This is a genomic window from Nostoc sp., from assembly GCF_036917275.1.
Classification (GTDB): Bacteria; Cyanobacteriota; Cyanobacteriia; order Cyanobacteriales; family Nostocaceae; genus Nostoc.
This window is the reverse complement of sequence record NZ_JBALDF010000024.1, coordinates 1-57,671: the sequence shown is the minus strand read 5'-3', so window position 1 is coordinate 57,671 and position 57,671 is coordinate 1. Positions and strand designations below refer to the sequence as shown.

Annotated in this window: 46 protein-coding genes and 2 pseudogenes (1 of these 48 running past the window's edge); 21 read left to right on the top strand and 27 right to left on the bottom strand. The window is 42.8% G+C overall.

What is annotated here, in order from left to right; all coding sequences use genetic code 11:
• From V7K35_RS08795 to V7K35_RS08785, 3 genes are all read right to left on the bottom strand, one after another.
• Positions 1 to 875, bottom strand: the 5' portion of a protein-coding gene (locus V7K35_RS08795) for an ABC transporter ATP-binding protein (RefSeq protein WP_335078091.1). Its footprint begins 145 nt before the window's first position; the window shows 875 of its 1,020 coding nt (coding positions 1-875); it begins with the start codon at positions 873 to 875; the stop codon falls past the left edge of the window.
• A gap of 128 nt (positions 876 to 1,003) precedes the next feature.
• Complete coding sequence (locus tag V7K35_RS08790; RefSeq protein WP_335078089.1) at positions 1,004 to 1,981, bottom strand: choice-of-anchor A family protein; 978 nt, start codon at positions 1,979 to 1,981, stop codon at positions 1,004 to 1,006.
• A 204-nt stretch (positions 1,982 to 2,185) separates the two neighbouring features.
• Positions 2,186 to 3,655 (bottom strand): aminotransferase class I/II-fold pyridoxal phosphate-dependent enzyme, encoded by a 1,470-nt coding sequence (locus V7K35_RS08785; RefSeq protein ID WP_335078088.1) that lies wholly within the window; start codon positions 3,653 to 3,655, stop codon positions 2,186 to 2,188.
• A 60-nt stretch (positions 3,656 to 3,715) separates the two neighbouring features.
• Between V7K35_RS08785 and V7K35_RS08780 the strand changes: the two genes are divergently transcribed.
• The 5 genes from V7K35_RS08780 to V7K35_RS08760 all read left to right on the top strand — a co-directional run bounded on the left by V7K35_RS08780 (position 3,716) and on the right by V7K35_RS08760 (position 7,176).
• Complete coding sequence (locus V7K35_RS08780; protein WP_334792938.1) at positions 3,716 to 4,060, top strand: DUF6883 domain-containing protein; 345 nt, start codon at positions 3,716 to 3,718, stop codon at positions 4,058 to 4,060.
• Entirely contained in the window at positions 4,047 to 4,340 is a 294-nt protein-coding gene (locus tag V7K35_RS08775; RefSeq protein ID WP_335078087.1) for a DUF4926 domain-containing protein, read from the top strand. Before V7K35_RS08780 ends, V7K35_RS08775 begins: the two co-directional genes overlap by 14 nt.
• 79 nt (positions 4,341 to 4,419) lie before the next feature.
• Positions 4,420 to 4,584 carry a hypothetical protein gene (locus V7K35_RS08770; protein ID WP_334792940.1) on the top strand — a complete coding sequence of 55 codons (165 nt, stop codon included), beginning with the start codon at positions 4,420 to 4,422 and terminating at the stop codon, positions 4,582 to 4,584.
• A 430-nt stretch (positions 4,585 to 5,014) separates the two neighbouring features.
• Complete coding sequence (locus tag V7K35_RS08765) at positions 5,015 to 5,737, top strand: M15 family metallopeptidase (protein WP_335078085.1); 723 nt, start codon at positions 5,015 to 5,017, stop codon at positions 5,735 to 5,737.
• 563 nt (positions 5,738 to 6,300) lie between these two features.
• Positions 6,301 to 7,176, top strand: coding sequence for a glycosyltransferase family A protein (locus V7K35_RS08760; protein WP_335078083.1), 876 nt, complete (start codon positions 6,301 to 6,303; stop codon positions 7,174 to 7,176).
• Between the two features lie 274 nt (positions 7,177 to 7,450).
• Here the strand turns inward: V7K35_RS08760 and V7K35_RS08755 are convergent, their stop codons facing one another.
• Complete coding sequence (locus V7K35_RS08755) at positions 7,451 to 7,924, bottom strand: TspO/MBR family protein (RefSeq protein WP_335078167.1); 474 nt, start codon at positions 7,922 to 7,924, stop codon at positions 7,451 to 7,453.
• Positions 7,925 to 8,014: 90 nt separating this feature from the next.
• A complete protein-coding gene (locus tag V7K35_RS08750) occupies positions 8,015 to 8,488 on the bottom strand; it encodes a TspO/MBR family protein (RefSeq protein ID WP_334798040.1) in 474 nt (157 codons plus the stop codon).
• Between the two features lie 539 nt (positions 8,489 to 9,027).
• Between V7K35_RS08750 and V7K35_RS08745 the strand changes: the two genes are divergently transcribed.
• Positions 9,028 to 9,246 carry a hypothetical protein gene (locus V7K35_RS08745; RefSeq protein WP_335078081.1) on the top strand — a complete coding sequence of 73 codons (219 nt, stop codon included), beginning with the start codon at positions 9,028 to 9,030 and terminating at the stop codon, positions 9,244 to 9,246.
• On the opposite strand, the gene V7K35_RS08740 is transcribed toward V7K35_RS08745, so the two are convergent.
• The 5 genes from V7K35_RS08740 to era all read right to left on the bottom strand — a co-directional run bounded on the left by V7K35_RS08740 (position 9,222) and on the right by era (position 13,311).
• Positions 9,222 to 9,662: a hypothetical protein gene (locus V7K35_RS08740; RefSeq protein WP_335078079.1), complete on the bottom strand. Its 441-nt coding sequence runs from the start codon at positions 9,660 to 9,662 to the stop codon at positions 9,222 to 9,224. The genes V7K35_RS08745 and V7K35_RS08740 overlap by 25 nt on opposite strands.
• Positions 9,663 to 10,476: 814 nt before the next feature.
• Complete coding sequence (locus V7K35_RS08735) at positions 10,477 to 10,950, bottom strand: DUF3368 domain-containing protein (protein WP_335078077.1); 474 nt, start codon at positions 10,948 to 10,950, stop codon at positions 10,477 to 10,479.
• A complete protein-coding gene (locus V7K35_RS08730) occupies positions 10,950 to 11,216 on the bottom strand; it encodes a UPF0175 family protein (RefSeq protein ID WP_335078075.1) in 267 nt (88 codons plus the stop codon). Before V7K35_RS08730 ends, V7K35_RS08735 begins: the two co-directional genes overlap by 1 nt.
• A 110-nt stretch (positions 11,217 to 11,326) precedes the next feature.
• Positions 11,327 to 12,004, bottom strand: coding sequence for a response regulator transcription factor (locus V7K35_RS08725; RefSeq protein ID WP_334798043.1), 678 nt, complete (start codon positions 12,002 to 12,004; stop codon positions 11,327 to 11,329).
• Between the two features lie 332 nt (positions 12,005 to 12,336).
• Positions 12,337 to 13,311, bottom strand: coding sequence for a GTPase Era (gene era / locus V7K35_RS08720; RefSeq protein WP_273768277.1), 975 nt, complete (start codon positions 13,309 to 13,311; stop codon positions 12,337 to 12,339).
• 282 nt (positions 13,312 to 13,593) lie between these two features.
• Between era and V7K35_RS08715 the strand changes: the two genes are divergently transcribed.
• Positions 13,594 to 14,676: an ATP-dependent 6-phosphofructokinase gene (locus V7K35_RS08715; protein ID WP_335078165.1), complete on the top strand. Its 1,083-nt coding sequence runs from the start codon at positions 13,594 to 13,596 to the stop codon at positions 14,674 to 14,676.
• A gap of 139 nt (positions 14,677 to 14,815) precedes the next feature.
• On the opposite strand, the gene V7K35_RS08710 is transcribed toward V7K35_RS08715, so the two are convergent.
• From V7K35_RS08710 to V7K35_RS08680, 7 genes and pseudogenes are all read right to left on the bottom strand, one after another.
• Positions 14,816 to 15,943 carry a succinylglutamate desuccinylase/aspartoacylase family protein gene (locus tag V7K35_RS08710; protein WP_335078073.1) on the bottom strand — a complete coding sequence of 376 codons (1,128 nt, stop codon included), beginning with the start codon at positions 15,941 to 15,943 and terminating at the stop codon, positions 14,816 to 14,818.
• A gap of 556 nt (positions 15,944 to 16,499) precedes the next feature.
• Positions 16,500 to 18,239, bottom strand: a complete 1,740-nt coding sequence (locus V7K35_RS08705) for a hypothetical protein (protein WP_335078071.1) — start codon at positions 18,237 to 18,239, stop codon at positions 16,500 to 16,502.
• Between the two features lie 204 nt (positions 18,240 to 18,443).
• Complete coding sequence (locus V7K35_RS08700; protein WP_335078069.1) at positions 18,444 to 18,578, bottom strand: hypothetical protein; 135 nt, start codon at positions 18,576 to 18,578, stop codon at positions 18,444 to 18,446.
• A 444-nt stretch (positions 18,579 to 19,022) separates the two neighbouring features.
• A complete protein-coding gene (locus tag V7K35_RS08695; RefSeq protein ID WP_335078067.1) occupies positions 19,023 to 19,661 on the bottom strand; it encodes a histidine phosphatase family protein in 639 nt (212 codons plus the stop codon).
• A 270-nt stretch (positions 19,662 to 19,931) separates the two neighbouring features.
• A pseudogene (locus V7K35_RS08690) lies at positions 19,932 to 20,206 on the bottom strand (hypothetical protein); the annotation flags it as partial.
• 372 nt (positions 20,207 to 20,578) lie between these two features.
• Entirely contained in the window at positions 20,579 to 20,761 is a 183-nt protein-coding gene (locus V7K35_RS08685) for a CsbD family protein (RefSeq protein ID WP_273768282.1), read from the bottom strand.
• Between the two features lie 470 nt (positions 20,762 to 21,231).
• A complete protein-coding gene (locus V7K35_RS08680) occupies positions 21,232 to 21,696 on the bottom strand; it encodes a hypothetical protein (protein ID WP_335078065.1) in 465 nt (154 codons plus the stop codon).
• Between the two features lie 253 nt (positions 21,697 to 21,949).
• Here V7K35_RS08680 and uvrB point away from each other — a divergent pair, with 253 nt between their 5' ends.
• Entirely contained in the window at positions 21,950 to 23,947 is a 1,998-nt protein-coding gene (gene uvrB, locus V7K35_RS08675) for an excinuclease ABC subunit UvrB (RefSeq protein WP_335078063.1), read from the top strand.
• Between the two features lie 223 nt (positions 23,948 to 24,170).
• On the opposite strand, the gene V7K35_RS08670 is transcribed toward uvrB, so the two are convergent.
• Positions 24,171 to 24,722 (bottom strand): GNAT family N-acetyltransferase, encoded by a 552-nt coding sequence (locus V7K35_RS08670; RefSeq protein ID WP_335078061.1) that lies wholly within the window; start codon positions 24,720 to 24,722, stop codon positions 24,171 to 24,173.
• 77 nt (positions 24,723 to 24,799) lie between these two features.
• On the opposite strand from V7K35_RS08670, the gene V7K35_RS08665 reads away from it, so the two are divergent.
• From V7K35_RS08665 to V7K35_RS08650, 4 genes are all read left to right on the top strand, one after another.
• The gene (locus tag V7K35_RS08665; protein ID WP_335078059.1) at positions 24,800 to 26,680 is read left to right on the top strand and encodes an ABC transporter ATP-binding protein; all 1,881 of its coding nucleotides are present in this window, start codon (positions 24,800 to 24,802) and stop codon (positions 26,678 to 26,680) included.
• Between the two features lie 109 nt (positions 26,681 to 26,789).
• On the top strand, positions 26,790 to 28,214 hold the full coding sequence (locus V7K35_RS08660) for an ATP-binding protein (protein ID WP_335078057.1): 1,425 nt from the start codon (positions 26,790 to 26,792) through the stop codon (positions 28,212 to 28,214).
• 200 nt (positions 28,215 to 28,414) lie between these two features.
• Complete coding sequence (locus V7K35_RS08655; protein WP_335078054.1) at positions 28,415 to 34,492, top strand: nSTAND1 domain-containing NTPase; 6,078 nt, start codon at positions 28,415 to 28,417, stop codon at positions 34,490 to 34,492.
• Positions 34,467 to 34,610, top strand: a complete 144-nt coding sequence (locus V7K35_RS08650; protein WP_335078052.1) for a hypothetical protein — start codon at positions 34,467 to 34,469, stop codon at positions 34,608 to 34,610. The genes V7K35_RS08655 and V7K35_RS08650 overlap by 26 nt, the downstream gene beginning before the upstream one ends.
• 287 nt (positions 34,611 to 34,897) lie before the next feature.
• Here V7K35_RS08650 and V7K35_RS08645 read toward each other — a convergent pair whose 3' ends face one another.
• The 3 genes from V7K35_RS08645 to V7K35_RS08635 form a co-directional block, all read right to left on the bottom strand.
• A complete protein-coding gene (locus V7K35_RS08645) occupies positions 34,898 to 35,533 on the bottom strand; it encodes an acetoacetate decarboxylase family protein (RefSeq protein WP_335078050.1) in 636 nt (211 codons plus the stop codon).
• A gap of 422 nt (positions 35,534 to 35,955) precedes the next feature.
• A complete protein-coding gene (dnaK, locus tag V7K35_RS08640; protein ID WP_335078048.1) occupies positions 35,956 to 37,863 on the bottom strand; it encodes a molecular chaperone DnaK in 1,908 nt (635 codons plus the stop codon).
• Positions 37,864 to 38,411: 548 nt separating this feature from the next.
• Positions 38,412 to 39,233, bottom strand: coding sequence for an SDR family oxidoreductase (locus V7K35_RS08635; protein WP_335078046.1), 822 nt, complete (start codon positions 39,231 to 39,233; stop codon positions 38,412 to 38,414).
• Positions 39,234 to 39,610: 377 nt separating this feature from the next.
• Between V7K35_RS08635 and V7K35_RS08630 the strand changes: the two genes are divergently transcribed.
• Positions 39,611 to 41,155, top strand: a complete 1,545-nt coding sequence (locus V7K35_RS08630; RefSeq protein ID WP_335078044.1) for a sensor histidine kinase — start codon at positions 39,611 to 39,613, stop codon at positions 41,153 to 41,155.
• Positions 41,156 to 41,688: 533 nt separating this feature from the next.
• Here the strand turns inward: V7K35_RS08630 and V7K35_RS08625 are convergent.
• The 3 genes from V7K35_RS08625 to V7K35_RS08615 form a co-directional block, all read right to left on the bottom strand.
• A complete protein-coding gene (locus V7K35_RS08625) occupies positions 41,689 to 43,119 on the bottom strand; it encodes a DICT sensory domain-containing protein (RefSeq protein WP_335078042.1) in 1,431 nt (476 codons plus the stop codon).
• A gap of 179 nt (positions 43,120 to 43,298) precedes the next feature.
• On the bottom strand, positions 43,299 to 44,798 hold the full coding sequence (locus tag V7K35_RS08620) for a UDP-N-acetylmuramoyl-L-alanyl-D-glutamate--2,6-diaminopimelate ligase (protein WP_335078040.1): 1,500 nt from the start codon (positions 44,796 to 44,798) through the stop codon (positions 43,299 to 43,301).
• 53 nt (positions 44,799 to 44,851) lie between these two features.
• A complete protein-coding gene (locus V7K35_RS08615) occupies positions 44,852 to 45,139 on the bottom strand; it encodes a glutaredoxin family protein (RefSeq protein WP_335078038.1) in 288 nt (95 codons plus the stop codon).
• Positions 45,140 to 45,231: 92 nt separating this feature from the next.
• On the opposite strand from V7K35_RS08615, the gene V7K35_RS08610 reads away from it, so the two are divergent.
• Positions 45,232 to 45,420: a DUF4089 domain-containing protein gene (locus V7K35_RS08610; RefSeq protein ID WP_335078036.1), complete on the top strand. Its 189-nt coding sequence runs from the start codon at positions 45,232 to 45,234 to the stop codon at positions 45,418 to 45,420.
• 51 nt (positions 45,421 to 45,471) lie between these two features.
• Here V7K35_RS08610 and V7K35_RS08605 read toward each other — a convergent pair whose 3' ends face one another.
• Complete coding sequence (locus V7K35_RS08605) at positions 45,472 to 47,343, bottom strand: bifunctional serine/threonine-protein kinase/formylglycine-generating enzyme family protein (protein ID WP_335078034.1); 1,872 nt, start codon at positions 47,341 to 47,343, stop codon at positions 45,472 to 45,474.
• A 158-nt stretch (positions 47,344 to 47,501) separates the two neighbouring features.
• Here V7K35_RS08605 and V7K35_RS08600 point away from each other — a divergent pair, with 158 nt between their 5' ends.
• Entirely contained in the window at positions 47,502 to 48,902 is a 1,401-nt protein-coding gene (locus V7K35_RS08600; protein WP_335078032.1) for an AtzE family amidohydrolase, read from the top strand.
• A gap of 56 nt (positions 48,903 to 48,958) precedes the next feature.
• Here the strand turns inward: V7K35_RS08600 and gntT are convergent, their stop codons facing one another.
• A complete protein-coding gene (gntT, locus tag V7K35_RS08595) occupies positions 48,959 to 50,320 on the bottom strand; it encodes a guanitoxin biosynthesis MATE family efflux transporter GntT (protein WP_335078030.1) in 1,362 nt (453 codons plus the stop codon).
• A gap of 522 nt (positions 50,321 to 50,842) precedes the next feature.
• Positions 50,843 to 51,748: a LysR family transcriptional regulator gene (locus V7K35_RS08590; protein WP_335078028.1), complete on the bottom strand. Its 906-nt coding sequence runs from the start codon at positions 51,746 to 51,748 to the stop codon at positions 50,843 to 50,845.
• A 275-nt stretch (positions 51,749 to 52,023) separates the two neighbouring features.
• Between V7K35_RS08590 and V7K35_RS08585 the strand changes: the two genes are divergently transcribed.
• The 6 genes and pseudogenes from V7K35_RS08585 to V7K35_RS08555 form a co-directional block, all read left to right on the top strand.
• The gene (locus V7K35_RS08585; RefSeq protein ID WP_335078026.1) at positions 52,024 to 52,512 is read left to right on the top strand and encodes a nuclear transport factor 2 family protein; all 489 of its coding nucleotides are present in this window, start codon (positions 52,024 to 52,026) and stop codon (positions 52,510 to 52,512) included.
• A gap of 155 nt (positions 52,513 to 52,667) precedes the next feature.
• Complete coding sequence (locus tag V7K35_RS08580) at positions 52,668 to 53,981, top strand: hypothetical protein (protein WP_335078024.1); 1,314 nt, start codon at positions 52,668 to 52,670, stop codon at positions 53,979 to 53,981.
• 165 nt (positions 53,982 to 54,146) lie between these two features.
• Positions 54,147 to 55,091, top strand: a complete 945-nt coding sequence (locus V7K35_RS08575; protein ID WP_335078022.1) for an NADP-dependent oxidoreductase — start codon at positions 54,147 to 54,149, stop codon at positions 55,089 to 55,091.
• Between the two features lie 245 nt (positions 55,092 to 55,336).
• The gene (locus V7K35_RS08570; protein WP_335078020.1) at positions 55,337 to 55,561 is read left to right on the top strand and encodes a hypothetical protein; all 225 of its coding nucleotides are present in this window, start codon (positions 55,337 to 55,339) and stop codon (positions 55,559 to 55,561) included.
• 40 nt (positions 55,562 to 55,601) lie between these two features.
• Positions 55,602 to 57,122, top strand: a complete 1,521-nt coding sequence (locus tag V7K35_RS08565) for an aldehyde dehydrogenase family protein (RefSeq protein ID WP_335078018.1) — start codon at positions 55,602 to 55,604, stop codon at positions 57,120 to 57,122.
• Positions 57,123 to 57,569: 447 nt separating this feature from the next.
• Positions 57,570 to 57,671, top strand: a pseudogene (locus V7K35_RS08555) (RNA-guided endonuclease InsQ/TnpB family protein); the annotation flags it as partial.

The following is a 57,671-nucleotide window of genomic DNA, read 5'->3' as shown; positions in this document are numbered from 1 at the left end:
CCAGCAGTATTCAGCGCTTGCTGTATGTTAATCAGAACATCGTTCTGAGGTGTCACTACTAAGTTGAGAGAATTACCTTGAGCGCTGTTGATGATCACTTCTTGCACAAACGGCAAAGGTTGCAAGAGGTTTTTAGCTTTTTCTGCTTCCTGAATGGGGGAAAACTCGCGGATTCGCAAGGTGATGCGATCGCCCCCTACTTGATCTTTTAATTGTGAAGGTGTACCAGCGGCTATCACAACGCCCCGATCTATAATTGCCACGCGATCGGCTAAAGCGTCAACCTCTTCTAAGTAATGGCTGGTAATTACTACCGTCGTCCCAGAGGCGCGTAATTTCCGCAGGAAATCCCATACCACAAAACGAGTTTCTATGTCAAGTCCCACAGTTGGCTCATCCAACACCAAAACATCGGGTGCATGGAGCAACCCAGCAGCCAAGTCTAGGCGCTTGCGTAAACCGCCAGAGTAGGTTCCTGTTTTTTTATTAGCGTATTCTTGCAAACCGAGTAAATCTAATACCGTCTCAATGCGCTGTTTGGCGATCGCGCTTGGAAGGTGATAAAGTGCTGCTTGCAATTGCAGCAGTTCTTTTCCAGTCAGCACCTTATCTATAGCAACTTCCTGAGCAACGTAGCCTAGTCGTTGTCTTGCCACTCTCGGATTATCTAACACAGAGATGCCAGATACTTCGATTTTGCCAGCATCCGGTGTGGTGAGTGTACACAAGGCACGCAAGGTAGTAGTTTTACCAGCACCGTTGGGGCCAAGTAAACCGAAGATTTCTCCTGATTCTACCTGAAAGGAAACATCCTGAACGGCGACCACTGTACCGTAACGTTTTTGCAGATTTTGAATTAAAACGGCGGGAGCCATGACAGCTTTTCCCCAACTATACAAATCTCAATAAAGTCTATCTTTATTGTAGAAGGTAGGGAGCAAGGAAAGAGCGCATGAGCGAAAATCTGTAAACAAGTTCGCGCCATGCTGCCAAAAGTTTATGATTATTCTGGGCAAGTTGCTTGATTGCGTTTGTGGCGAAATAAACCAAATACTACAGTAATTAATCCTAAACCTGGAAGATTTGCAGGCTCTGGAACCTGAGTACGGGTGGCAGGCGGAGTGTAGTACTTAGTTGGGACATCCGGCAAATCGCCATTAAACAGATAGTTGTGAGACTCCCCATTTCCTGTCAAAGAAGCTACCACCACGTTGCCGTTAACTTGACCATTATTGAAATTGAAATTAGCCAAAGGAGCAAGAATACTACCTAGTATGCTAATCCCACTGGCAGTTATGTTTGTCGCTTCATAGAAGTTGTAGATCACCTTTTGTTTATCTGTGCCAAGGATATTGAACCCAAAGTTTTGTAGCGACACATCCTTACCACTGATATTGACTACAACAGTCGATTTTGCGTCTCCACTGATTTCAAAAGAGTTTGCCTTGGAAACAGATGATCCGGCAAGATTAAAAACATTGAACGCAGTACCACTGCCACTAAGGTTAATACCACCCCAAGATTGAACTGTTGTTTTACCAGTAGGAGTTAAGGTTGCCAAATATTGAGATAGCCCTCGCAATTCTTTCCCTGCCTCATTGAAGTCGATGGGTTTACCCTTGCTGAGAGTTCCCTGTGGAAATCCCACATTGCTGGACACATTGGCGGTACCTCCGTAGACAGCATTACCGTGGTAGACTTGACTGCTGCTCAGAGTTAAGTTTTGTCCAGCTACTACTACGTTGCCGCTATTGCCAGAAAGTTTGCTTCCGAGTCCGCCGACGAAATTCACGTTACCGCCAGCAGCAAGTTTTCCTTCAATATCTGTAGATTTTTGAGAGATATCTCCTAAGACAAATACATTGTAATCAGAGGCAGCGCCTAACTCAACTGCATTCGCTCTTGCCGAGAAACCCAGCGCTAGAGTAACTAGAATTGGAGCTGCTACTACTCCCCAAACATAATAAGTTTTTAATTTCATGTTCTGATTTATGAATTATCAACATCATCCTATGGGTATAAAATAAACATGGCATTAGTTTGCTAGCTATTTTCATTGAATTTTTATAATTGTTTGATTTAGTGTATATTTTTACCTTAGTTAACCATTTGACCGCACATTTACTGTTGACTATATTAATTAATTTTTTATTGACAAGAACTCAGTAATTATGACGTTAGGACGTTATTTGACAACTTTTAAAGTTTTGAGGCTAGTATCAGCAGAACCACTGATAAAGCCCCCCATTGCCTGGATTTGTTGTAGGTAATCAAGGACAGGTTTAGTAATTATTTCTCCCGGCATTAACACAGGAATTCCTGGGGGATAAGGACAGACTATTTCTGCACAGATGCGATCGCTTGTCTGTATCAAAGGTAGTATTTCACTGACAGCAAAAAAAGCTTCACGGGGAGAGAAATGTAATGCCGGACTTAGTGGACTAACAAAATCCTGCCAAAGATGGCTTTTAAGGGTCAAGTTGGTTCGGCGATATTCTTTAGCGAGAGTGATAAAACCTTGCACTAATTGCTCAATATCGGTTGGGGTGTTGCCCAAACTAATGATTAAAGTAAGGTGTTGCAATGAGGCGAATTCAGCAGTGACAGCAAATTTTTCATCAAGAATTTCATCTGCTTCAAATCCGGTTAAGCCTAAACCAGAAACAGTGACAGTTAGTCGTGTTTTATCTAAAGCCACAAAGCCCCCTTTATAAGCAGGGCTAGGAATCTCTAAGATAGATAATCTAGGAATCTGACTGATTTTTGTTCTAGCTTCATTAGCAAGTTCTAAAGTACGAGACATCAGCATTTTTCCGTAGAGGGCCATTTGCTGACGTGCTGCATCTAAAGAAGCTAAAAGTAAATAACTAGGACTGGTAGACTGGATTAGTTGCAAAGCTTTACTGATGCGATCGCAATCTATCCTATTACCTTGAACGTGCAACATCGATGCTTGTGTTATCGCACCGAGTACTTTGTGGATGGATTGTACAGTTAAATCGGCACCTGCGGCTAAAGCTGGAGTGGGTAATTCGGGATGAAAGGCAAAGTGGGCGCCGTGTGCCTCATCTACAAGTAGAGGGATATTATATTGATGTGTGATGTTGGCGATCGCACTCAAATCTCCACAAACGCCGTAATATGTTGGGTAAACTGTCAACACTGCTTTAGTGTCTGGATGTTGTAGGAGTGCAGATTCTACAGCGTTGGGCGTGATGCTATGGGCAATATCCAAAACTGGATCATATTCAGGATTGAGAAAAATTGGTATTGCACCAGAGAGAATTAAACCAGCGATCGCCGAAGAATGTACATTGCGAGGCAGAATGATTTTATCACCTGTGCCACAGGTAGCGAGAATTGCCGCTTCAATCCCACAAGTAGAACCATTAACAAGAAACCATGTTTGCGAAGCGCCAAATGCTTCAGCTGCTAGTTGTTGTGCTTCTTGAATAACGCCTTGGGGTGCAAAGAGATTATCTAAATCTGCTAATTCGGTTAAATCAGCGCGAAAGACGGCTTTACCAAATAAGTCAGCCAAGGATTGAGAAATTCCCTTACCTTGTTTATGTCCTGGAGTGTAAAAAGGTGCATGAAGTCTTGCTGCATTGGCTTTTAAGGCATCTAATAAAGGTGTTTGGTTTTGATTGAGCATTTAAATAAAACCAACCGTTAATGATAAAATTTGAAATCTGTTAGGGCATATTCATAGACGATGAAATTACCCAACGGCGAGCAAGCAGAGATTTCTGTACAAAAGCTCATAGGTTATTGTCTAAATCCTGAACATCCGAGTGGGAAACATAAAGCCCGAGTTTTCGCATCAATTCTAGAAATCACGGTAGAAAACGCCGATGTTTTGCGTGAACTTATTCAAACAGCAGCAGTTGCGGGCGAAGTTGTTCAGCAAAGTACTACACAATTTGGTCAACAGTTTAAGGTAGATTGGATAGTACCTCATACAGACGGAATCAGGCTGCGAACAATCTGGGAAACTACCACTAATAATCCCTATCCACGTTTGGTTACTGCATTTCTGAAGTTAAATGAAAAAAGTTAAACTTTTGGATACTATTGCTACACTCAAGCCGATTCCCATTGAAAGATTACAACTAGTGGAAGAAAATTATACTTCTATCGAAAGTTTACCCAGTGGGCAAGTTGGAACAATTGTAGAAGTGTATGAGCAAGAAGAAGAATATCATTATTTAGTCGAGTTTGCTGATACCCAAGGCTGTGAATATGCAATGGCAACTTTGAGAGCAGATGAAATCTTAGTTTTACATTATGATTTGGCAATTGCCTCTGACTTACCTCACCCTCAATCCCTCTCCTTATAAAGGAGAGGGAAGCAAGAATAGAGGATGAAGTTTTGCATTTTATTTAATCCACGTTCCTTAATGCACATTGCAAGGCAGAATGATTTTATCGCCCATGCCACAGGTAGCGAGAATTAAATTTGGCAATACTTCACAATGCCAATGCGGCGGTTGCAATGTTAATGCGTCTCCTCACAATGTCAATGCGGCGGCTGCAATGTTAATGCGTCCCTTCACAATGCCAATGCGGCGGCTGCAATGTTAATGCGTCCCTTCACAATGCCAATGCGGCGGCGGCAATGTTAATGCGTCCCTTCACAATGCCAATGCGGCGGCTGCATTAAAAACGCTACGCTTTTACGCAAAACTGTACTTGCTCCTCCTTAAAAAGGCTACGGTGTATACACAAGTCGCATTTATTTTCAGATCCGGGTTTTACCCCCCTTAATCCCCCCTTATAAAGGGGGGAAACCGGAAATCTAATTCCTTCCCCTTTATAAAGGGAGGGTTAGGGTGGGGTAAAACTTACGTCGAAACCCAGATGAGTAGACTATTTCAGACTTGTGTATACACGGTAGTTTAAAAAGGGGGAACTTGAAAGCCCACTTTTTAATGGGGTTGGGGGATCTCTTCTGCGTAAGTCTTAAGAATGCTATGCTTGCGTTAAAATTCGTAAGTCCTGCGTGGCTAACTAGATGAGGCCTTATCATCAAATCCCAATTTTTGAGTGTGGTGAATCTCTAATGGAGATTCCTTTAGAATTGTTTGCGGTGGAATCTCCCCATCCTTATGAAAAGTTAGGTGCGCCTTATGGTGAACATTCCCCTTATTTTCTCCGTCAAAGCGTTATCGAAAATTTGATCCAAGCGCAAAATTATCTTGATGTGCTGCATCGCAACTGGCGGATCCAAATTTTTGATGCCTATCGCCCGATCGCAGTCCAGCAGTTTATGGTAGATTACAGCTTCGCGCAAGCAGTTAGGGAGAGGGGACTGACTGAGGTGGAGTTATCACCAAACCAACGCCAAGAGATTTGGGAAGCGGTTTATGAAATTTGGGCTGTACCAAGTTTGGATGAAAAAACTCCCCCTCCTCACAGTACTGGTGGGGTGGTGGATGTGAGGCTAGTAGATGATGCAGGACAAATAGTAAATATGGGTTCGCCGATTGATGAAATGTCAGAGCGATCGCATCCCGATTATTATGCCAATAATGACCACCCACAAGCGCAAAAGTATCATGCTCACCGTCAGTTGTTACGAGATGTAATGTTAAAAGCCGGCTTTCAGCGCAATCCCAGAGAATGGTGGCATTTTTCTGTTGGCGATCAAATGTGGGCTTGGCTGAATAATCAATCCAATCCGGTTAATCCTGTTACTGCACGTTATGGGCGGCTTGCAAGGCTCAAAGTCATCTAAATTAGGCATTGATTCCCAAGAATGAAAATTGAGTGTACTGCATCTTAAGGATTTGTCACTGGTGTCTTTTTATATACATGGTGGTTTGCTTAAAGCAATCGAGACGGTGATTTTAGCAACGGCAATGTGAACAGGCGATCATACCGACTCTGGTTGAGGAACGCAAGCGATCGCCACGCAATTAGTCGTAAGTAGCTGGCATTTAAAGGTTGTCATTCTAGTGACAAATATATAAATAGCTAAATATAATTAATTAGCCAATCATTGGTAATCAAAGCACCTATCTTAAATTTCAAAAAATTATATAGAGTTTCACCCTTTGTCATCTTGCCGTCTTAATTAATTAGTGTACTTTCACGGTATGTGGAAAAGACCATTTTGAGAGTTTTCAAGCCCTGATTTTTCCATTAGATATTTTCCTTAACTTAAAGCTATTGAGAATTAGTCTGTGGAAAAAGTTACGCTTTTTTGGGGCTTGAATACTTACCGTGAAAAGTCAGACAGCAGGGAAAGAAGAGAGGTAGATAAGTAGTGCGTTTTTTCAACAATCAAGCAAGAGTCATATGATGGATATTTTAGGCAAAATCAATCGGAAAGTTAAAAGTTTAGGCATCAGGAAAAAAATCTCTACTTATTCATATAATCTGACTGCCAAAATTCTAACTTATCCTCTTGGAGTTCGGTTTTTATCGATTAGAAGAGATGCTACAACAAATGAAAGAAAAATATCTTTAGCTATTACACATTATAACAGGTCTAATTTAATAGCAGGTGCATTGAGAAATGTCTTAATGGATGAGAGAATTAATGACGTTATAATTTATGATGATTTCTCTAGCATGGAGGAATTTTCTAAAATGCAAGCTATTACTAAAAAAATGTCTAATAAAATTTCTATTTATAGAGGCGAAAAAAATTTAGGGCCATACCATAGTAAGGTGACAGCAATATCAAAATGTAAAAATGAATGGGCAATTATTCTTGACTCTGATAATGCACTGAGCAGAAATTATGTTGATAGACTTTACCAAATATCCACATGGAATACCAACTTTATATATTGCCCCGATTTTGCCGAACCAAACTTTGATTTTCGACAATTTACAAACACAGAACTTACTTTATATAAAGTCAAAGAACTTATCTTAAAAAATGAAAATATAAAATTATTGCGTAGCCTTCTTAATGATGGAAATTATTTCCTTAATGTGCAAAAATATATAGAGTGTAGTAAAATCAACGAGTTTAATTCTGTACCTGCTGCCGACGTTATAGTTTTTAACTATTCATGGTTGCAACAAGGATATTCATTATATATTCTGAATAATCTAAACTATTATCATCGAATACATTCAGGGAGTTTCCAGATGAGCAGTTGGCGAAATTCTAGACAAATTGTAGATGGAATTATTAAGTCTATTGCTGATGATGAAAAATAAGCTAAAGATTAAGTTTTAGCCTTAAATCTGTGTGTTATATCAAGTCTGGTTAATCACTTATGATTACCTGATATATGCAAAAATCTGAAAAGTCTCTTTCCTCCAGTAAGAACTGCGGTCTGAATGAGAAGTTTTTAACTGGACATGATATTACTCTGCGCCAACCTTTGCGTTTTTTGATCGTTTAAAAACACTACTTTTTTCAATGCATAGGGACGCAGAGCTTTGCTAGATTTAATTTGCTGCGAATTAATGAAAAGCTGTATTTAGTTAACTAGGCATCTTGAGGATTTTGTTCCTTTAACTCGTCAGTGGTGTAAGTACCAATGGGAGTCCAAACTAGATAAGGAAGGAGTAATAACGCCGCTAGCCGAGAAATTAGCAAAACGCAGAGTGCAAGGATAACGGCTGAAATGAAACCTATTAGCCCAAGAGTTTCTCCAATTTTAAGACTGCGAAACCTCAGCATTACAGGTATGTAGGCGACGGTGATAATTTCCACTAGGACGTAGAAAGCCATTAGTAGCCAAGTAATTAGGCTTCCTGGGCTTTTTTCCCAGACAATATAAGCTGAAGCTGCACCACTAATAAAAATCACAGTCCAAATAAACGGAATCAGCGGCTCAAAAACTAGCCAGCGAGGGCGACGTAACTGTGCAAACCATTTGACATCACGTGGCGTGATTAAGAAACTACCAAGGCCGATGAAGAAAGTTACAGCCCCAATTATTATCCAAGATGGAATCATATTGCGCTCAAGTTTTGTGTATTTTGTCAAGTCATATACTGCAAGTTTGACAATTTAGGGCGTAGCTTGAATCATTCGCTGGTACGATTCTTAGGCATCTTGAGGATTGAGACTAACCATCTGCCAAGTGGTATAAGTACCAATGGGACTCCAAAGCAAATAAGGAACTAGTAACAGTGCTGCCCAACCAGAAATACTTAAAACTGCAAGTATCAATAAACCACAAATGAGAAAACCTGTGCCGCCAAGAATTGTACCCACTTTCAGACTGCGAAGCTTAAACATTACAGGCGTATAGGCAATGGTCACAATTTCTAAAAGCAAGTATAAACCCATGATTAACCAGGTTGAGGTGCTTCCTTGGTCTTTTTCCCAGATAATATAAGCTGACCAAGCACCGCAAATAAATATTACAGTCCAAATAATTGGAATTGCACCCTCAAAAGTTAGCCATCTCGGTCGTTGTAAGCGCTTGAACCATTGGCGATCGCTTGGCGTAATCACGTTAGCTGCTAAGGCAACCAAGAAAGCCACACCCCCAATCACCATCCAAGATTTAATCATGACCGTTAGTCCTTATATAAGCGCTATCTATCGCTTAATATCACTCTTTATAGTGTAATTTTGTCAATTTAATTGCCAATTACTCATCATCCCTGAGTTTGATACCTTCAGATCGTTTGGCAGGATTTTAATTTATGGGTATTGCGAGTTGGGCATTGGTTATTAGACCTCTTGCATGAATCCTCAAAACCCCACCCCAACCCTCCCCGTATGTGTTGGGGAGGGAGTACACTTGCTCAATTTTCCCCCTTTATAAGGGGAGGGAGTACACTCGCTCAATTTCCCCCCTTTATAAGGGGGGATTAAGGGGGGTCTATTAATATTTGTGCAAGAGGTCTATTATATTATTCTCCTCAGCCCCTCTACCCATTTATTCCCCAGGATATTGAGGTGATTATGTCTACGGGTGGGGATATGGGGCAAAGCGTGGAAATCTTCTTGGTATAGAGGTATAAGGCAATTAGATTCAATGATAGTTTATATGCAAACTGAATCAGAAACGCGATCGCTAAGTAAATTTTAACGAGTCTTTGATACTCGTGAACAATGATCAGAATCTCAAGAAGAGAGGCGAGACGACGGTATTCAAACTTTTACAGGCGGTTTCTAAGGATACAAAAGATTTCTTGATAAAACTAGGTTATACGATCGCTACCGCAATGGAGGCGATCGCACCACAATTTCTGAACCCTACGAGATATTGCTACGGCATCACATCTTACCAATTCAGCTTTTATGAACCGACAGTGACGGTGTAAGACAACACAAAGGGCTTGAAATTAGCTCCAGATTTTGGAGTACCGCTTAACTCCAATTCATAAGCTCCTACTTTGGGAAATACGATTTCGGCTCCAGGAATGTTTTTATATTGCTTGGTTGATACATTATGTAAACTTGGCTTCAGTAATGGGGTATCAGTTTCGCTGTGAGGTTGAGGGTAGACAGCCAACTGACAGTTACATTGTGTCAGGGGGATTACTCGCCCGCCTTTACGAGTGAGGACAATCCAAGCATGAGCGGTTTTGCCAGCTTGAGGATTGTCATTGGGTTCAATGTGCAGCATCCCGCCTACGTCTTGTGACACCTTTTCGGTGTGGGCATTAACTGGTGTAGCAATCAGAACCGAAATTAATAATAGCCATCCCAAATTCTTCTCTAGGGTAAAGTGGAACATATAGTTTATAACAGTAAGCGAAGTAGACCAGGTTGACTGGGGAAAGGCAATTAAAGGAAAATCCCAAGATTTTTGATGTTATTTTTCCACCAGTATTTAGGAACGATAATTTTAAAAGAATAGTTGTGTCAAAAGACAACCTGTCAAACTTTGCCCGAAAATTCTTTACCAACTACTAAAGCTCAATTCCAACTAAAAACTTGTTTACTTCTGAACTTAATACCTAAATCTCTAACTTAAAGGCTCATTAAGTTATTACTTATGATAGTTACTAAAACTCACCTGGATGAGTGAAAGTAATGATAGTGATGAGTGAGAGGAAATATATTTAGTAATTGAGGTTCAAAGCATGGACTCGACATGTAAAGTTCTAATTGTGAACTCGTCCTGGTACCTTCCAATGCCGTTGAAAGAGTATGCAATGAGCCGAGTGACTGTCTACTTTTATAACGATGGGTGGGTTCCAATTAAATATTGTTTTTTGGAGAAGGCAATTGTGCTTCACCACAAGGCAAAGCTAGAAGGCAAGGAAATTTTATTATTTCCTGCTGATGTAGACCCGAATGAATTCTCAAACTCTTTTAACTAAAATGGATTGAGGTAGACTATTTTTCAAAAATCTTGGCAACAAATGAATCGGCTAGAGAGGCGTACATATATATGATGTACGCCTCTACTTGTAAATGGGATTAAAAATTTGTGCGAACTTGAAAGCTAAAGGTGCAGCAGATAGGCGAGTTTCAAATTTCTATAGCGCAGGTGTCAAAGCGCCTTGCAGCCGCAAGTGATATGGAACCAAGAATATTAAGAGTTTCTAGAAGTGCTTATCTAACAACTTCTGATACAAACTGTCAGAGACCCAGAAGGATGTAGATTGAAGGCTTTGAACAACAATAGGTAGATCAATGAGTTTCATAGTCGCAGCTTGATCCAGAATTCCGAGGATGCCTGTGATGATAAACCCTCTTTCTTTAGCGGTGCGACGCGCCTTCATTTCGTCTAGCAGGAGTAAATCTGCATTCAGTTCTTGGGCTAAAAGAATGGCTTCACGTTCTCCGGGATCGAGTAGCTCGACAATTTCATCTGAAGGTTGACTGACAACTTGAATTTTGAGCCAAGTGGGTGGAGTCGCAATCCAGGCTTGGACAGATGGTGGAGCGGATGCATTGGATAGTTCGCTATAGACTGCCAGGGGAATGATGATTTGCCCGAATAATTCGGGTAAAAGATTAATGTGCCCAATCAGGATCAAGTAGTTGATTGGAGAAGTATTAGAAACAATAATCATTATGTGCCTAAAACGCTGCGGATGTTTTGAACATCTTGTTTCAGGTCGTCTTCAGTGTAAGGCAAGTAGGCTTTTTCACGCTTGAGAAATTCGTAGGTTTCCCAACGGGAACAAAAGTTGAGCATTCGGCGAACTTCAGCTGCTCCAATGTGACCTTGGCGATAGCTGTCAGCCGCAATAAGTTCCAAAATTCGACGAGAAATGTTAGCGGGTTCGAGTTGCAGTTGATTAGCAATGTTGTCAGGGAGTTCTATTAAAATATGCATTGGTTATTCTTTTAGAGATGTTGAACATTTGCCATTGCAAAAGCACCTTGAAATATTTACACGAAGGGCAAGGAGGAAAGAGGAAGGGAGAAAGGTAAAAGTTCTAGTAATCAAACTAACCCAGAACGGAGTGCCACAACTGCTGCTTGCACGCGATCGTCTACTGCTAATTTATTCATTATCCCTCGGACGTGAGTTTTGATGGTGTTGGGACTGAGATAGAGTTTTGCGGCAATCTCTGGGTTACTTAAGCCGTCTACCATGAGTTTCAACACTTCTAACTCGCGCCCAGATAAGTTGGCGTTGTTGCTGGTGGGTGAGGGCGGTTTGAGATTATCAATTACTCGCCGCGCAATTTGGGGATCGAGATAGGCTGCACCATCAACTGCGGCTGCGATCGCACTTAACAATCGTTCCACACTTGCACCTTTGATGCAATATGCATCTGCACCGCTAGACAGGGCAGCAATAATTTCTGTCTCCGTTTGATGAGATGTCAGCATCACCACATGAGTTGCTGGCAGCGCCGCCTTAATTTGCTGTGTCGCTGCAATGCCATCCAATCGCGGCAATCCAATATCCATAACCACCAAATCAGGTTTCAGTTGCAGTGCTGCTTGAACTCCCAAATAACCATCTTCTGCTTGTCCAACTATCTCCAACTGAGGATGAGCCATTAACGATTGTTCTAATCCCAGTTGCATCATCGGATCATCTTCGACAATTAACACGCGCAACGGCGGAGCATTAATTGGTAAATTTAAGGGATAGCGAGTATCTAAAGACATTTTTATTAGTTAGGAGTTGGGAGTCTTTTATCTGACTTTTCACGTGATCTGGAAACCTCACTTCCATTCCTCTCCCCTGGAGAGGCTTTGAATTCTTCCCCCTTCCCTTGTAGGGAAGGGGGTAGGGGGTTAGGTTTCGCGTTGGTTTTTTCAGATAAGGTGAAAAGTCACTGTCTTTTATCAGTTGTTTTGTCTTTTTTACCTGCCAATGACCAATGACTAAGGGACTAACAAAAAATCAATTATCCAAAATTATTTGTACATTTGTAGGGGTGCAAGGCCTTGCGCCCCTACGATGGGATTTTTTTTTAACTGGAAGTCCCTAACTTGTTTTATTCTTCTACGCGATAGCCTAACTCTGCTAAACTGATCCGCGACTGTCGCCATTTCGGCTGGACTTTGACAAACAATTCTAAGTAAACTTTACCAGCGATTAACTTTTGGATTTGTTCACGAGCTTCACTACCAATTGCTTTGAGCATTGCTCCGCCTTTGCCAATGAGTATGCCTTTTTGGGAATCGCGCTCGACGTTAATAGTGGCAAGTACACGGGTAATGCTGGGAGTTTCTTCTACTAAGTCAATGGCGATCGCTACTGAATGGGGTACTTCTTCACGAGTCAATAATAAAATTTGTTCTCGGATCAATTCACCCATAATAAAGCGCTCTGGCTGATCAGTTACCAAGTCTGGAGGATAGTATAATGGCCCAATTTCTAAATGTTCAATTAATAATTCTTGAAGTTGCGGTAATCCTGCACTAGTCTTGGCAGAAAACTTCACGATTTCCCATTCATGGGACTTGGCCATCTGGGCGTAACTATCGTCTAGAAACTGAGAATCCGCGGGTTGTTGGTCAATTTTGTTCGCACCCACAATCACCGGTGTTTTGCTACGACTGAGCAAATCGGCAATATAGCGATCGCCTGCACCACAAGCCACCGCCCCATCTACCACAAACAACACTACATCTACCGATTCAATTGCAATTTTGGCATTTTGCACCAACACTTCCCCCAATTGATGATGGGGCTTATGAATTCCCGGCGTATCTACAAATATTAACTGCGCCTCTGGTGTAGTTAATATACCGCGCAAACGGTTACGTGTTGTTTGTGCTACTGGGGAAGTTATGGCAATCTTTTGTCCTACCAATTGATTCATTAGAGTAGATTTACCGACATTAGGACGACCAACAATGCCGATAAAACCTGATTTAAATTCAGGAGGAGCCTGTGGAATTGTTACTTCTCCTGAAAAAGAGAAGTTGTAATTATCAATACTAGTCACCTTTGGCTCCACCCTCATATTTTACAGCTGGGATAACTTGATTTTTTCTTAGACACAAAACAAGCATAAAATTACCCTGGCATTTTTAGGGATTGTTTTAGCCGAGGTTTAATCTACTACTGGCTCTACACTTAATATTTTACAGCTGAGATAACTTTGTTTTGTTTTTAGATACAAAACAAACATAAAATTACTTTGGCATTTACAGAGAAGATTTTGAAACGGTTTAATCTGCTGCTAACTTTGGCTTAAATTTCATCGACTACTCAATATATTTGGATCAAAATGTCAATAAAAGATATCGGAGAACGCAAACGCATAGGAATTCTTACCAGTGGAGGTGATTGTTCTGGCTTAAATGCTGTGATTAGGGCTGTAGTAAATTGTGCTGTGAATACCTACGGCTGGGAGGTTTTGGGAATTCGGCAAGCGACTCTAGGATTAATGGCGCGTCCACCACAATTCACAAAGCTGGAAGTTGATCAAGTTGACTCGCTATTAACTGCGGGTGGCACAATGTTAGGGACAACCAATAAAGGCGACCCTTTTGCCTTTCCAATGGCGGATGGAAGTTTATGCGATCGCTCCGAAGAAATTATTGCAGGTTATCATCAACTAAGTTTAGACGCTTTGATTGGGATTGGTGGCGATGGTAGCTTGGCAATTCTGCGTCGCCTCGCCCAACAAGGTGGGATTAATTTAGTTGGTATTCCTAAAACAATTGATAACGATATTGGCGTTACTGAACATGCCATCGGTTTTGATACAGCAGTCAATATTGCCACGGAAGCACTAGATCGGTTACATTTTACTGCTGCAAGTCATAGCCGAGTCATGATTTTAGAAGTAATGGGGCGTGATGCCGGACACATAGCAATAGCTGGGGGAATTGCGGGGGGAGCAAATGTAATTTTAATTCCCGAAATCCCTTACACAGTTGAGCATATTTGCCACAAAATCAAAGAACGCCAAGATAAAGGCAAAAACTATTGTTTGATTATTGTTTCGGAAGCGGTTCGTACCCAAGATGGGGAAAATGTGACGATTACAAATCGCTTAGGTCAATCTCGATACGGTGGAATTGGCGAATATTTAGCAGATGAAATTATTCAGCACATTGGTGTTGAAACGCGAGTCACAGTTTTAGGACACATTCAACGGGGTGGAACTGCTTCACCACTCGATAGATTAGTTGCAACTGTTTTTGGCGTTGCGGCGGTTAATCTAATTGCAGAGAATAAATACGATCGCATGGTGACTTGGCAAAATCGCCAAGTATTAAGTGTACCAATTACAGAAGCGATCGCTCAATATAGCGCCGTCGATCCCAATGGTACTTTAGTTAAAACCGCTCGTGGTATGGGTATTTATTTAGGCGACTAAATTTAGTTAAAAGGGCGGTTAGAAACCGCGTCTATACAGGCAAAACCCACCTCCGTGGGTTTCAAAGTCCTTGAGTTTGCGTAGGTGGACTTCTTTTTGCAAAACTGATATCCTCCCGCCAACTCCTGTTTTCTATCTTTTAACTAATAACTCCTAATACAAACTCGCCTTGATTCACAGCCTGATTGGTTGCGACATCATAAACCAATCCATCCTGTTGAGCGCAGACATCAATTACACTGGGTAACTTACCTTCTTTATTAAAACTGAGAATTTGATACAGTTTTTCTCCAGCTTTTACAGAACTACCTAATTTTATTCTGGATTGAATCATGCCACCTGCGATCGCATAATATTTTTTCCTGTTGCTGCTAGATGTAAAAGTCATATCATGGGTTTTTGTGTCATCCAATAAATCAGGAATTTGCAGTACACCTTTTTGTGCTAAATAGTTTTTTACACCCTGTACACCGTTGGCGACTGAATCAGGGTTCATTTGCATTCCTGTTCCTAATTCCAGAGTCCAAGCTTCCACATCAAACTTAATTTCTCTACCCAACTCTTTAAAACAAGCTTCCAATGCTAACCAAGGTTTGATAAAAGCTTCATCAAAAGCATCACCATCATATTTATCAAGTAAGATTCCGAAATCAAACCCGAAGTATTTTGCACTGTCTTCTCGATTTCGGAAGTAATAAATGTAATCTAACGCTTGATCTGTAGAACTATGTAAATCAATTAAATAGTCTGCATCTAAACTCAGATTTTGTAGTTTGTACCTAAAAACCTCAGTGTAGGGCACACTACTGGGAGAATTAATTTTCTCTAAATTTTTCGCAAATTGTTGCTTAATTATAGTTAGATAATTTTGTCTAACGACCTCTAGATCAATATGAAGTTGAGATTTAGTAAAAGCGACTAAATCATCAGCTTCTTTCTCATAGTCCCAAAATACGCGATTCCAGTCTTTGGCTTCGTAAACGCAATATCGTCCAGGTGAAAAATGATGAGCGCGTTCATTCGTCCCCATTGGATTACAAACGGGAACCAGCCAAATTTCTCCAGTTAAATCTGGATCATTTATTGTTAATAAAAACTCAATTAGCTGATGAATAACGGCATTACCAGCGATTTCTGCACCGTGCAGATTAGATTGAATGTAAACCTTTTTACCAGGTTGAGCGCCGATGAATTTGTAAACTTGTAAAGATAGGCGATCGCCCGAAGCCATTTGACGTAATACAATGCTTTCAATAACTGGCTGCATGAAATAACTCGGTGATGATTTGAGTAAATTATCGCTGTATCTGTACCGAATTAAAAGCCACGTAAACCAAAATTATACTAAATATCTTTGTCGGGTGTGTTATGCCGTTCGCTTTTAGCGTTCCCGCACCCCTGCTCTTACAGCTATTTTCAGGCAATTGAACCACAGATTTTTGTAGGGGCACGGCATTGCCGTGCCCCTACCCCGTGGTTTATTTACTTGAAAAATGCTGTAAGCAAGCTACACGTAGTCTCTCCCTCAAGAGAAGGGTAGGCTAATGCACCAAATTATCTATGCCGAGAGTCTTCAATAGCAACAGTGGGTTACAACGAAGGTGTAACCTACCCTATATTTATAAATATCCCCACCGTACTAAACAAATATTGGGAATTAGCTATCCTCAATTACTCTTGTTAGTCAAACAAGAAAAATTGAGACATAAAGAGCGACAAGCTGAGGCAGAACCTCAGAAAGTTTGAATCAACTCAACTGGAGGGGGACGTAAACTTAATTAAACACTCAGGGGTTAAAACACGAGATAGAGGAATTAACAAACTCATGCCCCGTTTGCCAAAGTACTGTAGCAAAAAGAGCTATCTGCAAAGATAAATTTCTCAAAGCCAGTCGTAGACAAACTAATGGTGTTTCCATTGTTGTTGAAACTGATTTTGGCACTTTCAAGGGTATTGCTAGGAAGAACACCAGATACAATCACTTGGGAGCGTTTGAAAGCGCCCAAATCCAGGGTATCAAAACCGTCCCCGCCATTAACACTCGCTTCCCCAAATCCTTTGAAGTAGTCATTCCCAGTGCCCAGATCAATCTTGATCCCGCCACCGATAGAGACTTTTTGTTGAACTCCATCTAGGATACCAGTGGCGATCACAGAGTCATTCCCATCGCCAGTCTTGATAATTCCTTGTCCATAAATGCCATAGGCAGTAGCACCAATTGTTGAAGATGCCTGTCCGGTAAGTTTGTCAGAACCCTCGCCCGTATCAATGACTCCATCGTTGAAGATGCCATAGCTGGTAACGTTTTTTTCAGAACTGTTCCCATAACCGATAATCGTGTCGTTGCCCAACCCTGTAGTAATGGTGGCGTCTTTAGTGTTTTGGATGCCGATTCCAGTACCGCCATCGCCGTTGCCGACAGGACTGGTGCCACTGCTGCCGCCGTTCCCTGTGCCAATGATCGTGTCGTTTCCGTTCCCTGTATTAAAACTGCCACTATTGGCGATGCCTGTCCCAGTAGCACCGTTGGCGCCCTTGTCGTATGGGGGGTATTGTATACTGTCCTGGCGGCCACCGCTGCCGCCAGTACCTGTGCCAGTGATCGTGTCTTCTCCGTCTCCGGTATCCAGTTCCTTACTGTTAGTGATACCAGTTCCAGTACCGCCACCGCCGTTGATGTAATACCCACTGGCGCCGTTGCCGCCAGTACCTGTGCCAGTAATCGTGTCTTTTCCTGAGCCTGTATTAATACTGCCACTGTTAGCGATGCCGATTCCAGTAGCGCCGCCCCCACCGATTTCGCCGATGGCACCGCCCCCGCCAGTACCTGTGCCAGTGATCGTGTCTTCTCCGTCTCCGGTATCCAGTTCCTTAGTGTTAGTGATACCAGTTCCAGTACCGCCACTGCCGCGGTCTTTGCCGCCGTCGCTGCCCCTTCCTATGCCAGTGATCGTGTCTTCTCCTGAGCCTGTATTAATACTGCTACTGTTAGCGATGCCTGTCCCAGTACCACCATAGCCGCCCACGTAACCCCCACCATTCTTGCCGCCGTTGCCTGTGCCGGCGATCGCGTCGTTTCCATCTCCTGTATTAATACTGCCACTGTTAGTAATGCCGATTGCATTACCAGCATTGCCGCCGCCGTAACCCGAACCACCTCTGCCGCCGCTGCCTGTGCCAGTGATCGTGTCGTTTCCATCTCCTGCATTAATACCGCCACTGTTAGCGATGCCTGTCCCAAAACCACCATTGCCGCTCTCAAAGCGGCCGTCAGTGCCACTACCGCCGTTGCCTGTGCCAGCGATCGCGTCGTTTCCGTCTCCTGCATCAATACTGCCACTGTTAGCGATGCCTGTCCCAGAAGCACCGTTGCTGATCTTCTGTTCAGGGCCGTCATCGCCAGTAGCGATGCCAGTGATCGTGTCTATTCCTGAAAGTGTACGAATGTAACCTCCAGTTAAAATATTAATACCAATTGCTGGTGATGCATTTAACTGTTCTCCGATTAAAGTATCCGCACCCGCGGTGCCAGTGAAATTGGGTGGAACGTTTAGTCTAAGCATGAGTAAAATCCTCTTAATTAGGTTAATACGGTAGCGAAAGCTGATTTAAATCACCAGTTTCTCAAACAAATTCCCAGAATCCTTTCTCCAACGGCTATTGAATCATTGAATACCTTTTGGAGTAGTGCCGCAAGGCGGAAGTCACACATTCACGCATTCAAAATGCTTTAATTTTAGGCTTTCTGGCTGTTTTAAAAGGTAGGTTTATTTTTGCCCTGTACTAGGTTGATTCAGATCCCTGACTTCTTCTAAGAAGCTAAGGATCTTGCAGCCCTTCAAATAAGTTTTATTTAAGCATTGGTAGCGATCGCACAGAGCGATCGCATAAGCTTTTGTCAAAAAGTTGTAATGTTAAGGCTTAATGTCGTAACCTTAAGCCTTAATCTTATGATGCTGGTGATTAATGTTGTAATGTTAAGGCTTAATGTCGTAACCTTAAGCCTTAATGTCGTAACCTTAAGCCTTAATGTTATAGCGTTAAGCCTTAATGTCGTAACGTTAAGGCTTAATGTTGTAATGTTGGTGACGACAAGACATTCACTTATAACTTTGGTTCATTGGTGATTGTAGCTACTGCACATGGAATACCGATTGATGGTGCGTAGGCGTAGCCCGTCGTAGACATCGCTACAATTATCGTGTTATATATTCTAAAAATTGGGATAAATATTTTCTGCAAATACACTAAGCCAGAGAGTGAGGCGGAGTAAGGGAAAAATAATAACTCCTAACTTTTGACTTCCCCGTTTGCGTAGCGTCTCCAAGAGTTGGGGCTAACTCCCCTCACGTCCCCGGTAAATTTCGCAACCGCTCATCCAAATGAGTCCGGTCTGCCAAAGCCTTCAATAGCGGCCCATGTGAAGTAAATTCTACAATACTGACTGAAGCAACAGGGCATCCCAAACGAAAACGGAAGCGTCCCACATCAATCCCCAATAAACTACACAGAATAATTCTGATAGTTGCCTTGTGGGAAACCACTAACACATTCCCACTGCTGTAAAGACTCTTGATTTCTTCAATTACCTGCAAGGCGCGAGAAGCAATTGTAACTGCCATTTCTCCACCATTTGGCCCATACCAAGCTGGATCGGCTGACCAGCGAATATAATCATCGTGATATTCACGGCTAATTACTTCTGGCGTTTTTCCTTCCCACAAGCCATAGTTAATTTCCTTCAAACCATCTCTAAGTTGTGGTTCCATCCCTATTGCTTCAGATAAGGGTTTTGCTGTCAATACAGTTCGCCGCATTGGACTACAAAATATTGCTGTCCAATCCATAGAATTATATGCATCCGCAAAAGCCTTTGCCATCTCCAAGCCTTCTGGGGTAAGTTGTGAGTCTATGGAACCGCAAAAGGAATTATTGCGACTGCATTCTGTCTGTCCATGACGGAGGAAATAAATAGTTAGGCTCACGGTATATTCTCATGGATTGTCAATTTAAGAGCGCTAACAATCAGATGTAGCTGAAGATAGTTAATGCCTGTGGTATATTACTACATTTTTTTGAGATTTGGAGTGATTTTCAGATTGAGCAAAGTTGCCGCAGCTACGACCGTCGTGTTTCCTTTTCGCACTGGATGTTTTCTACTCATGATGTATCACTAAGAACATTTAGTGTGATGTTCTTAGTGATACATCTTATGCTAATTTTTTGTTTAAGTTGATACCAATGAGCAATGCTGTGCCCCTACGACAGATGTGGTTTAAGGGACTTCCAGTTAAAAAACATCTTGCTACATCATCCCGTTCATTGGGTTTAATTTGTGCGATCGCCTGTTGTAATTCTGGCTCCATTTGGCTGGTAGGAATCGGATCTGGATGTAAAGATCGACCAAATAACTGCCGATGTTGATCTGCTGTTGCCCGTTGGGCGAAATCATCGAAATTGTGATATTCCGCCGTTGATTCGGCTTTAGTATCATCAGAGATTCAACATCCCCTGAGCCAAATACTTTGATTTTAAGACGAAAGTCGCCAAATATTGGCGACTTTGATGAAGAATTATTTTTTTATATCTTAAAAAAACACTTTAAATAACAGATAGAATAAGTTGTATATTTAAACTAAATTGCTTGCGTCTATTTCTTATAAACTTTGAATTTATAGATATTATTCCTCGATATTGATAAATTGGTCTTTTAATGTAGAGACGTAATTTATTACGTCTCTACAAAATTTATATCAATCAAGCGAGCTTATTATCTTTCAACGCTTGCTAAGAGGAGAAGAAAGATGTATGCCATTGAATCTTAAAAACTTCATACTTTCTTGCAAAAAGGGAATCTATCCCATTGATATCCCTAGAGTTTCTGCAAAAAAATTCTGAATTGTTAGTCAATGTTTTTCTTTACGCCATCTTTTACGTCTTCAATTCCGTGACGCACTTCGCTTTCAGCTTGTTTTGCTTTACCTTTTGCTTTATCTTCTGGATCTCCAGTGATATTTCCTAGTGCTTCTTGAGCTTTACCTTCAACATTTTTAGCAGCTGCTTTTGCGCGATCTTCGATGCTCATATCGTACTCCTGATTTAATTAAAATTTTCCAAAGTTATAAACTAACTTTGAAATCTTTTTGTTATTACTTTTACATTATAGCTTAAAGTCTTTGCTAGAGCCTTCCACCACAAGGCATATTCAATAACTGGTAATTCAGAAAGTTAGTTGGAGTAAGCGTTCTGGCTGCTGATTTAATACAAAATAAAGCAATAACAGTTTAGTTACCTATGCTAAAAGACATAGAAAAATAGGACTTACGCAAAAATTGCTAAAAAGCTTAATTTATCGAACCGCCAAGACGAGGCAGTGCATTGGGCGGCTCTGCCGACTTGAAGCAACTGCCGTGCCAAGAGCGCCGAGAATTCGTAGAGTGTGCGTAAGTCCTAAAAAAGTGCAAATATTGTAATTCCTCTTTTTGACTGTTTAACTAAAAAAACCCAGTTCCGTACAGAAGCTGGGTTAATAAAGTTATGAGGATATTTTTTTGTCTAATCTAGAAAACCCATTAGGCTTTCAGAATTGTCAACCTCATTTGATGCTATCGGACGGTTCCCAAATGTTGAATAGCTTTCATCAATTACCAATAAACTTGAGCCAATTGGACGAATCCCAGAGAGATTAATACTTTCAACGACTTCAAATGTATTAGCGCCAATTGGACGAATACCCATTGCATTAAAAGTTTCAACTACTTCTAACGCACTGCTGGTAACGGGACGCACCCCAGCAATTGAAAGTGTTTCAGCAACATCTAAGTCGCTAGCGCCTATGGGACGAACTCCAGCAAGAGCGAGTGTTCCAGAAGCTCCCACTGGCAATTCAGCACCTTCCTCGACTTTATCTGCACTCAAGCTCTTGTCTTGTTGATTTTCAACTTCCTCTGTAGTTTCCCCCGCAGACTTGGCATACTTTTGCCGAGAACTGGTTGCTTTGCCAGTGCTGCTAATAGTCATAAACGAACACCTCTGATTTGTTAATTGAATTTTACAATAATTAAGGAAAGATGAAATTTTTTCCCATATATCTTAGAGTTTAACCTTAAAAAACCTTGTATATATATAAGTTTTTTTCAAACTGATACATAAGTAAATTTAAAGTATTAATTTTTGTAAAAAAATATTACTATTTATTTGGTTTAATAAGCCAGCTACAATGGATACAGGGCGAAATCCTCACCATGAGATCGGGTATTTCCAGCAAAACTGTATGACAGAATTTTGTCTTCAAGCTCCCTTTAGTCCCACAGGCGATCAACCACAAGCGATCGCACAACTTACTGCTAGTATCCAAGCTGGTAATCATTACCAAACTTTACTAGGAGCCACTGGAACTGGCAAGACATTTTCAGTAGCAGCAGTGATTGAGAAAATTGGCAAGCCTACCTTAGTTCTGGCGCATAACAAAACCCTTGCTGCCCAGCTTTGTAACGAGTTGCGGGATTTCTTTCCCAACAACGCAGTTGAGTATTTCGTGAGCTACTACGATTACTATCAGCCAGAAGCGTATATTCCCGTTACCGATACTTATATTGAAAAAACAGCGGCGATTAATGATGAAATAGATATGTTGCGGCATTCAGCTACGCGATCGCTTTTTGAACGCCGTGATGTCATTGTCGTTGCTTCCATCAGTTGCATCTATGGTTTGGGAATGCCAGCAGAATATCTGAAAGCTGCCATCCCCCTTCAGATAGGTATGGAAGTAAATCAACGCCAAATTTTACGAGATTTGGCAAATGTTCAATATAGTCGCAATGACATAGAAATGGGTCGAGGAAAATTTCGCGTCCGAGGTGATGTTTTAGAAATTGGCCCAGCTTATGAAGACCGAATTATTCGTGTCGAATTTTTTGGTGATGAAATTGACGCGATTCGCTATATTGATCCAGTAACAGGTGAAATTCTCAAGAGTTTGGAAGCGGTAAATATCTACCCTGCACGTCACTTTGTCACCCCAGAAGAAAGGTTAGAAGTAGCTTGTAATGACATCGCAGCCGAGTTAAAACAGCAAAAACTAGACTTAGAACAAGCTGGGAAATTATTAGAAGCGCAACGCATAGATCAACGCACACGTTATGACTTGGAAATGCTGCGCGAAGTAGGTTACTGCAATGGCGTTGAGAACTATTCCCGTCACTTAGCAGGAAGACAAGCTGGAGAATCACCAGAATGTTTAATCGATTATTTTCCCAAAGATTGGCTACTAGTGATAGATGAATCTCACGTTACTGTGCCACAAATTCGCGGCATGTATAACGGTGACCAAGCTAGAAAAAAAGTTTTAATCGAACATGGATTTCGTCTTCCTAGTGCTGCTGATAACCGTCCTTTAAAAGCCGAGGAATTCTGGGAAAAGGTGAATCAGTGTATTTTTGTTTCAGCAACTCCCGGAAATTGGGAATTAGAAGTTTCTGAAAATCATGTAATTGAGCAAGTGATTCGACCAACTGGAGTGGTTGATCCAGAAATTTCTGTGCGTCCTACAGAAGGACAAATTGATGATTTGTTGGGAGAAATTAAAGATAGAGCCGATCGCCATGAACGAGTGTTAATTACCACATTAACCAAGCGGATGGCGGAAGATTTAACCGAGTATTTGCAAGACCATAGTATTCGGGTAAGGTATTTACATTCTGAGATTACTTCTATTGAGCGCATTGAGATTTTGCAGAACTTGCGCGAGGGGAAATTTGATGTATTAGTTGGCGTGAACTTGCTGCGGGAAGGCTTGGATTTACCCGAAGTTTCCTTAGTAGCAATTATGGATGCAGATAAAGAAGGTTTCTTGCGAACCGAGCGCTCCTTAATTCAAACTATTGGTAGAGCCGCGCGTCACATTCAAGGACAGGCGATTTTGTATGCCGATAATATGACAGGTAGCATGATTAAAGCCATTGATGAAACAGACAGGCGGCGTGGTATTCAAACAGCACATAATCGACTGCATGGGATTACACCACAACCAATTGTTAAAAAATCAAGTAATGCGATTTTGGCTTTTTTAGATGTATCTCGGCGGTTAAATGCAACTGACTTGAAAGTTGTAGATGAACATATAGATGAGTTGCCATTAGAACAAATTCCAGGGTTGATTACTGTGTTAGAAGCACAGATGAAAGAGGCGGCAAAGAAACTAGAATTTGAAGAGGCAGCAAAATTGCGCGATCGCATTAAACACCTGCGGGATAAAATGTTGGGACGTTAGAAGTATTTTTATCCTTGAATAGATGCTTGTCGTTAGACATCGCCTACTCATGATAGTTAATACCAGTCAGCGATCGCAAGTCCCGCAACTCTAGAAAATTCATTGACATTGTGAGTAACAAGAGTTGCTCGAAGTGCAAGTGCGATCGAACCAATTGGAGTTCCTTGCTTCTCTAGCTGGGTGCGAATTGTTGTAGCAGTAATAGCCGGATAATGACCCCAATTTAAAGTTGCAAAATGTAAAGAGAATCATCCGATCGCCATTCTGAACGAGCCAGAGCATAATATACTACATCTAAGTTATAAAACTGAGCATTTTTCTGATATTTTAAGCCGCATTTCTCCATTACACGACGCGAAGCTATATGTTCTGGTGCAGTGATGGCGACGAGATGATCTAGCTTGACTTCCTCAAAGCCATACCTCAAACTTACCTTTGCGGCTTCGGTGGCAATTCCTTGATTCCAATAAGCTTCGTCTAACCGATAGAGAACTTCGACTTCAGGGCTATTTGGTAAAAAATTCAGCCCACAATGACCAATTAATTTGGTGGTGGCTTTTTCCACTACAACCCAGACACCAAAACCGTGCTGTTGCCAGTGTGTAATAAAAAATTTTAATATTTCCTGTGTTACTTCTTTGACCTGATCTTTTGGTATCGATCCTCTGGATGAATACCTCATAACTGCTGGGTTGCTCAAAATGGGAGCAAGTTCATCCAGGTCTTGAGGAATACATGGTCTCAGTAGCAGTCTTGCAGTTTCTATCTCAGGCATGATATCAGAGCAGGAGGCCAAACACTACTTTAAACAAGCGTATTTTTTTTTGCAAACATTAATATAATGCTCTTACTATGAGCATCTACCAATCTCTCAAAAAATCTTATCCGCAACATCGTCGCAGTGAAAATGACTGGCGGTTGTTTTTGCGTTTAGTGCCTTATGCCCGTCGTAGCGGAGGACTGTTAACGCTGTCGATGTGCCTACTCATACCGATCGCGCTAGCTAATGCCATACAACCACTGTTGATTGGCCAAACTATCTCCCTAATTCGCAATGAACCAAGCACTTACGAATTTCTGAGGAATCGCCCCTTGTCGCAAGGGCTAAATATCCTGGAGGGATTATTGGTAATTTCGATCGCAATCCGATTGATTGTGACAGGCTACCAGGGTTATTTAGTCCAGAAGTTAGGGCAACAAATCACCGCAGCAATTCGCCAAGACTTATTCCACCATGTAACATCTTTAGCAGTACGCTTTTTTGACCGCACGCCCGTAGGTAAATTAATCACCAGAATCACCAGCGATGTGGAAGTGTTAGGCGATGTCTTTTCTACTGGGGCAATTGGCATTGTGTCCAATTTGTTTTCCATGCTGGTGATTTTGGGTTTAATGTTTTCCATCCAATGGCAACTCACTTGCTTGCTGCTATTGATGTTGTTACCAGTAACCTGGTTAATTGTTTACATTCAGCAACAGTACCGCAAAGCCAATTACAAAGGACGGGAAGAACTTTCTACCCTGAATTCACAGTTACAAGAAAATGTCCTCGGCATTAACGTGGTGCAGCTGTTCCGCAGGGAAAAATTCAATGCCGAATTGTTTCGCGCCACGAACAGTCAATACACTCAGCAAATGGATCAAACCATCTTTTATGATTCATTTATTTCAGCAACCTTAGAATGGATTGGTCTGATTGCGATCGCAGCTGTTTTGTTGATGGGTGGTTCGTTACTGTTGGGAAAAAGCTTGACTTTTGGAACTTTGTCTGCATTTGTATTGTATGCCCAGCGATTATTTGACCCTTTAAGGGATTTTGCGGAAAAATTTACAGTAATTCAAGCTGGTTTCACTGCCATTGAACGCGTAGGCGATATATTAGATGAACCGATAGAAATCCGCGATCGCGCCAATGTGCGCTTTTCAATATTTGATGCTAAATTCGGCTATATAGATGAGATAGTTGCAAATCTACAATCCCTAGACCTGACTTCCCCGCCTGAACTCGGAGAAATTCGCTTTGATCACGTCTGGTTTGCTTACAAAAATGATGATTACGTAATTAAAGACTTAGATTTCACTATTCATCCTGGTGAAAAAGTGGCATTAGTCGGCCCCACAGGTGCGGGTAAAACATCAATTATCCGTCTTTTGTGCCGCCTCTACGAACCCACCCAAGGACGCATTCTCATCGATGGTATCGATATTCGGGAAGTACCACAGGCAGAATTACGGCGCTACATGGCAGTAATTCTCCAAGAAGGCTTTTTGTTTGCTGGCGATGTTAAAAGCAACATTTCTTTAGGAGATGGCTATACCGTTGAACAGATTCAACAAGCAGCAGAGCAAACCAATGTTGCCCAGTTTATAGAAGAACTACCCCAAGGGTATGATACTCAACTTCGAGAACGGGGTACAAATATTTCTAGTGGTCAAAAGCAACTTTTAGCCTTTGCGCGGGCTGCCATTCGCAATCCTCAAATTTTGGTACTAGATGAAGCTACTGCTAGTTTAGATGTTGGTACAGAAGCTTTAGTTCAAGAGGCATTAAACGAGCTTTTGCTCAGACGTACCGCAATTATTATCGCTCACCGCCTGTCTACGATTCGCAATGTAGACCGGATTTTTGTTTTGAAGCGTGGCGAATTAATCGAGCAGGGAAGTCATGATCAACTACTGCAACAGGGAGGGCTTTACGCTACTTTACATAACTTGCAGATGTTGGGAACTTAGACTAGAGATCGGCAAAAACTCACATTTACTACAAAAATGACTTAATTTTGCGGAATATGTAACAGGGTTTGTGTTGACAATAAAGAAAAGCCTTGTTGTGAGGTAGTTAATGAAACTGGATTTACAGAAGTTTTACCAAGCTTGCAACCCTAGCAAGACCTTGGCTGTGGAAAATGCTGAGGATAGAAAGTACTATATTGATTTTTCTTCAGTGCGCGGTGGCAGGATCATTGAGGAGTTAAAGGAGAATATCACATTTTTTTCACCTGAAGGGACTACCTGCGAATTATTTACAGGACACATCGGCTGCGGCAAATCTACAGAATTGCTCAGACTGAAAGCAGAATTAGAGCAAGCAGACTTCCATGTGGTATATTTTGAGTCCAGTCAAGACTTAGAAATGGGTGATGTCGATATCAGTGATATTTTATTGAGCGTAGCTCGTCGAGTTAGTGAAAGTCTTGATAGCTTAGAAAAACTGGAAATTCCTGAACCCCAAGGTCTGAAGAAAATACTTCAAGGAGCCGCTAAACTGTTGATGACAGAAGTTGAAATTTCTGCCGAAGCATCAATTCCTGGCATTGGTAAAGTTTCTGCGAGTACTGAGGGCAAGTTTGCTGCTGAAGCGAAAATTCCAGGTATTGGAGAACTGAAAGCAAATGAGAAAGAAGGAGTATCGGTGGTAGCACTAGGCATTGGCAAGATTACAGCCAAAGCCAAAAATAGCCCTGAACTTCGCAACAAGTTAAGAGAATATTTAGGGCCACGCACAAAAGGCATTATAGATGTAATTAACGAGGAACTACTCGAACCTGCCATAGTTAAACTGAAGCAACACGGCAAAAAAGGACTAGTGGTAATTGTCGATAATCTTGATCGCGTTGAGACTGCTAACAAGTCTTGGGGACGACCTCAGCCTGAATATCTATTTGTAGATCGGGGAGAACAATTAACTCAACTCAAGTGCCACGTAGTTTACACCATGCCTTTAGAGTTGATGTTTTCCAACGACTTGAGCAGGTTAACACAGCGGTTTATGGTCTATCCAAAAGTGTTACCGATGGTGCCAGTGCAATTACGCGATGGCAGTGAATGCGCTGAAGGTATGGCACTATTGGCACAGATGATACTAGCAAGAGCTTATCCTGATAATCAGCCAGAGGATCGCCTCGACTGGATTACAGAGATTTTTGATACTCCAGAAACATTAGAAAGACTCTGCCGAATTAGTGGCGGTCATGTCCGCGAATTACTTAGACTGCTCAACGATTGGATCAAAAAGGAAAGAAAACTACCTTTATCGCGTGCAGGGTTAGAAACTGTAATTAGAGCCTACTGCAATCAAATGACCTTAGCAATCACAGATGATGAGTGGGGCTTGTTGCGCCAAGTACAACAGCGAAAATGGGTAAGTGGCGATGATGGATACCGAATTTTGGTACACAGTCGATTCGTCTATGAGTACCGAGATACTCAGGGGTCTTGGTTTGAAATTAATCCGATTTTGGCAGAAGCACCAGGGTTGCGGCTTTAAGGAGAGACGCGATTAATCGCGTCTGTACAGGAGTCAGGAGGAGAGACGCGATTAATCGCGTCTGTACAGGAGTCAGGAGGAGAGATGCGATTAATCGCGTCTGTTTCTGGAGTTAGGAATTAGGAGTTTGGAGTTAAAAATTATAAGTTATTTCTCCCCCTGCCTCCCCTGCTCCTACTCCCTATAAGCGAGGTCTAGTCATGAGTCATCCACAGCCACTCGCAACCGACAATGAAAATTCTTTACAAGAATTAGCATGGGCGATCGCTACTTCTCAAGAAGAATTTTCCCTGATTTTGGCAGTCTGTAATGGAGCTAGTTTGCGAAGGCGTTTGGTGCAAAGTCTGCAAGCATCGAGCGATTTGAAAATTCGGGAAATAGTTTTGGATAAGTCGATTAAAACATTTTTTCAGACTATCCAAAATTTACTCGGTTCTGAGCATCCCCAAGCACTGGTAGTATCTGGTTTAGAATCAGTTAGCAAGCTAGAACAAGTGCTGAGTGGTGCTAATCAGGTCAGGGAGGAGTTTAGAAAAAACTTTCACTTCCCCTTGGTGTTGTGGGTAACGGATGACGTGCTGCACAAACTGATGCGATTAGCACCAGATTTATACAGTTGGAGTACCATCGTTGAATTTGCGATCGCCACTGATGATTTAATTGATTTTATTCAGCAAACTGCTGATGAAGTCTTTGAAAAAGTTTTAGCCGCTGGTGCAGGCAGATATCTAGAGAGTACGGCGCTAAATTTACAAGTTGGCTCTCCACGCCGAGTTGAGTTGGAATCAGCATGGCATGATTTACAAAATCGTCGTTTGAATCTCAATCCTGAGCTAGAAGCGAGTTTGGAATTTATGCTAGGTCGAGCGAATTCTAGTTCGCTAGAATTGTCAAGGCAATATTACCAGCGTAGTTTAGCACTTTTTGTCAATGATTCCCCATCACCCCGCTTTCTAGAACGACGCGCTTGTTTACTTTACTCTTTAGGACTTTGGTGGCGTACCTATGCAGTGTTACATCACCCTGAACAGGATAGTGCTACTGGTTGTGCTAAAGATTATTTTCAGGAATGTATTGAGGTATTTGAGCAAGCTAATCGTCAAGATTTGGTAGCAAAATTTATCAACGCTTTGGGTTCTGCACTGCAAAATTTGCACCAGTGGAAAGAGTTGGAAGCTGTTGCTAATAAAGCAATTGTGTTGCATCAAACCTATCCCAATCAGTTTAAACTAGCCAGAGCTTATAGCTTTCTAGCTGAGGTGCTAATCGCTAAATCCGCTTGGAACGAGGCAAAGCAAACGGCACAACAAGCGCTTTCTCTGCTAGATAGCGGGCAAATAGATACATCTGAGCCAGTCTCAGAGGAGATGAAAGCAGATTTAGATTGGGAAAGGTCGTATCATCAGGGTTGGTATTTGTTTGCGTTAGCGCGATCGCAATCTGCACTCAATCAACCAGAAGCAGCACTGCAAACCTTAGAAACTGCCAAAGCAGAAACCAAAGCACAATACGATCCAGAGCTTTACATTCAAATTTTGGCAGAGTTACGAGCAAACTACTTTCAAAAAGGTGAATATCGAACTGCATTTCATCTTAAACAAGAACAGCGATCGCTTGAACAGCAATATGGTTTCCGTGCATTCATTGGTGCAGGTAGGTTACAAGCACAACAAACAATAAATAACCCGGCCTTACCATCCGTTGAACAGCAAGCAACAGTAGCCACAGAAATTGCTGCTTCGGGAAGACAGCAAGATATTAATCGCCTGATCGAGCGCATGGGTCAACATGACCGGAAACTAACAATCATTCATGGACAATCAGGTGTTGGGAAAAGTTCAATTTTACAGGCTGGATTAATCCCCGCATTGAAGCAAAGATCCATTGGTGTCCGTGATGTCTTACCTGTTTTACAGCAAGTTTATCCAGATTGGATTATAGAATTAGGCAACTGTTTACGAGATGCTATTTCTGACTTACCGCGCATTCCCTATGAAGGCAGAAGCTATGAATATTCTCCTCCTCAAACAGGAGACGTAGATGGGGAAAAGTCTATCCTCAACCAATTAGAAAAACATGATGATTATAATCTACTGACAGTTTTAATCTTTGATCAATTTGAAGAATTTTTCTTCATTTACAAAGATCCAAGCAATAGACGAAGATTTTACGAATTTTTGCGTACTTGCTTAGATATTCCTTATATAAAGGTTATCTTATCTTTACGTGAAGATTATTTACATTATCTATTAGAGTGTAACAATCGCCTTGCTGATTTTGATGTAATTAATAACAATATTTTAGATAAAGATATTCTCTACTACTTGGATAACTTTTCATTAGAAGACGCTAAATTAATTATTCAAAATTTAACTCAAAAAAGCCAGTTAGTTTTTGAAGCACCATTAATTGATGAATTGGTGAAAGATTTAGCTAGAGACTTAGGTGAGGTACGCCCCATTGAATTGCAAGTAGTAGGAACGCAATTACAAACAGAAAAAATAACGAAGCTAGAACAGTATCAACAACATGGCCCTAAAGAAAACTTTGTTGGGCGATTTTTAGAAGAAATTGTCCAAGACTGTGGTTCTGATAATGAACAAATCGCTAAACTAGTTTTATATTTGCTCACGGATGAAAATAATACCCGCCCTTTAAAAACTCGTGCTGATTTGGAATTAGAGTTAGATGTAAAAACTGAAAAGTTCGACTTAGTTTTAGAAATCTTAGTGAAATCAGGGTTAGTGCTAAGAGTGCCAGCATCACCTGCTGACCGCTATCAGCTAGTACATGATTATTTAGTGCCATTTGTGCGACAGCAACAATCAGCTAGATTAATTGCTGAGTTGGAAAAAGAGAGAGAACAACGAAAGCTGACAGAAGCGAAATTGAATGAAGTTCTTAAACAGCAACTTTTAGAGACACGTAGAGGCTTAGTCTGGAAAGTAGCATTGGGTGTAGTTACTGGTGGATTAGCAATATTCTTACCACTGTTGTGGATAAATCAAAACAATGCCCAACTGATATCTTTGAATACTGAAGCAAAAGGGCTGCTAAAATCAAACCAAGATTTAGAAGCACTGGTAAAAAGTTTAAAAGCAAGCAGACGATTGCAACAGTGGTGGTCAGTTGGAGTTAAATCTGAAACCCAAATGCAAGTAGTTACGACACTACAAGATATAGTCTATACCATAAAACAACGTAATACTTTAGAGGGTTATAACGATAGTGTCACCTGCGTTAATTTTAGCCCTGACGGCGAAAAATTAGTTTCTGGAAGTGAAGATGGGACAGTAAAACTGTGGAATCGAAATGGCAAAGAAATTAAAACTTTCAAGGCACATGATCAGAAAATTACTAGTATCAGCTTCAGCCCTGATAGCCAGAAGTTTGTTTCAGGTAGTGAAGATAAAACTATAAAACTTTGGAGTCTAAACGGCAAAGAAATCCAAAAATTCGCTGGACATACAGAAGGGATTACTAGCGTTGGCTTCAGTCCAGATGGTCAGAAAGTGATCTCTGGTAGTAAAGACTGGCTGGTTAAACTGTGGAGTCTAGATGGCAAAGTAATCCAAAACTTCGCTGGTCACAATGGGAGTATTACCAGTGTTAGTTTCAGCCTTGATGGTAAGCTAATTGACTCTGCTAGTGAGGACAAAACCATAAAGCTATGGAGTCTAGACGGTAAACAGATTAAAACAATTAATAATAATGAAAGAATCACTAACGTTAGTTTTGTCCCCAATGCTCAGACTATTATCTCATTAAGTGGTGATAATACGACGACGATTAAACTGTGGCGACGTGATGGCACTTTAGTGACTACCAAAAGTATATATACAACAATTGGGATGTATGGTGTTTCTCCAAATTTGATAAATTGGAGTCCTAATGGTCAGATTGTAGCTTCAGGTTTTGAGAGTAACAACTTTGTACAGGTACAACCTTGGAATATACAAAACTCGTGGGACACAGAAAATATCTTAAAGCTTGAAGGGCATAAAAATAATATTACTAGCATGAGTTTCAGTTTTGACAGTAAATTCCTCGCCTCTGCCAGTGAGGACAAAACCGTGAAACTTTGGAGTATGGAAAGCGAGGATTGGAAAACCTTTGATGATGGTACATCTAGAAAAGTTAATTTTAGTTCAGACGGGAAGCTAGTTGCCTCTATTAATCAAAACTATAATTATTACAACAGTAATGTGTACAATAAAGTCCAACTCTGGCAGCGTCACGGCACTCAGAAAATAACCTTGCCTGGGAGTAATTCAGCAATCAGTTTTAGCTCTAACAATCAAATTCTAGCCTCTGCTAGTCAGGACAGTAGAGTGCAACTGTGGCGGCGTGATGGTACTTCTAATAGAACTCTCCCAAATGAGCTTGTTAACGGGAGTTTTAGTCCTAATGGGCAAAAAATTGCTCTGGTCAAAAATGATAACACAATACAACTATGGGCAAGTGATGGTAAAGCGATCGCAACTCTTAAAGGTCACAAAGATACTATCTCTGAAATTAGTTTCAGTGCAGATGGAGAGACCCTTGCAACACGCAGTAAAGATAAAACTATCAACATCTGGCGATGGGATGGCAGCTTAATCACAACCATTAAAGATAATAGCGGAATTCCCGATTATAATTATCAAGATAAACATAAAAGTATAGGTTTCAGTCCAAATGGTAAAACTTTAGCTATTTGGAACGCTGATAACACAGTAAAATTTCTCCGACAAGACGGTAAAATAACAAGAACTATTAGGTCTAATAAGCTTATGTCGGTTACTTTTAGCCCTAATGGTGAGATGGTAGCTATTAAAAAAGGAGATTATGGTGATAATCAAGAGGTAGAACTGTGGCAGATTGATGGCACTTTACTCACAACCTTGAAGAAACAGAACAAAACAGACTACATGAATGTCGAAGGTTTCACTTCTGATAGTCAAACAATAGTCACCAAAGCTCAAAAGGATAAAGTGACTCTCTGGAAGCTGGATGGCTCTGTACTTTCAACTGTTGATAAACAAGTAAATAGTTTCAGTCCTGATTACCAAACTCTAGTTACTTTCGAGGGGAATAATAGGCTAAAACTTTTGCGGCGCGATGGTAAACCAATCAGCACTATTGAACTTAAAACAGAAAGGTTCAGTCCAGATCACTATAATATGTATCCAAAAATTAGTTTTAGCCCAGATGGTCAAATCTTAGCCATACAAACCAATGAGCACACTTTAGAAATCTGGCGGACTGACGGTACTTTCCTCAAAATTTTTCCTAATCTAAGTAATCCAGATATTGAGCGATTTAACAATTTTTCCCTTGAGCAGCACATGAGTTTTAGCTCAGATAGTCATACTATAGCTATTCGCACAGGTGAGAATGCCGTACAATTCTGGAAACTTGATGACAAAGCAAGTATAAAATTATCTTTGCTAAATACTATCAACGGCAAAGGCAATTGGGTTGGACAGGTAAAATATGTCTCTAATAACCAGACAATAGCAATTGTCGGGGGTAATGACACAGTAAAACTTTGGCAGCTGACTCGTGAACCAAACAAAGAAATACAATTGTTAAAAACTTTGTTAGGTCATAGTAATGAAATCACAAGTGTGAGTATTAGCCCCGATGGCCAGTTAATTGCTTCAGCCAGTAAGGATAAAACTGTAAAACTTTGGCAGCGTGATGGCAAGCTACTTTATACCTTTAAAGGGCATAACAAACAGGTTAACGATGTTAGTTTTAGCCTAGATGGTAAGCTGATTGCCTCAGTTAGTGATGATAAAACTGTTCTACTCTGGCGACCTGATGGTAAGGTAATTAAGACTTTTAACGAACACGGTAATGCAGTCACAAGTGTGAATTTCAGTCCCAACGGTGAGACAATAGCCTCTGCTAGTAAAGACAACACTGTGAAACTTTGGAGCGTGAACGGTAAAGAAACCAAAAGTTTGACAACTTTAACCAGCGATGAGCCTGTTACTAGTGTCAGCTTTAGCCCCGATGGCAAGATAATAGCTTCAGCTAGCGCTCAAAAAGTGAAACTCTGGAGTCTGGATGGTAGTTTGTTAACAAATTTTGAGCGCTTTGGCAGTCAGAATGTGACTTTTAGTCCAGATGGTAAGAGTATTGCAAGCGGGGGTGATAGAGCTTCAGTTTGGGATTTTGACTTAAATCAACTTCTCAAACGCGGTTGTGATGAGGCGCATGATTATCTGAAGAATAACCCGAAAGCAGAAAGCGATCGCTATCTCTGTGACGACATTTACAACCAAAAGTGAAAGAGCAATTTTAGAATATAATCAGTGCGATCGCATTTCTAATGGTAAAACTGCGATCGCATTTAGAAAGGTAAGTGTTCGATATACAACAGTACTGGCACTTTCAGCAAACCTGTAGACGTGCTGAAATCATCTATCTCCAGTGTGCGATCGCTAGTTGGCAACTATCCATTTAGCAACCATGCTCCGACGTTCTTGCTTAATTTATTTTATCCATAGGACTTACGCACACTCTACGAATTCTCGGCGCTCTTGGCGTCTTGGCGGTTCGATAAATTAAGCTTTTTGGTAATTTTTGCGTAAGTCATAATCCAGATCATTGTAAGTTTTGATCTCTCAATTAACTAGACAAGCAAAAGCGCAAAATCCCTTTGTTAAAGGTAGGCAAACTGACGCCACAATATACTAGATACCAATCTGACCTACCACTTTTGGCGCATCCACCTGCAGACTCATCTGCTCACAACGCACAGTTAACCAGGGCTGACCTAAACCTATTCCAGAAAAAGGACTTTCGGCGGGGATTTCTAACTTAGAGCTAATCAAACCCAATACAGACTCAAATGCAGCAGGGAATATCAGCAAATCAGCACCCTTGGCGCTGAAAGTAGAGGCACTTAACCATTGTCGCCATGCCAAGTTCTGCCGATTATAGTTAAGACTACACAGCTTCCGGTTTTCCTGATGCACAGTAACACGCTCTCCTTGTTCCCAGGTAAACTCAGCTGGTTCCTTCGGTAGTCCCCAAATTTTTCGACCACCAGCCACTGAATCAGCATTATCTACATAAATGTGAGAAATCCAAGCGCCGATTTTGCTCTGGTAATTAACCAAAGCCGGGGCAATAATTAACTCACTGTACTCCAGTACCGAGCCTGATCGGTAATTAGATAAATACACACTAGCGAGAGTTTTACCAGGCCATACAGAAATAATTTTTAACTCTAACGGAATCAAGGGGCGCACTCGGTCAATATTTACCAAATGCAGAGTTTGGATAGCGTAGCCTTGAAGTGTCCAAGGTGCTTGTGGATATGGCATAAAACGATTTTGGATTTTGGATTTTGGATTTTGGATTTGCTTTTTAACTTTTGCTATACTTATCACCTATAGGACTTACGCAGACTCTACAATTGATTGGCGTTTTTCTTTGCCAGACTGGAGACACTACGCGTTGGCGGAAGCCTCTCGTAGAGATGGCGGTTCGAGAAATTAATTAAGAGCGATTTTTGTGTAACTTCTAATACCAATTTAATGTGAAGCTGCATTAAATGAGTAACTCTCCATTCTTGGCGCTCTTGGCGTACTTGGCGGTTCGTTTAATATTCTGTGCATCTTCATAGAGAATTGGTATAACCCATTATCTATTAGCAAATCGGCACATAAAAAATCCCCACCCAGGCAAATCCTGGGTGGGAAATATGAGGTGGGACAAAATAATCTTCCCAAAAGAGGTAAGGGAATTATTTGCTCTCTGTAAAATCAGCATCAATTACATCGTCGCCACTGCTACCAGAGCTAGATGTGGAACCACCATCTTGAGGTTCAGCACCAGGTGTAGCACCGCCACCAGCTTGTTGATAGATATTGCTACCAACAGCGAATAGTGCTTGTTGCAATTCTGGAGTGAGCTTCTTGATTTGCTCATCGTCGTCTTTAGCAACTGCTTCCCGCACTTCTTTCACCAAACCTTCGACTTTGGTCTTATCAGCAGCGGGAACTTTATCGCCCAATTCTTGTAGCTGCTTCTCAGCTTGGTATGCTAAGGAGTCGGCTTGGTTCTTGCGTTCAATCTTTTCACGCCGTTCTTTGTCAGATGAAGCGTTTTGTTCAGCTTCTCTTACCATCCGGTCAACGTCAGTTTTATCCAGGGTGGAAGCACCGGTTATACTGATGGACTGTTCTTTAGAAGTACCCTTGTCCTTAGCTGTGACGTTAAGGATACCGTTGGCATCAATGTCGAACACTACTTCAATTTGAGGAACACCGCGTGGTGCAGCAGGAATACCATCGAGGCGGAAGGTTCCCAAGCTCTTGTTATCGTTAGAGAATTCACGTTCACCTTGAAGGACATGAATTTCTACGTTGGTTTGACCATCCACTGCGGTGGAGAAGACTTCAGATTTTTTGGTAGGAATTGTCGTGTTGCGGGGGATAATTTTGGTCATCACGCCGCCTAAGGTTTCTACACCCAAAGATAGCGGTGTCACATCTAACAGCAAGATGCCAGTTACATCACCAGCCAGTACCCCGGCTTGAATGGCTGCACCAACTGCTACGACTTCATCGGGGTTGACGCTTTGGTTGGGGTCTTTACCCAATACCTGCTTCACAATCTGTTGGACTGCGGGAATGCGGGTAGAACCACCAACTAACACCACTTCATCAATATCGCCTTTGTTTAACTTGGCATCCCGAAGAGCGTTTTGCACAGGAATACGGCAACGGTCGATTAAGTCAGAGCAAAGTTCTTCAAACTGGGCGCGAGTCAGGGTTGTATCCAGGTGCTTGGGGCCATCCTGGGTAGCGGTAATAAATGGCAGGTTCATTTCTGCTTGGCTGACGCTAGAAAGCTCAATTTTGGCTTTTTCTGCGGCTTCCGTCAGACGCTGTAAGGCTTGTTTGTCTTTCCGCAGCTCAATGCCTTCGGCTTTCTTGAACTTCTCAGCTAAGAAGTCAACTATTTTTTTATCGAAGTCGTCACCGCCGAGGTGGGTATCACCAGATGTGGCTAGTACTTCAAAAACTCCATCTCCTACTTCCAGTACAGATACGTCGAAGGTACCACCACCAAGGTCAAATACGAGAATGGTTTCGTTACTCTTCTTATCAAATCCATATGCTAGAGAAGCAGCGGTAGGCTCGTTGATAATCCGCAGAACTTCAATACCTGCAATTTTACCAGCGTCTTTCGTCGCTTGCCGTTGGGAGTCGTTAAAGTATGCCGGAACGGTGATTACAGCTTGGGTTACGGTTTCGCCCAGATATTTGCTGGCATCTTCAACTAGTTTGCGAAGAACTTTCGCAGAAATTTCTTCCGGGGCAAACGGTTTACCAACAATAGGACAATCTAATTTAACATTGCCGTTGCTGCTGAGGACTTTGTAAGAAACTTCCGTAGCTTCGTTACTAACTTCGTCGTAGCGGCGTCCGATAAAGCGTTTGACTGAGTAAAACGTATTTTCGGGGTTCATCACCGCTTGGCGTTTGGCGATTTGACCAACCAAGTTGTCACCATTTTTCGCAAATGCGACCACTGATGGCGTTGTCCGAAAACCTTCAGCATTAGCAATTACTGTGGGTTTACCACCTTCCATCACTGCCACGCAGGAGTTCGTTGTTCCTAAGTCAATTCCAACTACTTTTGCCATTTTTAGGTGCTGGCTCCGTATAACTACAAATGAATGAATGAGAATATAAAGGACTAAATTTTGAACCAACAGGGTCAATAAATCAGCCAGTTCAGCATGAAGACCTTTGGTTTGGCTTCCCTGGGGTTAAAACTCCAGACTATGCTGATATATATACTGAAGCTTAGTGGTAGCCAGTCCATGAAGGGTGGTTTCCCGAACCTTGCTTAGGACGGTTAAACTAACTAAATAGTTTTTTTAGTTGGTTCATGGATTAATTTCCTTCTCTTCGTCTAATGTATGAGAATTAATACTTTCAGTAATTAGGGTGAACCGTAACGGCAGAGTGGTGTTTGCCGTCTTTAGAGGTAATAAATTACAAAAGCACTGAGGATAGAACGAGATTAAAAAGGGCGATCGCTTCCGTGATTACGTATAATCGGCAATATTTGGGGATTGGGCACTTGTCCTGAGCGTACCTGTCGGCGCACCTTCTCCAAGAGTTGTATGGGGCATTGGATAAAATATTACTCAGCACTGGCTCAACCATAGCTATCCGCTAACAGCACTCACTCAAGCCTAGAGAAAAGAGTTTCCCAATCAATTACAGGTGGTCTTTGTCCTTGGTTGACGAGTTCAAAAATTTTCCTAGCACTACTTGGCTGAAAAAGGCATTCCACACAAGCGTTGGCTACGTCAATCCGGCTGGCATCACCCGAAAGTGTATCCCCTGTACCTAGTACCACACCGTATTTACCCCCTGTTTTTGCCTTCAGGAGGGTATTGAGATCGGATGAGGTATAGGGCCCGTCAATAAGGCGTCCTGCGCGGATAACAGTGTAGGGTAATCCGGAATTAATAATGGACTCCTCGCCCTTTTGTTTGGCATCCAAAACGCCAAAAGCATTAAGAATACTAAAAGGAAACTTATCTTTACGGAGAATTCCACAAGAAGAGACGAAAACGAATCGCTTCAAATTTTGGGGTGCTGCTGCCACTAGGTTGGTTACACCTTGGGCATCGACCTTTGCCGGACTATTCTTTGCCTTTGCCTGACTAGATTGGGGGTTAAGAAAAATTGTTCCCCATTCAAGCAAGTTCGGGGATTGGTCAAACTCCCATTTCGTAGAGGGAAAGGCAGTGGTTCCAGTACAATTTATGATGTGGGTGACATCTGGCATTGCGGCTGGCAGTGTAGCTGGCTGGCGGATGTCACCAACGGCAATTTCCACTCTTTGGTTAAACATCTCTTCAGCTTTTGCAGCATTGCGTGTCAAGACGCGAACTTTCAAACCCTTTTCTAGCAGCTTGCCCACCACCAGTTGCCCCACTCCACCAGTGGCACCAGCAACTAGGATCAAATCTTTAACTGAAGTTTCAAAAGAAGTCATAAAATGCCTTTGAGATAGTCTATTGCTAATCTACTAAAAAATGCGATGTCTACAACGGGCACAGCTGCGGCACATCGCAAAAATAGACCCAGATTAAAAATTTTGCTAATGGCTGTTAATTCTGTAGCTTACAGGCTGACAACTGGGAATTTTAGAATCAGCCCATGAAATCAACAATCCGGTTAAAGTGTTTTTCAACCGATAAATAACTGCGTAGGCGTAGCCCGTCGTAGACATCGCACTTAGAGGGGAAATTGCGCTCGAATTGTTCGGTTCTACCACTGTCATCAGTACACAAATAGCTATAACCTCTTAAGTAGTAGTCAAATGTCTACCTAGACGCTGTTAGTCGCTCTTGAATTAAGGGGTGAAAACCTGTGTACGAATGGATATTGCCAAGCCTGAGCGAAATCTTGGCTGAAAATCAATCAAGTGTAGCTGAATGTTCACCTGCTAAAGCAGAGCGGCAGTGGCGTGTCAGCCTCGCAGCGACAGAACATTTGCTATCAAATACTTTAGCAGGTGGTTTAAGAAACGTAACCCAAGGATTAGTTTTAGCTGCACCAGCGCCCTTATTTAGTCAGCCAAAACTGACTCAAAGCTTACAGACAGTAACTTTTACGGCAAAACCATTTAACCCCTTGGCGCTGATGCCATTTCAGATGCCAGATGCGATGCCTACAACGGACTACGCCAACGCATCTGTAGATGAAGAAATTGCTCCCCATGAATCAGTACTTCCCTTATTACCTGCCGATCCGCTAGGGGCAGAACAGTTTTGCTTAGTTTTCACAGATAAATTTAGATTAGTGCTAGTTTTAGCGACACACAAAAACGGTAAAAAAACCTTTTCATTTTCTTTTGAGCCAGAAGTAGTGCAGCAGGCTTGGCGATCGCTAGGAGCAAGGGTAATGCTGGCTAATCCAGAATTTTTTGCCCGCCTGGATGCATTAGTCCAACAGTATTCCCCGGTAGCACCAGATTGCCGCATCATACTTGAGTTTAGCCAATTGTTGCTTCAGGAATTAACAGAAGTAGAAGAAACTAGGGACTCCTTACTAAGGACTGGGGAAGAAGCTCTTGAGCAGGGGAGCAGAGTTTTCCCCAATACAACTCTTGGAGAGGCTGCGCCAACGGCTTCTCTACGAGACGCTACGCGAACGCTCAGTACAAGTGCCCAATCCCCAAATCCTGATGTGGAATTGCTCCAAGCCTTCGCTCACGAAGTCCGCACACCTTTAACAACTATTCGCACCATGACTCGCTTGCTGTTGAAGCGGCGAGACTTAGATGCCAGCGTGATTAATCGCTTAAAAATTATTGATCACGAGTGTACCGAGCAAATTGACCGCATGGAGTTGCTGTTTAAGGCAGCAGAACTGGAAACTACTGCCTCAGTAAAATCTTCAAAAACTCAACTCACGCCGATGTCTTTAGATCAGGTGTTGCAACAGAGCATTCCCCGTTGGGAACAAGCAGCGCATCGGCGGAACTTAACTTTAAATGTTATCTTACCTCAGCAACTACCAACAGTGGTAAGCAATCCCACAATACTGGATCAGGTACTTAGTGGGTTGATAGAGAATTTCACTCGCAGCTTACCTGCTGGTAGCCATATTCAAGTACAAGTTATTCCGGCTGGAGATCAATTGAAGTTACAATTATCGCCCCAATTCATCTGCAAAGATTCCAATAAAGCTGCCACACCTGGAACGCCACCAATTCGCAAAGCACTTGGTCAATTACTGATGTTCCAACCAGAAACGGGTACGATTAGTTTGAATATCGCCGCAACCAAGCATTTGTTTCAGGCGATCGGTGGCAAACTGATTGTACGCCAGCGTCCACACTATGGGGAAGTTTTGACGATTTTCCTGCCTTTAGAAGTTAGCAATAAGCATAAGTCAGGAGCTAAAAGTTAGGAGTCAATACAATTTTGGATTTTGGATGGCAACTCTTAGAGGTTGTTTGAAAATTCGTGATTGATGTATTAAATATTTTTTTACCCCTCCCTAACCCTCCCCTTATAAAGGGGAGGGAACCGGATCTTTCTTGTTTCCCCCTTTTATAAGGGGGGACTAAGGGGGGTAACAACGCAATTAAAATCACAGTCAAACACTTTTCAAACATCCTCTTAGAGACGCTCTTGCCGCTCAGTCGAAGATTTTAGATTTTAGATACCTTATTGGCAAGTCATGATGCTCCGCCAAATTTATGCCGCGCTACCAAAAACTTCTAGCTAAGAATCATCAGTAAGCTTGGGAAAACAAGGAATTAAAAATTAATTATTCATAATTTAACTAATTATATTTTTCTTAAAATTTTAATTCCTTTTATTAACTTTTTGAGCCAGATAGATTATGCAAAAGTTTGTGATGCTGTTTTCTGGTTAATTTTAAATAAAGGTAAAATTAGATAGCACCACAAAGTTAACTTAGGAGATAATCATAACTGATCACTCATTTTCTATTGCGATCGCTCTTGAGGGATTGCCAACAGTTGCCAGTTGCACTGTAAATGTGGAACCTTCATATAATTTACTTTTTACAGAAATAGATCCGCCACACCGCAGCAGCAATTGCTGTACAATTGTTAATCCCAACCCAGCACCACCATAATTTTCAGTTGCTGCTGTACGTACACGATAAAATCGGTCAAAGATTTTGGGAATTTCGTTTTCGGCAATACCGATACCTGTGTCGCGGAATTCTAATTGGACATAATCGCCTTGCATCCGGGCACGCACCCATACTTGACCCCCATTCGGAGTAAACTTAATGCTGTTGTGCAGCAGATTAATCACAATCTGCCTCAGCCAAGCACTTACACACCAAATAGATGGAAGTTCAGTGGGTACGGTGTAGGCTAGCATGATCCCTTTTTCTTGGGCTACAGGTTGGTAGGTACTGACTACTCCAGGTACAATCTCTGAGAGCTGCACCGACTCTAAAGGCGTCCCTTCTAAATTACGTTCTATCTGCACCAGTTCCAGTAAACCAGTAATTAGGGAATTTTGCTGATCGCACTGGGTATTTAACATCTGTAAATAACGTTGTCGCTGCGGGGGTTTGAGATTAGGGGAATTCAATAACGAAAGTGCTGTCTTCATATGCGTCAGGGGTGTACGCAGTTCGTGACATAGATTATTTAGATATTCATCTTGGAGTTGGTCTTTGTTGTGCAGTTCTTGATTTAGCTGCTGCAACTTGGTAGTGCGGGCTGTGATGATTTGACGATTAATTTCATCTTGTCGTAGGAGTTGTTTTGTAAACAGTTGATTTATCAGTGCGGGTTGGGGCGCAGTTGGACAAATAAAATCAATCGGTTTTGGGGATGATTCTGGCGTAATCGCTTGTTGGATACCATTTAATACTTGCTGAATTACTCTCCCCTCGACAGTAGTTATAATCAGCAACGGCTGGTTTTTATTAGTATTTACCTTCCCCGATGTCTGATTTTTGCGTTTTTTAAGTGGTCGATGAGCCAAAATTAAACTGCAAAACTGGGGCGATAACACCATCAGAAAGCTTTCACGTCGCAGTTGGCTATCTGGTGGTAGGTGAACGGAAACATTATAAGGGGAGGAGGTATTTTCTTCCCCTGTTCCCCCATTTCCCCCTTTCCCACTCTCGTCAATCTGGCAAGTATAAATGAAACTAGATGCACCTACGGAGGATTGATAACGCGCTAATTCTGATTGCCAAATTTTTTCTGGTGGTAGCTTCACCCATAAAGTGGCTGCAATTTGCTGCTCAATTAGTAAGTCAATTTGCGCTCTCACCAGTGATAGCAGAGTAGCAGGACTGAGGGACAATGGTTTTGGAGGCACTTGCACTCCCATAACCAGTTGATAAACAGACAGATCCTTAGCTAGAGAAACGTTCATGAGTCAAGCACAAAAAGGATGAAGCAAGAAATAATTCTGTCTTCGATTTTCACCTTTATGTGTGCATTTTTTACAAAATCTGCATGGAAAAAAACATGAACTTGAATTATGGGCGATTTTAGTTTTGTGGAATACACATTTTAGGGTAGTACAGCTAGCTGTGCTACCCTAAAATGTAATTAGGCTTGTATGTTCAGTCTTTGGTGTAAAGCGTCGCGTGCGTGTTCTCGGTCATCAAAATGGATTTTCTCAGTACCGAGAATTTGATAGTCTTCATGACCTTTACCAGCAAGCAAGACTCCATCACCGGGTTGTGCTTGTAAAATAGCGGTACGAATTGCGATCGCTCGATCACAAATTACAGTTGGCTGAACTGTGTCAGCAATTCCCGCCAAAATATCTTGCAAAATCCGTTCTGGGTCTTCAGTCCGGGGATTATCCGATGTCACCACTGCCACATCAGCTAATTCAGCAGCAATTTTACCCATTATTGGGCGCTTAGTGCGATCGCGATCGCCGCCACAACCAAACACGCAAATCACCTTCCCAGGTATAAACGGACGTGCAGCTTTCAGCAAATTTTCTAAACTATCAGGTGTGTGGGCATAATCCACAATCACGCTAATATCTTGACCAGGACTAATCTCTACCCGTTCCATCCGCCCAGGAACTCCTGGGAACTCAGGTATCACATCCGCCACTAACTGTAAATCTAGCCCTAAGTGTAAAACTGCTCCTACGGCTGCGAGAAGATTTTCTAAATTATATTGTCCGACTAGGGGCGATCGAAAAGCCACATCACCCTTTGGTGTATGTAATGTACCACTGACACCATTCGGCTGGTAACTTAAATCACTCATCCATAAATCAGCGCTGTTATCGTTGACACTGTAACTCCAAACCTGTTCGGAATCCAAGGAGGCAATTAACCGCTTCCCGTAGGAATCATCAGCATTAATTATTGCCCGTCCCTTGAGATAATCAGGGCTAAACAACAACGCTTTAGCAGCAAAGTAATCTTCCATGTCGCTGTGATAGTCGAGATGGTCTTGAGTAAGATTACTGAACACCGCCACTTCAAATTGACAACCTAATACTCTACCTTGCGCCAAAGCGTGGGAACTTACTTCCATCACTCCGAACTCACTACCAGCATTTATAGCTTCTGCTAGCTGCTGTTGCAGTTCCACGGCAAAGGGAGTAGTGTAGGCAGCAGTTTGCTCAAAACCTGCCCAACGAGTGTAGAGAGTTCCCATCAAAGCTGTAGCTAGATTAGCTTTGTTGAGTAGAAATTCAATCAGATGAGTAGTTGTAGTTTTGCCATTTGTACCAGTTACACCCACCAGCTTGAGTTTTTGCCCTGGATAACCGTAAAAAGCACTGGCTATCTGGGCACAAGCTTGAGTTATGTTACTTGCACTGATCACCACAGCCTGATTTGTGGGAGGATTTTTCTGTGCAGCTTCTGGGGAGACGATCGCAGCTACAGCCCCAGATGCGATCGCACTTTGCCAAAAATCCCCACCATCAACCCGTCCTCCTGGCATCCCAATAAACAAATCTCCCACACGACAAGCATGGGAATTTGTCTTCAAGCCCCTAACTTCCACATCCTCCATCGGATGGCTAGGCAATTGTTCAACACTATCTACCGCCGTTAGTAATTCCCGCAATTTCATCTTGTGAACCTCGTCACATTCTTAATCTTGCGCTTATTCTGCATTATTTTTTTCTAATTGGCTAAATACTTACGCAACATTTGCTCCAATTGCTGCACATTAGCACGAGGAGAAGGACGTGGCAATGGTGCTTCTATAATTTCTTCCTCCGTGCCCTTGGCGGCTTGGCGGTTCGATAAATAAATTACCGGCACCTCATACTGATACGCAGCAAACCAATCTTCACGAGTCGTAATATCCCTAATTTCCAACTCGAAACTAAGATTTTGGATTTGTTTTAGCTTTTCTTGCAAACCTTCACATAAATGACAGCCGGGTTTACTGTATAAAATTAATCGCATTGTTTATTTGAGTTGGTGCAAGAAGTTATAAGTTTAGAATAACGAACCGCAAAGGGCGCGTTCGCGTAGCGTCTCATAGAGAAGGAAGAAAGATGAGAACAGAAGGGTTTGATGTGGGTGAGTATGTTGATCAAATGGCGCTGTTGTTGGATTTGCAGCTAAGAGATGAGTATCGTGATGGTGTGGTGGCAAATTTTGAGAGAATTAGGGCGATCGCTAATCTTGTTAATGAGTTTCCTTTGGCTGAAGAAATTGAAGCTGCACCTATATTTGAACCGTAATAGCTAACTTTAGTTGAAATGCCAGTCTGTGAAGGGTTTGAGGTTCCTTTGCTAATTGGGTGCAACAAAACCTTTTAGAAGTGTGCAAACCACTCGAAAACCGAAGTCGTAAACCGCTACATCCGAATTGCTTCCGTCTAAACGGGCAGATGAACGGCAAACGCTTGACTGACTGAACCATGAACCACCCCGCAGCAGCCAAGGATTATTATTTCCACTTACCCAGGCACTTCCATCAACAGGCATTCCACGGTAATCATTGTGGTATTTGTCTCGACACCATTCCCAAACATTGCCATGCATCTCATACAAACCAAAAGCATTCGCAGGTAAACTACCAACATCTACAGTCTCCTGACGATTTTCGCCTTGGGGAGCAGAACCATAAGTATACTCGCCATTATAGTTAGCTATCTTAGTCGTAATCGTCTCACCAAAATAGAACGGGGTAGTCGTTCCAGCACGAGCTGCATACTCCCACTCTGCCTCGGTGGGTAAACGATAACTCTTGCTAGTCATAACCGACAGCTTTTGACAAAAATTGACTGCATCATTCCAACTTACTTGTTCGACAGGTCGTTTAACCCCTTGGAAGTAAGAAGGGTTGATGTCCATAACTGCTTGATACTGTTCTTGAGTGACCGTAAATTTACCCATGAAAAAAGGTTTAACGGTCATAGGATGCTGCGGTCCCTCATTTGGGTTTCGCTCTTTTTCTGTTAATGGTGAACCCATGAGAAACTGACCGCCAGGAATTTCTACCATCTCCAGTGTGTTACTGTTACCAAGGTCTTCTATAAAAAAGTTTGCCTGACCAGGACTGATTGTGGTGCTGTTTCCTTGCTGATCTACCTTCATGACTTCAAACTGGAAGGTTTTTAAAGCAAATTCCTTAGGATTTTCACTTATCTTCGGTAATGTTAGAGTCTCCTTCGGGGACGGTACTGGAATATTATTTGTGGGAATAGATGAGGTTGATGGCAAAGTTTTTTTCTGGGCAGAGTTGTTGAGCAAGAGTTTCTCAACCACAATTGCAAAACTAAAACTAGCTCCCATTAAACCCACAGTTTGAATAACTCTGCGCCGCGACCAGTTAACTGGTTGTTGTGGTCGTGTTGGCGGTGGAGGCAGTTTCTTTGAAAGGTCTTGTAGCACTTCCGTTGCGTTGGCGTAGCGTAAACTGTAATGACGACGCACCATCTTGGTTAACACATTAGCTAGATGCTTGCTTACCTGTGCTTTATGACGCCAGAGAATTTCACCTGTTTTGGCATCCTCTTCAAAGTCCACTGCTGAAATACCCGTCAATGCTTGAATCACCGTCACTCCCAAGGCATATATATCACTAGCAAATATGGGTTTAGCATTCTTTTGCTCATTAGGCATATAGCCAGGAGTACCTATGATCACACTAGAAGTGACTTTACCTTCTACATTTACTATCAGAGCGCCAAGTTCCTTGACTGCCCCAAAGTCAATCAGAAAAATCTTCCCATCCTGATCCCGTCGCATTAAATTCTCCGGCTTGATGTCGCGGTGAATTACCTGCTGATTATGTACAAAGGACAAAACTTCCAAAACATCTTGTAATAGCTTAGTGACATAACCTTCACTTAACTGCTTACCTGGAATGATTTCTTGCTTTAGGTCATGTCCTTCGATAAATTCTTGAACAATATAAAGGTTCTTATTTTCTCTAAAATGCGCTAATAATTGAGGAATTTGGGAATATTTACCCAACTTTTCCAGAACAGTCGCTTCTGTTTCAAAAAACTCCACAATCCGAGGCTCATTATGTTCAGGACGCAATTGCTTGACAACACATAACGGCTGACTGGGTTGTAGATAATCCTTTGCTAGAAAAGTAATTGCAAAGCCGCCGCCACCCAATTCCCGAATAATTTCGTAGCGTCCAACCAGCATGCCCACAACAATCTTAGACTCCTAGAAATCTGATGAATTTGAGCATAATTGTTACTAACTGCATTTTACAAATCAACTTGACGTATTATACCAATTTTTCTGTATAATACCCTTCTTTAGATGTAATCAACTAAATGCACATCTCTTAATATTCCAGCATGAATTTTGATTCAGCCGATGGCATAACAATAGCTGCTGCTGTACGCGAAGCTAAAGTAAGCGCAGTGCAAGTTACTAAGGCTGCGATCGCACGAATAGCAGCGCGGGATCATCAACTTAACTGTTTTACGGCTGTGACTGCCAAGACAGCTTTAACAGATGCAGCCCGCATTGACAGGGAAATTGCTCAAGGTAATAACCCTGGAACGCTTGCTGGTGTGCCTTTTGCAGTAAAAAATCTTTTTGATATCGCTGGTTTAACGACTCTGGCGGGGTCGAAAATCAATGCAGAAAACCCAGCAGCTACCCAAGATGCAACCGCAGTAACGAAGCTGAAACAAGCGGGTGCTGTGCTAGTTGGCGCTTTGAATATGGATGAGTACGCCTATGGGTTTGTGACGGAAAACTCCCATTACGGTGCTACTCACAACCCCCATGATTTACAGCGAGTTGCTGGCGGTTCTTCGGGTGGTTCGGCGGCGGCTGTTGCTGCTGGATTAGTACCCCTGACACTGGGTTCTGATACTAATGGTTCAATTCGCGTTCCGGCGGCGTTGTGTGGCGTTTTTGGTTTTAAACCAACTTATGGACGCTTGTCTCGGGCTGGGGTAGCTTTATTTTCTAGCAGTTTTGACCACATTGGCCCTTTTGCGCGATCGCTGCAAGATATTGCTACGGTGTTTGATGTGCTTCAAGGAGAAGACGATCGCGATCCAATTTGTACAAAGCGTCCGCCTGAATTATGTTTACCACAACTCAAACAAGATATCTCTGATATCAGAATTGCCATTGCTGCTGATTATTTCACTAAAGGCGCAGAACTGGAAGCTTTAGCAGCAGTCCAAAAGGTAGCTGATGCTTTAAATGTCACTGAATACGTAACGATACCAGAAGCACACCGCGCCCGTGCAGCAGCTTTTGTGATTTCAGCTAGCGAGGGCGCAAATCTGCATTTGGAAAAATTACGATGTCGTCCCCAAGATTTTGATCCAGCGACGCGCGATCGCTTTTTGGCTGGGGCGTTAATTCCAAGTAACTGGTATCTCCAAGCACAACGCTTTAGAAAATGGTATCGCGATCGCATTCGGGAAGTATTTCAAAATGTCGATGTGATTCTTGCCCCAACTACACCAATTTCAGCACCGCTAATTGGTCAACAAACTATGATTTTGGATGGCGAAGAAATTCTTGTCCGTCCTCATTTAGGATTATTTACTCAACCATTATCTTTTATTGGCTTACCCGTTTTATCAGTACCAATTTTGTGTCCAAATGCCTTACCTTTGGGTGTGCAATTGATAGCAGCACCATATAATGAAGCGTTAATTTTACGGGTTGCAGGTGCGTTAGAGGCAAAGGGTGTAGTTTCAGCACCAGTGATTTTCAACGCTCTCAACTAAAGCTAATCATTTCCGATGAAGTGATTGTAAAATGGAAAAATTACGCCTTCGATTTACTAGCATTGAGTCTTTTCAGCAGGAGAAATATCCTCCGCCGCTAGTTTCAAGGTTCTAGGGATCTGAATTCCCTGCACTGCAATTCTAGTCACTATAAACAAAGACATCGCCAACCATAACAGATGGGCACTCTGCAACTTCCAAGCAAGGGCTGCTGTAGGAATAAACCCTAACCCAGTTGCGATAAAAGCCGCATTGCGGAGGATTAATCCTTCTGCTAAACCAAAGAAATAAGCTTCAATTGAGACGGCAAACGCATACAGCCCCAGCACACTCATTAGCCAGGGAATGTAGGGATCGATTTGGGTGGTTATTTCCGTATGATTTGTGAGTAGTCCAAATACGGTTTGAGGAAATAGGATGCAGGTAAGGGACATGATGACTGCAAACATCAGAGTTACGCCTATAGAAACCCCAAGCAGTGGCACCATTTGTTTCTGCTCGTTTGTGCCATGAAAGTTGCCTGTCAAGGTTTCTGTTGCATAAGACAAACCATTGAGTATTTGAATCCCTAGCGTCATGAACTCAATCAGCAAGACATTTTCCGCAAAGGCGATTCTTCCCATCCCAGCAAACAGATTAGTAAAAGCCCAAAAGGTAAACCCGATCGCCAGTGTCCGTATAAAGAGATCCCGACTCAGGGCAAAAGTCTCATTCCAAGCAGATTTGTCCCAAAGCTGAGGCGCGACGGCACGGATTTCCTGCCACTGGATTTCACTCTTCACCCAAATTAGTCCCAGCATCATCATCAGAAATTGGCTCAAAGCTTGTGCCAAGCCTGCTCCCATGCTTTCCAAACCTGCTCGCACAATCATCTGGTAACTCAAGATGATGTTGACGACGTTGCCAAAAACCGACAAGACTAAGACTTTCTGGCTCTGTTCACGCCCCATCAACCAGCCGAGCAGCACCATATTCACCAGAACCGCAGGTACACCCCAAATCCTCATGTTGAAGTAGTCCACCGCAGCTGCTTTCACCTCTGGAGTATTGTTCAAGACAATAAACCCTAACTCTCGCAGTGGGTATTGCAGGAGCAAAACAACAAATCCCAAGCCGAGGGCAATTAAAACATTCCGTAAGCCTAACAGCAGCACTTCCTGTTGATCATTTCTTCCAGTTGCCTGGGCAGTCGTGCCAGTGACAGAGAGACGCAAAAAATTCAATGCTCGATAGAAGTAATTAAACACAACTGTCGCCAGTGCAACGCCAGCTAAATGACGAATGTCTTGCAAGTGCCCTAAAAAGGAAACGCTAACCATTCCAGACAGTGGCACCATTAGATTGGAGAGCATGTTAGCGATCGCTAATCTGAAATAACGAGAAATCCATCGGTCTTGCAAATCATTATTTACTAACATTTGGAATCGGTTAACTGAAGCGATTGAGCTATTTAACTAATTACTAATTCCTAATGAGCTACACCCCGCTACGTACCCCTACGGGGATCTTGCTACGTAAAGCGTCTTGTAGAGAAGACCTTAATTTGTAATTTTCAGGCGTTTCACCACACCCCACGGGTGACGCTCCTACGGACGCTCGTTCCTCTCTACGAGACGCTGCGCGAACGCTACCGCTGCGCTAACGGCAGTCACTCATGGGTGAAACCCCCTACAGCCCTTCCCTAACGGGACGCCTTGCGGCGAACGGGCATCCTACGGCAGGCGCTAGCCTCTCCCAATATGAGAAGACCATGCTGCCTCACCAAATTGTCAAATTGGTGGTCTTGAATTAGTTGTAAATAAATCCTAAACTAATTTAATTACGAATTATGTAGCTTACTTCTCATTTTTGACGAGTATTATCTAATTGCTAACTATTTTAAGGAACTTAAAAAATTAGGCGTTGCATAATTAAAGGATGAACTATCCTCAAGGACAAATTTAATCAAAGCTCTCGGTGATGTCAGAAAAATGTTCAGCGAGAAAATCTACGAAAGTACTTATTTTAGGTGATAGGTATCGCCGATTCGTATAGACAGCATAAAGAGATGAGGTTGCCAACGTGTAGTCCAGCTTCAGCACCTCCAATCGTTGGCTAACAAGATCATCTTCAATCAACCACTTTGGTAAAACCGCCAACCCCATCCCGGCTAGAGTCGCCTGATACAGCATTATAGTGTTGTTGGAGCGGATCGAGACTGGCAGTTTAACTGTCTCCCGCCCGTTAGAATCCTCAACGAGGATCTCATCGGCAAACTGCGAGTAGTAATAACTGATGCTTACATGCTTCGACAGTTCCTTGGGAGTTTTTGGGTATCCATTTCTTTGCAAATAGTCAGTTGAGCCAACCAACATGAGTTGAATTGGGCAAATGCGTCGCGTGAGCAGTGAAGAACCGGGTTCGTCAGGCGTGACACGTAACGCCAAGTCAAATCCTTCTTTCACCAAGTCCACCAACCGATCGTTCAAATTCAAATCTAGCAAAACATCTGGATAGCGAGAGCGGTACTTCGCCAAGGCATTAGTGAATAACGGGTTAGCAAACCAAACTGGGGCGCTGATCTTGAGTACGCCACGCGCGACGACGGCTGATTGCCTCACCGTTGCCTCAACCATTTCCAATTTATCAAGTATTTCCCGGCATTGTTCATAATAGACCCTTCCTGCCTCGGTTAGGCTTAAGTGTCGGCTGGTTCGATTCAACAAACGTACACCAAGGTTTCGTTCCAAGTGCATCACATGCTTGCTGGTCATGGCTGTGGATAAGTTGAGCCGCTCTGCGGCTGCTACAAAACTTCCCGATTCCACCACCTGAAGCAATACTTTCATGCTCGTTAAGGTGTCCATCGTAGTTCTAAAGTTTCCTAAGAAGAAACATAGCATTAACAAAATGATACTTGTACAAGGATGAGAAATAAATGTAATTTGAGGAAGACGGCAGCATCAACTAGCTAGGCAAGTAAATAGCGATGACTGAATCAATAAAGGGTAGTGTTTTATATTTGTTCCTCTTCGCCTGAAGAATTATATGCATTGGACATTTCAAGAGTCTTAACAACAAATCTAAAACACTATCAACTCGGCGACCGCTCGCAAGAATTTCAACGTAGAGGAGAATTTCAATGTCTGAGAACAATGAACTCACAGCGATCGACCGCTTTACCATCTTCGAGCAGTTGAACATGCATCAGCGATGTATCGACAAGGGTTGGGGGCGCGAGCAGGCCGACCTCTACAACCGCCTTTACTGGCCGGAGGCCAAATTCAACGTCTACGATCTACGTACTTCAACCTTCGAGGGTTTTGAGGGCATGAAGCAGATGTTCGACTACGCGCACAGCGTCTTCCCAATGGACAAGTGGTTCCACTCTATGGGCGCATTTGAAATTTCCGGATCGGGTGACAGGGCCGAAGCGCACTGGCGATGGTTCGTGTACTGGAAGGCTGAACACGTCGGAATCGTTTCAACTGGCACCTACGACGACATCTTTGAACGTCGCGATGGCGTTTGGAAGTGTCTGGAGCGCACCTCCAAGAGCGATCCCAACTGGCCGGTAGACTTGTTCCAGCCCTTCATTGATCGCGCAGACATCACCTTTAAGGCGTCCTGATAGACTTTTGTAGGTTAAGTGGAGCTTCGCGAAAGCCGTCTACATATCGCTCATAGAAATGCGCGTCAATTGTTTTCACTCTAATTAAAGGTTCAACACCAAGTAAACCGTTGTGTTGTGAGTGAGGTAAATCCAACCACTGATGGGAATCGTTTATGGCACATAGCACAGTTGGCACTCATGTAGTCGTTGAGGACGCAGCTTCTCTGGCTGAAGCGGTTCAACGTACACATGTTGTAATCGAGGTGGCTGGTCGCCTTCATGACTTAGAGAAATTTACACTTCTTGAAGGCTCAAGTTTGGTGGGTACAACTTCTGACGCAGAATTGGTCTTCAAGCCAGATTCAGATGGGGTAGCGCTCACGGCAAATAACACCCTCCAGAACTTAACCCTCCGATCAGATCCGAGCCGATTAACGCTCAGTCTGGAATCGGCAACGACTACCCTTGGACAACTCAAGTTGCAGCATCTCGTCGTCTACGGTCGGCTGCACTTGGAATCGAGTATTGTGATGACCGCTGACCTTGTGCTCACTGACGTTCAAATGTATGACGGCGATAGCACCTCAGCGCTGCATCGTCCAGTCGGTTACGGCGTAGAGGTCGTTCCGGGTTCCCTAACGATCTACAACCGCTGTACCGATCCCCAAAGTCGCTGGACACTGCGTGCCGAAAACCTCTCAGGGGGAACACGAGATGTGCCGTTAAGGGGTAGCGGCATCTTTATTTTTGGCGGCATGACTGTTCCCGCAAACGCCGATCCTCAAGGTGGATCAGCGCCCAGTTCTCCTGGTGGCATGATTGACCTGAAATTATTGACCACAGGCGAAATCCATACTAATGGCAATATCCCGGCTGGTACTGGCAATCTGATCTCAGGCGGGGTGTTCGTTGGCTCAGGCGTAAAGGCTCAACAAGTGATCAATAACAGTCCTGTAACAACTTACGGGACAAATGACATGGTGTTGGATAACTGGGGCAATGTCCGTCTTTGGCTTGCTCGGCAGTCCATCATATCTCATGGAACCAGTGGAATCGGATTCGTGAATTTCGGAGATTTGCAGACTCTGATTGTGCAAGGCGACCTGGCGACCTATGGCGAAGGGGCGCGGGGGTTCAATCTATACGACGGAACCTTGGCTTATGCAGAATTCAAAAGCATTACCACTCATGGCAATGGCTCGATCGGGATACAGACCAGTAAACCATTTGGCAGTATCCTCGTGCTTGGGGACGTGATCACAAAAGGTAGTAGGGGTAACAGTTTGGTGCGTGGCGTAGTCGTACAGCTTGACGCACACGCCCTGAGTCTCAAACCGGGCACAAGTGGAAAAGAGATCATTGTACTGGGTCGAGTCGAGGCTCAAAGAGAGGAAATTACCTCATTGGATTTCGCTGCTCCAGCCAGCACAGTTGAATTCATTATGATCGGTGGTCAGCAGTATGTCGATGGATCGTCAACAGAGTAGGAATTGTAATTACCCAGTAGGTAAATAAGGGTTTAACGCTGAAACAGCGCGATCGCACTTCAGCATTCCAAGCGACTACGAATCTTTTACTTGGTAACATTCAAAATTTCGATCGCCAGTGATTGATGAAATGCCGATCCATTTTATGAAAAGGAGTACGTCACAATGGTAACGATGAAAGCAATCCGAATTCATGCTTACGGCGGGGCTGAAAACCTCAAGTACGACGAAGTACCCCGTCCTGAAGCGCAAGCAGGGCAAGTCCTCATTCAAGTGTATGCAGCAGGTGTAAACCCGATCGATTGGAAGATTCGTGAAGGGTTTTTTCAACAAGTCTTTGATTATTCGCTGCCCGTGATTGCTGGCGCTGATGTGGCTGGTGTTGTTGCAAGTGTGGGCGATGGTGTCACCACACTGCAACCAGGACAAGCGGTTTATGGAACAGCAGACATGGCGCTTTCGGGAGCCTATGCCGAGTATGCAGTGGGTTATGCAGACGCGATCGCCCCGAAGCCGAAAACGCTCGACTATATTCACGCGGCTTCTGTCCCAATCGTGGCAATCACCGCATGGCAAGCATTGTTTGATAGTGCAAATCTCCAGCCAGGACAGAGTGTGCTGATTCATGGTGGCGCGGGTGGAGTAGGTCGCTATGCAATTCAGCTTGCCAAGTGGAAGAAGGCACGAGTCATTGCAACGGCATCGGCAGCAAACCTTGATGATCTGAGAAACCTGGGTGCTGATCAGGCGATCGACTATGCCAATCAACCGTTTGAACAGCAGGTAAAAGATGTAGATGTGGTGCTTGATTTGATTGGTGGAGAAACGCAAGCGCGATCGTGGCAAATCATTCGTCCTGGTGGCGTTTTAGTTTCGACACTTGGTGTGCCTGAATCAGGCATTCCGCAAGGCATTAAAGCGGTTCCTGTTTTCGCCAATCTCAGAAAAAATTCCCAGCTCCAGCAGATTGCTCAATTGATTGATGACGGACAGATCAAAGCGTCTATTGAGCAAGTTTTTGAACTGGCAGAAGCCGCTAAAGCACAGGAAGTTAGCCAGCACGGACATCCACGCGGCAAGCTGGTTTTGCAAGTCGTTCATCCAGCTTGAGGCAGGCTTTTGTAAAACTTTAGTTCATCGAACTTTTTCCTGTCAGGGCGAAGCATTCGGGCAAGAATCTCTATTTCGATGGGTTATTAACCAAATGCTTCGTCCCTACGCAGAGTGTATCTCAAGCAGAGTTGAATGGCACTAAGATAAGTCCAAAGTCTTGTGTTGCCTCGTTAAGAGCCTGGAGGCTGGGAAACCATTGTGAGAGGCTCCGCCTCCTCTTTGTTGACCAGAGGCAGAGCCTCTTGGAACTCGTTCCCAGTCTTCAGACTGGGAACAAGGTTACACAAGCTTTTCGGTTTTTCTTAGTGCCATTCCAAGCAGAGTTCATTAACGAAATCTTTGGAGTTATTGCTGAAAAATGCGAACGAGACTGGGTTGTTTATCACTTGAAAATTTCTGCAACACAATCAATCAAGGCTGAAGATTGCCCGCTAATCGAACAAGAGTACGTTGAGCTTCGACTGTGAGTAGAAACTTAGTTATGCAGAAAAGTAAGGAGCGGCTATTATGGCAGTAACGACAGATAAGAAATCCTCAGCATCAAACATTGAACTAGGAACACTCGCACTGAACTGGATTGATGGCGAGTGGATTGATTCAAAAAAGCATACTGATAGCATTGATCCAGCTACAGGCAAGGTGATTGGAACTTATGCAGATGGTGGGCGTGACGAGGCAGTTCAAGGGGTTAATGCTGCGGTGTGGGCGTTCCGGGAATTAGACTGGAAGCAAAATCGGGCACTTCGGGCGCGAGTGCTGAATCAAATTGCCGATCGCTTTGAAGCCCAAAGAGATGAACTGATCGCGATTCTCTCGCTTGAAAACGGCAAAGTCCATGACGAAGCAGCATTTGAAGTCGATATGATTCCCAGCAAATTTCGATACTGGGCATCGGTTGTGCTGACCGATTATGGACGGGCGATGGAAGTCCAACCCGGACACCTTTCGGTTGTGACTCGATCTCCAATCGGAGTTGCTGGAATCGTCGCACCGTTTAACTCGCCGCTTGTCCTGACTGTGCGATCTCTAGCACCTGCTCTTGCTGCTGGTGTTACAACTGTTATTAAATTGCCGGGTAATACAGCACAGATCAACTATCTGTTTAGTAAAACCCTCGCTGAAGCTGCCGATTTACCGAAGGGCGTGATTAATGTCTTTAGTGAAAGCAGAGGCAGAGGCGGATCATCTTTTCTGATAGAGTCAAAGGATGTTCGAGTGATTAGCTTTACAGGAAGCACAAAGACGGGGATAGCAATTTCCGCAACAGGGGCAGCGACGCTCAAGCTGTTTCAGACCGAACTTGGTGGCAAGACACCAATGATTATCTTCGAGGATGCCGATCTGGAGGCGGCTGCACCAAAAGTTGAGAAGGCACTCACGACCTTCGCTGGTCAGTTCTGCATGACAGGTTCCCGGCTGTTGGTGCAACGTGCTGTTGCCGATCGCTTTCGCACGCTGATCACCCAGCGACTAGAGAACGTTAAGACAGGACCTGCGTCTGATCCGTCCAGTGATATGGGACCTCTCATTGATAAGCCGAACGTCGCTCGTGTTGACAAAATGGTGGAGGAGGCGATCGCAGCGGGCGCTAAGGTGCTTGTACGCGGCGGCCCAATTGTTGAAGGCCCACTCGCCAGAGGTGCATTTTACCGTCCGACTCTGCTGGAAGTAACCGATCCGAAAATGACGATCGTTCAGGAAGAGGTCTTTGGTCCAGTCCTCACCATGCAAATCTTCGATACTGAGGCAGAAGCGGTGCAGCTGGCAAACGATAGCGAGTATGGCTTGGCTGCGAGCATTTGGACTCGCGATGTTGACCGCCCATTGCGAGTCGCCCGCGAGATAGATGCAGGCACAATCTGGATCAACGATTGGGCGATCGTTTGGGACGAGTTTGAGGAAGGCGGATTCAAGCGCAGCGGCAACGGCAGGCTGAATGGTCTGACAGCGATCGATGAATTCTTGGAGTACAAACATATCGCTTTCAATTCAGGAGTGATCCCCAATGTTGGCGTTTCTGCTCAATAGTTGAGCTTGGATTTAACTGAAACAGCAGAAGTCTCACACTGAAATTGTACTCAATTCAGTGTTGTGATGAATGCGCGTGAGTGAGGAATTGACCAACAAGCGATATTGAAAAGGCAGCTTTGCGGGGGAAACTTCCCCCGCAAACGTGCCGCCACAGTTCAATTAGGATCGTTGGTCGATGACGAACGAACTTTTTTTGAATTGAGAGAATCAATCCAATCTTCTACTAGCGATGTAATAGTTTTGTCTTTGTTTACAGCATAAGTTTGCAACACTACCATTCTTCTTTCGCTAATTCTTAGGCTTAATCTTTTATTTTTCATTTTGGGTGTCTTTTGGCTATCCCTTATGTTATTATAGCAATAGATCGAAGCAAAAATAATATTATGAAAACATCTTATCAGTACCGATTGAAACCAACTAAAAAGCAAGCTGAAATTATCGATAATACGCTCAATCAAGCCCGATTTTGATGCTAACAATATTGTTGGTATTGATGTAGGATTAATTGATTTTATTGTCACGTCAGACAATGAAAGGATTGCTGCA

Excerpts from the sequence above, each read along its gene's own strand:
- V7K35_RS08790 (WP_335078089.1), bottom strand. The coding sequence starts at position 1,981 with ATGAAATTAAAAACTTATTATGTTTGGGGAGTAGTAGCAGCTCCAATT.
- V7K35_RS08785 (WP_335078088.1), bottom strand. The coding sequence starts at position 3,655 with ATGCTCAATCAAAACCAAACACCTTTATTAGATGCCTTAAAAGCCAAT.
- V7K35_RS08780 (WP_334792938.1), top strand. The coding sequence starts at position 3,716 with ATGAAATTACCCAACGGCGAGCAAGCAGAGATTTCTGTACAAAAGCTC.
- V7K35_RS08775 (WP_335078087.1), top strand. The coding sequence starts at position 4,047 with ATGAAAAAAGTTAAACTTTTGGATACTATTGCTACACTCAAGCCGATT.
- V7K35_RS08770 (WP_334792940.1), top strand. The coding sequence starts at position 4,420 with ATGATTTTATCGCCCATGCCACAGGTAGCGAGAATTAAATTTGGCAAT.
- V7K35_RS08765 (WP_335078085.1), top strand. The coding sequence starts at position 5,015 with ATGAGGCCTTATCATCAAATCCCAATTTTTGAGTGTGGTGAATCTCTA.
- V7K35_RS08760 (WP_335078083.1), top strand. The coding sequence starts at position 6,301 with ATGATGGATATTTTAGGCAAAATCAATCGGAAAGTTAAAAGTTTAGGC.
- V7K35_RS08755 (WP_335078167.1), bottom strand. The coding sequence starts at position 7,924 with ATGATTCCATCTTGGATAATAATTGGGGCTGTAACTTTCTTCATCGGC.
- V7K35_RS08750 (WP_334798040.1), bottom strand. The coding sequence starts at position 8,488 with ATGATTAAATCTTGGATGGTGATTGGGGGTGTGGCTTTCTTGGTTGCC.
- V7K35_RS08740 (WP_335078079.1), bottom strand. The coding sequence starts at position 9,662 with ATGTTCCACTTTACCCTAGAGAAGAATTTGGGATGGCTATTATTAATT.
- V7K35_RS08735 (WP_335078077.1), bottom strand. The coding sequence starts at position 10,950 with ATGATTATTGTTTCTAATACTTCTCCAATCAACTACTTGATCCTGATT.
- V7K35_RS08730 (WP_335078075.1), bottom strand. The coding sequence starts at position 11,216 with ATGCATATTTTAATAGAACTCCCTGACAACATTGCTAATCAACTGCAA.
- V7K35_RS08725 (WP_334798043.1), bottom strand. The coding sequence starts at position 12,004 with ATGTCTTTAGATACTCGCTATCCCTTAAATTTACCAATTAATGCTCCG.
- era (WP_273768277.1), bottom strand. The coding sequence starts at position 13,311 with ATGAGGGTGGAGCCAAAGGTGACTAGTATTGATAATTACAACTTCTCT.
- V7K35_RS08710 (WP_335078073.1), bottom strand. The coding sequence starts at position 15,943 with ATGCAGCCAGTTATTGAAAGCATTGTATTACGTCAAATGGCTTCGGGC.
- V7K35_RS08705 (WP_335078071.1), bottom strand. The coding sequence starts at position 18,239 with ATGCTTAGACTAAACGTTCCACCCAATTTCACTGGCACCGCGGGTGCG.
- V7K35_RS08685 (WP_273768282.1), bottom strand. The coding sequence starts at position 20,761 with ATGAGCATCGAAGATCGCGCAAAAGCAGCTGCTAAAAATGTTGAAGGT.
- V7K35_RS08680 (WP_335078065.1), bottom strand. The coding sequence starts at position 21,696 with ATGACTATTAGCAGCACTGGCAAAGCAACCAGTTCTCGGCAAAAGTAT.
- uvrB (WP_335078063.1), top strand. The coding sequence starts at position 21,950 with ATGACAGAATTTTGTCTTCAAGCTCCCTTTAGTCCCACAGGCGATCAA.
- V7K35_RS08670 (WP_335078061.1), bottom strand. The coding sequence starts at position 24,722 with ATGCCTGAGATAGAAACTGCAAGACTGCTACTGAGACCATGTATTCCT.
- V7K35_RS08665 (WP_335078059.1), top strand. The coding sequence starts at position 24,800 with ATGAGCATCTACCAATCTCTCAAAAAATCTTATCCGCAACATCGTCGC.
- V7K35_RS08660 (WP_335078057.1), top strand. The coding sequence starts at position 26,790 with ATGAAACTGGATTTACAGAAGTTTTACCAAGCTTGCAACCCTAGCAAG.
- V7K35_RS08655 (WP_335078054.1), top strand. The coding sequence starts at position 28,415 with ATGAGTCATCCACAGCCACTCGCAACCGACAATGAAAATTCTTTACAA.
- V7K35_RS08645 (WP_335078050.1), bottom strand. The coding sequence starts at position 35,533 with ATGCCATATCCACAAGCACCTTGGACACTTCAAGGCTACGCTATCCAA.
- dnaK (WP_335078048.1), bottom strand. The coding sequence starts at position 37,863 with ATGGCAAAAGTAGTTGGAATTGACTTAGGAACAACGAACTCCTGCGTG.
- V7K35_RS08635 (WP_335078046.1), bottom strand. The coding sequence starts at position 39,233 with ATGACTTCTTTTGAAACTTCAGTTAAAGATTTGATCCTAGTTGCTGGT.
- V7K35_RS08625 (WP_335078042.1), bottom strand. The coding sequence starts at position 43,119 with ATGAACGTTTCTCTAGCTAAGGATCTGTCTGTTTATCAACTGGTTATG.
- V7K35_RS08620 (WP_335078040.1), bottom strand. The coding sequence starts at position 44,798 with ATGAAATTGCGGGAATTACTAACGGCGGTAGATAGTGTTGAACAATTG.
- V7K35_RS08615 (WP_335078038.1), bottom strand. The coding sequence starts at position 45,139 with ATGCGATTAATTTTATACAGTAAACCCGGCTGTCATTTATGTGAAGGT.
- V7K35_RS08610 (WP_335078036.1), top strand. The coding sequence starts at position 45,232 with ATGAGAACAGAAGGGTTTGATGTGGGTGAGTATGTTGATCAAATGGCG.
- V7K35_RS08605 (WP_335078034.1), bottom strand. The coding sequence starts at position 47,343 with ATGCTGGTTGGACGCTACGAAATTATTCGGGAATTGGGTGGCGGCGGC.
- V7K35_RS08600 (WP_335078032.1), top strand. The coding sequence starts at position 47,502 with ATGAATTTTGATTCAGCCGATGGCATAACAATAGCTGCTGCTGTACGC.
- gntT (WP_335078030.1), bottom strand. The coding sequence starts at position 50,320 with ATGTTAGTAAATAATGATTTGCAAGACCGATGGATTTCTCGTTATTTC.
- V7K35_RS08590 (WP_335078028.1), bottom strand. The coding sequence starts at position 51,748 with ATGGACACCTTAACGAGCATGAAAGTATTGCTTCAGGTGGTGGAATCG.
- V7K35_RS08585 (WP_335078026.1), top strand. The coding sequence starts at position 52,024 with ATGTCTGAGAACAATGAACTCACAGCGATCGACCGCTTTACCATCTTC.
- V7K35_RS08580 (WP_335078024.1), top strand. The coding sequence starts at position 52,668 with ATGGCACATAGCACAGTTGGCACTCATGTAGTCGTTGAGGACGCAGCT.
- V7K35_RS08575 (WP_335078022.1), top strand. The coding sequence starts at position 54,147 with ATGGTAACGATGAAAGCAATCCGAATTCATGCTTACGGCGGGGCTGAA.
- V7K35_RS08565 (WP_335078018.1), top strand. The coding sequence starts at position 55,602 with ATGGCAGTAACGACAGATAAGAAATCCTCAGCATCAAACATTGAACTA.